At 73.0% G+C, this 57671-nt stretch carries 28 protein-coding genes and 2 pseudogenes (1 of these 30 running past the window's edge); 12 read left to right on the top strand and 18 right to left on the bottom strand.

The genetic code is table 11. The features are described from left to right. The 5 genes from CRP51_RS18310 to CRP51_RS18290 form a co-directional block, all read left to right on the top strand. Window positions 1-292, top strand: partial view of an HRDC domain-containing protein gene (locus CRP51_RS18310; protein WP_097232327.1) — the 3' end only. The gene continues 968 nt to the left of window position 1, outside the view; 292 of the gene's 1260 nt are visible here — the last part of the coding sequence; its start codon lies beyond the left edge, outside the window; it ends in the stop codon at window positions 290-292. A 150-nt stretch (window positions 293-442) separates the two neighbouring features. Then, the gene (locus tag CRP51_RS18305) at window positions 443-1654 is read left to right on the top strand and encodes a thiolase family protein (protein ID WP_097232455.1); all 1212 of its coding nucleotides are present in this window, start codon (window positions 443-445) and stop codon (window positions 1652-1654) included. Window positions 1655-1700: 46 nt separating this feature from the next. Then, window positions 1701-3827, top strand: a complete 2127-nt coding sequence (locus tag CRP51_RS18300; RefSeq protein WP_097232326.1) for a 3-hydroxyacyl-CoA dehydrogenase NAD-binding domain-containing protein — start codon at window positions 1701-1703, stop codon at window positions 3825-3827. A 10-nt stretch (window positions 3828-3837) separates the two neighbouring features. Continuing rightward, on the top strand, window positions 3838-4257 hold the full coding sequence (locus CRP51_RS18295; protein WP_245880661.1) for a PIN domain-containing protein: 420 nt from the start codon (window positions 3838-3840) through the stop codon (window positions 4255-4257). 89 nt (window positions 4258-4346) lie between these two features. After that, on the top strand, window positions 4347-4742 hold the full coding sequence (locus tag CRP51_RS18290) for a VOC family protein (RefSeq protein ID WP_097232325.1): 396 nt from the start codon (window positions 4347-4349) through the stop codon (window positions 4740-4742). Between the two features lie 127 nt (window positions 4743-4869). Here the strand turns inward: CRP51_RS18290 and dxs are convergent, their stop codons facing one another. The 9 genes from dxs to acnA form a co-directional block, all read right to left on the bottom strand. Beyond that, a complete protein-coding gene (gene dxs, locus CRP51_RS18285) occupies window positions 4870-6777 on the bottom strand; it encodes a 1-deoxy-D-xylulose-5-phosphate synthase (protein ID WP_097232324.1) in 1908 nt (635 codons plus the stop codon). A gap of 139 nt (window positions 6778-6916) precedes the next feature. After that, entirely contained in the window at window positions 6917-8146 is a 1230-nt protein-coding gene (locus CRP51_RS18280; RefSeq protein WP_097232323.1) for a sugar ABC transporter permease, read from the bottom strand. Beyond that, a complete protein-coding gene (locus tag CRP51_RS18275) occupies window positions 8143-8976 on the bottom strand; it encodes an ATP-binding cassette domain-containing protein (protein ID WP_097232322.1) in 834 nt (277 codons plus the stop codon). Before CRP51_RS18275 ends, CRP51_RS18280 begins: the two co-directional genes overlap by 4 nt. An 85-nt stretch (window positions 8977-9061) precedes the next feature. Further along, window positions 9062-10165, bottom strand: coding sequence for a substrate-binding domain-containing protein (locus CRP51_RS18270; protein ID WP_097232321.1), 1104 nt, complete (start codon window positions 10163-10165; stop codon window positions 9062-9064). A 234-nt stretch (window positions 10166-10399) separates the two neighbouring features. Then, the gene (locus tag CRP51_RS18265; RefSeq protein ID WP_097232320.1) at window positions 10400-11614 is read right to left on the bottom strand and encodes an ROK family transcriptional regulator; all 1215 of its coding nucleotides are present in this window, start codon (window positions 11612-11614) and stop codon (window positions 10400-10402) included. 173 nt (window positions 11615-11787) lie between these two features. Then, window positions 11788-12693 (bottom strand): carbohydrate ABC transporter permease, encoded by a 906-nt coding sequence (locus CRP51_RS18260; protein WP_097232319.1) that lies wholly within the window; start codon window positions 12691-12693, stop codon window positions 11788-11790. Between the two features lie 74 nt (window positions 12694-12767). Then, window positions 12768-13826 (bottom strand): carbohydrate ABC transporter permease, encoded by a 1059-nt coding sequence (locus CRP51_RS18255; protein ID WP_439333185.1) that lies wholly within the window; start codon window positions 13824-13826, stop codon window positions 12768-12770. 16 nt (window positions 13827-13842) lie between these two features. Further along, window positions 13843-15255 (bottom strand): N-acetylglucosamine/diacetylchitobiose ABC transporter substrate-binding protein, encoded by a 1413-nt coding sequence (ngcE, locus tag CRP51_RS18250; protein ID WP_097232317.1) that lies wholly within the window; start codon window positions 15253-15255, stop codon window positions 13843-13845. A gap of 314 nt (window positions 15256-15569) precedes the next feature. Further along, entirely contained in the window at window positions 15570-18290 is a 2721-nt protein-coding gene (gene acnA / locus CRP51_RS18245) for an aconitate hydratase AcnA (protein ID WP_097232316.1), read from the bottom strand. Between the two features lie 321 nt (window positions 18291-18611). Between acnA and CRP51_RS18240 the strand changes: the two genes are divergently transcribed. The 5 genes from CRP51_RS18240 (at window position 18612) to CRP51_RS18220 (ending at window position 23183) form a co-directional block, all read left to right on the top strand. After that, complete coding sequence (locus CRP51_RS18240) at window positions 18612-19121, top strand: hypothetical protein (protein ID WP_097232315.1); 510 nt, start codon at window positions 18612-18614, stop codon at window positions 19119-19121. Continuing rightward, window positions 19118-19519, top strand: coding sequence for a transcriptional regulator (locus tag CRP51_RS18235; RefSeq protein WP_245880660.1), 402 nt, complete (start codon window positions 19118-19120; stop codon window positions 19517-19519). Before CRP51_RS18240 ends, CRP51_RS18235 begins: the two co-directional genes overlap by 4 nt. Then, window positions 19516-20457 (top strand): ABC transporter ATP-binding protein, encoded by a 942-nt coding sequence (locus CRP51_RS18230; protein WP_245880659.1) that lies wholly within the window; start codon window positions 19516-19518, stop codon window positions 20455-20457. Before CRP51_RS18235 ends, CRP51_RS18230 begins: the two co-directional genes overlap by 4 nt. After that, entirely contained in the window at window positions 20454-21344 is an 891-nt protein-coding gene (locus CRP51_RS18225) for an ABC transporter permease (protein WP_097232313.1), read from the top strand. The genes CRP51_RS18230 and CRP51_RS18225 overlap by 4 nt, the downstream gene beginning before the upstream one ends. A gap of 309 nt (window positions 21345-21653) precedes the next feature. Further along, window positions 21654-23183, top strand: a complete 1530-nt coding sequence (locus tag CRP51_RS18220; protein WP_097232312.1) for a helix-turn-helix domain-containing protein — start codon at window positions 21654-21656, stop codon at window positions 23181-23183. 55 nt (window positions 23184-23238) lie between these two features. Here CRP51_RS18220 and CRP51_RS29625 read toward each other — a convergent pair. Continuing rightward, window positions 23239-23484, bottom strand: a pseudogene (locus tag CRP51_RS29625) (IS1380 family transposase); the annotation flags it as partial. 96 nt (window positions 23485-23580) lie between these two features. Between CRP51_RS29625 and CRP51_RS18210 the strand changes: the two are divergent. Beyond that, on the top strand, window positions 23581-24582 hold the full coding sequence (locus CRP51_RS18210) for an alpha/beta hydrolase (RefSeq protein WP_170970599.1): 1002 nt from the start codon (window positions 23581-23583) through the stop codon (window positions 24580-24582). A 132-nt stretch (window positions 24583-24714) separates the two neighbouring features. Here the strand turns inward: CRP51_RS18210 and CRP51_RS29620 are convergent. Both CRP51_RS29620 and CRP51_RS18205 read right to left on the bottom strand, forming a co-directional pair. Further along, window positions 24715-24813: pseudogene (locus CRP51_RS29620) on the bottom strand (transposase); the annotation flags it as partial. A 319-nt stretch (window positions 24814-25132) separates the two neighbouring features. Next, complete coding sequence (locus CRP51_RS18205; protein ID WP_097232311.1) at window positions 25133-26014, bottom strand: hypothetical protein; 882 nt, start codon at window positions 26012-26014, stop codon at window positions 25133-25135. A 1027-nt stretch (window positions 26015-27041) separates the two neighbouring features. On the opposite strand from CRP51_RS18205, the gene CRP51_RS18195 reads away from it, so the two are divergent. Then, window positions 27042-28043: a methyltransferase gene (locus CRP51_RS18195; RefSeq protein ID WP_212615934.1), complete on the top strand. Its 1002-nt coding sequence runs from the start codon at window positions 27042-27044 to the stop codon at window positions 28041-28043. A gap of 114 nt (window positions 28044-28157) precedes the next feature. On the opposite strand, the gene CRP51_RS18190 is transcribed toward CRP51_RS18195, so the two are convergent. The 6 genes from CRP51_RS18190 to CRP51_RS18170 form a co-directional block, all read right to left on the bottom strand. Beyond that, on the bottom strand, window positions 28158-28916 hold the full coding sequence (locus CRP51_RS18190) for an ABC transporter permease (protein ID WP_107500850.1): 759 nt from the start codon (window positions 28914-28916) through the stop codon (window positions 28158-28160). Continuing rightward, window positions 28904-29647 (bottom strand): ABC-2 transporter permease, encoded by a 744-nt coding sequence (locus CRP51_RS28350; protein ID WP_107500849.1) that lies wholly within the window; start codon window positions 29645-29647, stop codon window positions 28904-28906. Before CRP51_RS28350 ends, CRP51_RS18190 begins: the two co-directional genes overlap by 13 nt. Continuing rightward, window positions 29644-30582 (bottom strand): ABC transporter ATP-binding protein, encoded by a 939-nt coding sequence (locus CRP51_RS18185; RefSeq protein WP_097232309.1) that lies wholly within the window; start codon window positions 30580-30582, stop codon window positions 29644-29646. The genes CRP51_RS28350 and CRP51_RS18185 overlap by 4 nt, the downstream gene beginning before the upstream one ends. Window positions 30583-30613: 31 nt before the next feature. Next, entirely contained in the window at window positions 30614-35377 is a 4764-nt protein-coding gene (locus tag CRP51_RS18180) for a type I polyketide synthase (protein ID WP_170970597.1), read from the bottom strand. Window positions 35378-35412: 35 nt separating this feature from the next. Further along, on the bottom strand, window positions 35413-55647 hold the full coding sequence (locus CRP51_RS18175; RefSeq protein WP_097232307.1) for an SDR family NAD(P)-dependent oxidoreductase: 20235 nt from the start codon (window positions 55645-55647) through the stop codon (window positions 35413-35415). A 14-nt stretch (window positions 55648-55661) separates the two neighbouring features. Continuing rightward, window positions 55662-57671, bottom strand: a 2010-nt coding sequence (locus CRP51_RS18170; RefSeq protein ID WP_245880658.1) for an acyl carrier protein, incomplete at its 5' end; no start/stop codon positions are given.

Here is a 57671-nt window from a genome sequence, read left to right as displayed (position 1 = left end):
GACGGCGCAGCCGCCGCAGGGCCCCCCGCCGCCGCGCGCCTGGGCGGAGCGCGACCCGGTCGCCGCCGCCCGGCTGACGGCGGCCCGCACGGCTGTCACGGCGCACGCAGAGGAGCTGCGGATGCCCCAGGAGAATCTGCTCACCCCCGAGTTGGTGCGCCGGCTGTGCTGGGAGCCGCCGGCCGACGGCGGCCCGGAGGCGGTCGGCGCCGCGCTGCGCGCGCTGGGCGCCAGGGAGTGGCAGATCGCGCAGACCTCCGGGCTGCTGGCGAAGGCCCTCTCCGAGTCCTGACCCGGCGTCCCGGGGCGGCAGCCGGGGCGGCCCTCCGCCCTCACCGACTGTGATCTGCGCCCCGCGCGGAGGGCGGCACTTGCCTGACGGTTACCCGCTAGTAGCATGGGCGCAGGATCGCAATGTCTCGGCGTGGAGAGAGAGGGCATCGTGCCGCGTACCGCTAGGGACGTCGTGTTCGTCGACGGCGTCCGTACCCCGTTCGGCAAGGCGGGTCCCAAGGGGATCTACCACGAGACCCGCGCCGACGACCTGGTCGTCAAGTGCGTACGGGAGCTGCTGCGGCGCAATCCGCAGCTCGCGCCCGAGCGGGTCGACGACGTGGCCATCGCCGCCACGACACAGATCGGCGACCAGGGGCTGACCATCGGCCGCACGGCCGCGCTGCTGGCCGGGCTGCCGCAGTCCGTGCCCGGTTACTCCATCGACCGCATGTGCGCGGGCGCGATGACGGCCGTCACCACGAGCGCCGGCGCGATCGCCTTCGGCGCCAGTGACATCGCCGTCGCCGGCGGCGTGGAGCACATGGGCCGGCACCCGATGGGCGAGGCGGTGGACCCCAACCCGCGCTTCGTCTCGGAGAAGCTGGTGGACGAGTCCGCCCTCTTCATGGGCATGACGGCGGAGAATCTGCACGACAGGTTCCCGCACCTGACCAAGGCGCGGGCCGACGAGTACGCGGTGCGCAGCCAGGAGAAGGCGGCGAAGGCCTACGCGGACGGCAAGGTCCAGCCGGACCTGGTGCCGGTCTCGGTGCGGCGCACCGAGGGCGAGGGCGAGCTGGGCTGGGGCCTGGCCACGGCGGACGAGCCGATGCGCCCGGGCACGACGCTGGAGGGCCTCGCGGCGCTCAAGACGCCGTTCCGCCCGCACGGCCGGGTCACGGCGGGGAACGCGGCGGGTCTCAACGACGGCGCCACGGCCTCGCTGCTGGCGGCCGAGGACGTCGCGACCGAGATGGGCCTGCCGGTGAAGATGCGGCTGGTCTCCTTCGCCTTCGCCGGCGTCGAGCCCGAGGTCATGGGCTTCGGCCCGATCCCCGCCACCGAGAAGGCGCTGGCCAAGGCGGGCCTGTCGATCGACGAGATCGGCCTCTTCGAGATCAACGAGGCGTTCGCCGTCCAGGTGCTGGCGCTGCTCGACCACTACGGCATCGCCGACGACGACCCCCGGGTCAACCAGTACGGCGGCGCGATCGCCTTCGGGCACCCGCTGGCCTCCTCCGGGGTGCGGCTGATGACGCAGCTGGCCCGGCAGTTCGAGGACCAGCCGCACGTCCGCTACGGACTGACCAGCATGTGCGTCGGCTTCGGCATGGGCGGCACGGTCATCTGGGAGAACCCGCACTGGGAGGGCGCGTGAGCGCGCTTTCGGCACCCCGGTCGAGCGAGAAGGCGAAGGAGTCACAGTGAGTACCGCTGAGCAGCTGCGCGGAGCGGCCGAGAGCTTCCCCGACGAGGTGGTCACCCAGGCGCACGTGCGCCACCTGGAACTGCCGCACGGCGCGGGCCGGTTCGCGCTGATCACCCTGGACAACGGCTTCGACCACAAGAAGCCCACCACCTTCGGCCCCAGGTCGCTGGCGAACCTGGACGCGGCGATCGACCAGGTGGCCGCCGAGGCGGACGCCGGTGAGATCGTCGGGGTCGGCCTGACCGGCAAGCCGTTCGTCTTCGCCGTGGGCGCCGACCTCAAGGGCGTCGAGGTCATCTCGCAGCGGGAGCAGGCGCTGGCCATCGGCTCCAGCGGGCACGCGATCTTCCGCCGGCTCGGCGGGCTCGGCGTGCCGACGTTCGCCTACTACAACGGCGCCGCCCTGGGCGGTGGCGTCGAGGTCGGGCTGCACTGCGACTACCGCACGGTCTCCGCGACGCTGGGCGCGTTCGGGCTGCCCGAGGTCTTCCTCGGCCTGCTGCCCGGCTGGGGCGGCTGCACGCTGCTGCCGAACCTGATCGGCGCGGAGCGCGCGGTCCGGGTGATCGTGGAGAACGCGCTCAACCAGAACCGGATGCTGACCGGCCCGCAGGTCTACGAGCTGGGCATCGCCGACGCCCTCTTCGAGGCGGCGGACTTCCTGGAGCAGTCGCTGCTGTGGACCTCCGCCGTGCTGCGCGGCGAGATCGAGGTCGAGCGGCAGGACCCGGACCGGGGCGAGGCCTGGGACCAGGCCGTCGCCAGGGGCCGGGAGATCGCCGACGAGAAGGTGCACGGCGCCGCCCCGGCGGCCTATCTGGCGCTGGACATCATCGCCCAGGTGCGCAACGGGGACCTGCGGGCCGGCTTCGACGCCGAGGCCCGTGCCCTGGCCGACCTGATCATGAGCGACGAACTCCGCAGCGGGCTCTACGCGTTCAACCTGGTGCAGCGCCGGGCCAAGCGCCCGGTGGGCGCGCCCGACAAGTCGCTGGCCCGCAAGGTGACCAAGGTCGGGATCGTGGGCGCGGGGCTGATGGCCTCCCAGCTGGCGCTGCTCTTCGCGCGGCGGCTCCAGGTGCCGGTGGTGCTCACCGACATCGACCAGGAGCGGGTGGACAAGGGCGTCGGCTGGGTCCACGAGCAGCTGGACATGCTGCTGCTGAAGGGCAGGCTCAACCAGGACCAGGTCAACCGTCTCAAGGCCAACGTCACCGGTTCGCTGGACAAGGCGAGCGCGTTCGCGGACGCGGACTTCGTGATCGAGGCCGTCTTCGAGGAGATGGGCGTCAAGCAGCAGGTCTTCGCCGACCTGGAGGCCGTGGTCCCGGAGCACGCCATCCTGGCCACCAACACCTCCTCGCTCTCGGTCAGTGAGATGGCCTCCGGGCTGGAGCACCCCGAGCGGGTCGTGGGCTTCCACTTCTTCAACCCGGTCGCGGTCCTGCCGCTGCTGGAGATCGTCCGGGCCGAGCGCACCGACGACGCGTCGCTGGCCACGGCGTTCGCCGTCGCCAAGGAGCTGCGGAAGTCGGCGGTGCTGGTCAAGGACGCTCCGGCGTTCGTGGTCAACCGCATCCTGACCCGGTTCATGGGCGAGGTGCTGGCCTCCATCGACGAGGGCACCCCCGTCGAGGTGGCGGACAACGCGCTGGCGCCGCTCGGGCTGCCGATGTCCCCGATGGTGCTGCTCGAGCTGGTGGGCCCGGCCGTGGCGCACCATGTGGCGGGCACGCTGCACGAGGCGTTCCCCGAGCGGTTCGGGGTCTCGGAGAACCTGGGCCGGGTGGTGGCCGCCGGCAAGCGGACGCTGTACGACCACTCGGGCGGCAAGCCGGAGTTGGACCCGGAGGTCGCGGCGCTCTTCGAGGTCGGCGACCGGGTGCTGTCGGAGGAGCAGGTGCGGACCCGCGCGCTGGACGCGATCGCCGAGGAGGTCGGGCTGATGCTCGACGAGGGCGTCGTCGCCGAGGCGCAGGACATCGACCTGTGCCTGATCACCGGCGCCGGCTGGCCGTTCCACCTGGGCGGGGTCACCCCCTACCTGGACCGGGCCGGGGTCTCCCAGCGGGTGCTGGGGCGCCGGCTGCTGGCTCCGGGGGTGGCGAGCCTGCCCGAGTAGAGTCCGTGGCGTGACGGACGGAGAGACGGAGCGCGCGGCGCCCGATCCGGTGGCCCCGGGTCGGGCGCCGCTGCTGTTGGTGGACGGGGCCAACGTGGTGGGCTCGGTGCCCGACGGCTGGTGGCGCGACCGGCGGGGCGCCGCCGAGCGGCTGCGGGACCGGCTGGCGGGCCGGGCCGGGGACGAGGAGTTGGTGCTCGTGGTGGAGGGCGCGGCGCGCGGGGTGGCCTCCGTCGCTGGGGTGCGGGTGGTCTCGTCGCCGGGCAGTGGCGACGAGACGGTGGTGGACCTGGTGCGGAGCGAGGGGAAGGGCAGGGACTGCCGGGTGGTCACCGCCGACAGGGGCCTCCGGGAACGGGTGAAAGCCCTGGGCGCCGGGGTCATGAGACCCCGTCAGCTCCTCGCCGAAGTTTCACCTGACGAGCCATAAGTTTTCACTGGGTCACCGGTATGTTCTCTGACACGCCACCGCGGGGAAGCGGTGACTCGAGTGAACAGGGAGCGCACACGTTGAGCACCATGATTTTCGTGAACCTGTCGGTGAAGGACCTGGACCGGTCCAAGAAGTTCTTCTCCGAGCTGGGCTACTCCTTCAAGCCGCAGTTCTCCGACGAGAACTCGGCCTGCCTGGTCATCAGTGACACGATCTACGCGATGCTGCTGACCGAGGAGTCCTTCGCGGCCCTCACCAAGAAGCAGATCGCCGACACCTCCACCCACCAGGAGACCCTGATCGGGCTCAGCGCGGACAGCAGGCAGGCCGTGGACGAGCTGGTCGACCGCGCCCTGGCTGCGGGCGGCACCCCGGCCGGCGAGACTGTCGACACGGAGACGATGTACGACCGCAGCTTCCGCGACCTGGACGGCCACCACTGGGAGATCACCTGGATCGACCCGGCGGCCGCGCAGGGCTGACGTTCCCCGAAGACCGCCCGCCCCGGGAAACGGGGGGGCAGGGGGGGAAGTACTCCGGTAGGGCGGCCCGTTCGGGGGTCGCCCTCCTTCCGTCTCCGCTCCCCCCCGGCGCGCTGGCCGGCCGGCTTCAGTCGCTGCCCAGGCTTGCCGGGTCGAGCCGGCCCTCCATGCGGGCGACAAAGCCCGTGACCTGGCGCGCGATGTCGGGCCCCGTCAGACCGATCTCGGCGAGCACCTCGGCTCGACTGGCGTGGTCGAGGAAACGGTCGGGAACGCCGAAGTCGCGCAGCGGCACCTCCACGTCGGCGTCGCGCAGCGCCTGTGCGATCGCCGAACCGACGCCGCCGGCACGGCAGTTGTCCTCCACCGTGACGACCATGCGGTGCCTGGCCGCCAGCGCGGGCAGCTCCGGGTCGACCGGCTTGACCCAGCGGGGGTCGACGACGGTGGTGCTGATCCCCTGGCGGTCCAGCAGGGTCGCCGCCTCCAGGCAGACCGGGGCCAGGGCCCCGACCGAGACCAGCAGCACGTCGGGCCGGTCGCTCTCGGCCTCGCGCAGCACGTCCATCCCGCCGATCCGGCCGACGGCCGGCACCGGCGTCCCGACCTTGCCCTTGGAGTAACGGACCACCGTCGGCGCGTCCTCGACCTCGACGGCCTCCCGCAGCTGCGCGCGCAGCTGGTCGGCGTCGCGTGGGGCGGCCAGCCGCAGACCGGGGACGACCTGGAGGATCGACATGTCCCACATCCCGTGGTGGGAGGCGCCGTCGGGCCCGGTGATCCCCGCGCGGTCCAGCACGAACGTCACGCCGCAGCGGTGCAGCGCCACGTCCATCAGCAGCTGGTCGAAGGCGCGGTTGAGGAACGTGGCGTAGACGGCGAAGACCGGGTGGAGCCCGCCGGTGGCGAGCCCGGCGGCCGAGACCGCGCCGTGCTGCTCGGCGATGCCGACGTCGAAGACCCGCTCCGGGAACTCCTCGGCGAAGCGCTTGAGCCCGACCGGCCGCAGCATGGCGGCGGTGATGGCGACGACGTCGGGCCGCTCGCGCCCGATCCGCACGATCTCGTCGCCGAAGACGGAGGTCCAGTCGGCGCCCGAGGCGCTGACCGGCAGGCCGGTGTCGGGGTGGATCACACCCACCGCGTGGAACTGGTCGGCCTGGTCGTCCCTGGCCGGCTGGTAGCCGCGGCCCTTCTCGGTGAGGCAGTGCACGATCACCGGGCCGCCGAAGCGCTTGGCGCGCAGGAGCGCGGACTCCAGGGCCTGGATGTCGTGGCCGTCGATGGGACCCAGATACTTGATGCCGAGGTCCTCGAACATGCCCTGCGGGGCGATGACGTCCTTCAGCCCCTTCTTCGCGCCGTGCAGCGTGCCGTAGAGCTGCCGGCCGACCACGGGGGTGCGGTTGAGCACCTGCCGGCCGCGCTCCAGCCAGCGCTCGTAGCCGTCGGTGGTGCGCAGGGTGGCGAGGTGGTTGGCGAGGCCGCCGATGGTGGGCGCGTAGGAGCGCTCGTTGTCGTTGACGACGATCACCAGGGGGCGGTCCTTGGCGCCCGCGATGTTGTTCAGCGCCTCCCATGCCATGCCGCCGGTGAGGGCGCCGTCGCCGGTGACGGCGACCACGTGCCGGTCGACGCCGCGGAGTTGGTTGGCCTTGGCCAGGCCGTCGGCCCAGCCGAGGACGGTGGAGGCGTGGCTGTTCTCGATGACGTCGTGCTCGGACTCCCGGCGCGAGGGATAGCCGGAGAGGCCGTCCCTGGTGCGCAGCCCGGAGAAGTCCTGGCGGCCGGTGAGCAGCTTGTGCACGTAGGACTGGTGGCCCGTGTCCCACAGCACGCGGTCGGCCGGCGACTCGAAGACCCGGTGCAGGGCGATGGTCAGCTCGACCACTCCGAGGTTGGGGCCGAGGTGTCCGCCGGTCTTGGAGACCTCCTGGATCAGGAAGGCGCGAATCTCGCCGGCCAGCTCGACCAGCTCCTCGGGGGTCAGCCCGTCCAGGTCACGTGGTCCCGAGACACCGGTCAGCAACGACACCGTTCCTCCTCGTTTCTGGGCGCTCCCCCATCACCCGGAGAGTCTAGTGCGCCGCCTGCCCGATGGAGTTCTCAGGATGCGAGATGGGTCACCCGGGTCCGCGCGGACCCGGGTGACCTGCCCCTCGCCTGAACAGGACCTATGTTCGACCCGCTGTGCGTTGGGTGCGCCGGGAGATCGAGTCGAGGACGACGGCGACCAGCAGCACGGCACCGGTGATCATGTACTGGATCTCGCTGGCCATGCCCATCAGGTTCAGGCCCGTGGTGATGGACTGGATGACGAGGGTGCCCAGCAGCGCCGACCAGATCCAGCCGCGCCCGCCGAAGAGGCTGGTGCCGCCGATGACGGCGGCGGCGATGACGTTCATCAGCAGGTTGCCGGAGCCCAGGCTCTTCGAGGCGCCGCCGGCCTGCGCGGCGTAGAAGAGGCCGCCGAGCGCGGCGAGCGCGCTGGCGAGGGTGAAGACGGTCAGCCGGACCCGTTCCACGTTGATGCCGGCGCGGCGGGCCGCTTCGGCGTTGCCGCCGACGGCGAAGATCTGCCGGCCGTAGGTGGTGCGACGGATCATGAAGTCGGCGGCCAGCAGGATCACGAGGAAGATCACCAGCGCCAACGGCAGGCCGCGGTGCTGGTTGAGGGTGTACGCGGTGATGAACGCGGCCACCGCGACCAGGCCGACCCGCAGGATGATCTCGCTCAGCGGCCGGGTGGGCAGCCCCGCCCGCTCGCGCCTGCGCTCCTGGAAGAGCAGCGCCCCCAGGTAGCCGAGGCTGAGCACGGCGGCCAGCCCGTAGGCGGCGGAGATGTCGGAGAAGTAGAAGTTGTTGAAGTCCCGCACCAGGCTGTCGCGGGGGACGTTGATGGTGCCCTCGTCGCCCATCACCCAGATCTGGAGCCCGCTCCAGCCGAGGAAGCCGGCGAGGGTCACCACGAAGGCGGGCACCCCGATCTTGGCGAAGAAGAACCCGTGCAGGGTGCCGACGGCCGCGCCGGCCAGGATCGCCAGGACGATGGCGAGCAGGTCGTTGACCCCGTGGCTGACGGAGAGCACCGCCCAGACCGCCGCCGAGAGGCCGGCCATGGAGCCGACCGACAGGTCGATCTCGCCGAGCAGCAGCACCAGCACGATGCCGACGGCCATGATGCCGGGGCCGGCGATGTAGACGGAGATGTTGCTGATGTTGCGCGGCGAGAGGAACGTGCCGGTCTGGGACTCGAAGACCACCGCGATGATGATCATGCCGACGATGACCGGGATCGACCCCAGCTCGCCGCCGGTGATCCGGCGCCGGAAGTCCTCCAGGTAGCCGGCCAGTCCCCGCTCCCGCACCAACAGGCGGGGGTCGGGCGCGAGTTTGTCGCTCATCGGGTTTCCTCCCCCGCGCCCTCGGCGTCGGTGTTCTGCTCGGGCTCGGCCTCGGAACCTTGCTGGTCCCTGCGGAGGCTGCGGCGGGTGACCGCGTTGTCGGTGGCCCCGGTGATGGCGGCGATGATCTCCTCGCCGCTGGTCTCGGCGGCCGGGAAGACGCCGTTGTTGCGTCCCAGGCGCAGCACGGCGACGTCGTCGGCGACGGCGCGGACGTCGGCCACGTTGTGGCTGATGAGGATGACGCCGAGGCCCCGGTCGCGCAGCCGCTCCACCAGGTCGAGCACCTGGGCGGTCTGCTCGACGCCGAGCGCGGCCGTCGGCTCGTCGAGGATGACCACCTCGGGCGAGCCGACCAGGGCGCGGGCGATGGCGACGACCTGGCGCTGCCCGCCGGAGAGCGAGGCGACGGGGATGCGCACGCTGGGGATGCGGATGGAGAGCGTGTCCAGCAGTTCGCGGGCCTCGCGTTCCATCGCGACCTGGTCGAGGATGTGCGCGGTGCGCAGCTCGCGGCCGAGGAAGAGGTTGGCGACCACGTCGAGGTTGTCGCACAGGGCGAGGTCCTGGTAGACGGTGGCGATGCCGAGCTCCTGGGCGTCGTGGGGCTTGGAGATCCGCACCTCCCGCCCCTTCCAGGAGATGCTGCCGGCGTCGATCGGGTGGACCCCGGCGATGGTCTTGATGAGGGTGGACTTGCCGGCGCCGTTGTCGCCCACGAGGGCGGTCACGCGGCCGGGACGGATCTCCAGGTCGACGTCGGTCAGTGCCTGCACGGCACCGAACCGCTTGGAGACGCCGTGCAACGCCAGAACGGGTGCGGCGGTCATGCGTGGGGTCAGCTCCTTGCGCTGCGTCGGCCGGCCCCGCCCCGGGACGGTGGTGGGGCGGGGCGGGGTCCGAACGGTGCGACGGTCAGCCGAGGCCGGCTTCCTGGCAGGCGTCGGCGAACTCGGCGGTGCAGATGTCGGCGGGGGCGTAGAACTCGTCCGCGATCACGGTGTCCTCGATGGTGTCCAGGGTCACCGGGACGGGCTCCAGCAGGGTGGACGGGATGCCGTCGTTGGTCGGGCTGTCCGCGCTGTCGGGCGTGAGCTCGGCGAAGTCCTCGCCGCGCAGCAGGCGGACGGCGATCTCGGCGGTGATCTCGGCCTCGGGCTGGAGCGCCTTGTAGATCGTGAAGGTCTGCACGCCGGTGACGATCCGCTGGAGGCCCGCGAGTTCGGCGTCCTGGCCGCCCACCGGGACGTCGTTGATGCCGGCGGCCTCCAGGGCGTTGATCACGCCGGCGCCCATGCCGTCGTTGGCGACGTAGACCGCGTCGAAGCCGTCGGCGCCGAGCGAGTCGATGGCGGCGTTCATCTCCTCGTTGGCCAGCGCGGCGTCCCAGCCGTCGATGTCCTGGGAGAAGACGATCTCGGCGGTGCCCTCCAGGACGGACTCGGCGCCTGACTTGAACTGGGCGGCGTTGGGGTCCGTGGGCGAACCGTTGATCATGACGACGCGGGAGCCCTCGGCCTCGTCACCCAGGGCGTCGAGCAGGGCCTGGCCCTGGAGTTCGCCGACGCGCTCGTTGTCGTAGGAGACGTAGGCGTCGATCGGGCCCTCGGCCAGGCGATCGTAGGCGACGACGGGCACGCCCTCGGCCTCGGCCTCCTCGACCCAGGTGGCGGTCGTCGAGGCGTCCACCGCGTCCAGGATGATCACGTCGACGCCGTCGGTGAGCATCGCGTCGAACTGCTGCTTCTGGAGGTTGGCGTCCTCGCTGGCGTTGTTGTACTGGACCGTGCAGTCCGGGCACAGCTCGCCGATCTTGCCCTCGATGAAGGGCCGGTCGAAGGACTCGTACCGGGTGGTGCGGTCCTCGGGGAGCAGGAGGCCGATGGTCCCGCCACCGTCCCCGCCGCCGCCCTCGTTGTCGTCGTCGTCGCCACCGCCGGCCTCCCCGCAGGCGGTGAGCGCCAGGGCCAGGGACAGGGACGCGACGCCGACGCCGGCAAGTCGCTTGTGTTGACGCATCGTTCCTCAAGCCTCCCGCTCGGGCCGCGACTTGGCGGCCATATCGGTCCGGGGAGAGCTAACTCCGGCGTCTTGTTGTCGTCAATACATAAATCCAGCTTCAACCAAATCGAGATCTTCTCTCAGGCCGCAAGAGAAGGTTTGCCGACCGGATTCGGCGGGAAATTGGCGCGCCGCTCGGCGTGGTGTCCCCGGGGCGTCGCCCGCACTTCCCTCGGTTCACCTCTTGAAGGTTCAACGAGCCGCGTTCTGCCCCCGCGGCACGCGTTCAGCCGCCCGGCCGGAACCGAGCAGCATTCCGTCCCCCATCTCGCGCAGCACCAGGGCCAGCGCCCCCAGCACCTCGGCCCGGCCGCCCAGCGCGCCGGCGGCCACGGTGAGTTGGCGGGCCGCGCTGGGGATGGCGTAGCGGCCGACGGAGTCCCTGATCGGGCCGAGCACGATCTCCCCGGCCTCGGCGACGTCCCCGCCGAGCACCACGCGGTTGAGGTTGAGCACGTTGCACAGCTGCGCCACCGCCGTGCCCACGTGGCGGCCGACGTCGGCGATCACCCGCCGGCAGCCCGGGTCGCCGTCGCGGGCCATCTGGACGACGCGCCGCATGGTCAACTCGGTGCCGTGCACGGGAGCCAGCAGCGGCAGCACGTGGCGCGCCGCGGTGTAGGTCTCCAGGCAGCCGCGGTTGCCGCAGCGGCAGACCGGGCCCGACTCGTCGAGGGTGATGTGGCCTATCTCCCCGGCGGTGCCGCCCGAACCCCGGTATATGCGCCCGTTGATCACCAGCCCGGCGCCGACCCCGCTGGCCACCTTGATGTACGCCAGGTCCCCCGCGCCCCGGCCGCTCCCCCACACGGACTCGCCGAGCGCGCCCAGGTTCGCGTCGTTGTCCACGTGCACCGGGACGCCCGTCCTGGCCGCCAGCTCCTCGCGCGGGTTGGTGCCGCGCCAGCCCGGCAGTATCGCGGTGGAGCCGATGGTGCCGCTGGTCATGTCGATCGGGCCGGGGACGCCGAGGCCGATCCCGATGATCTTGGAACGGTCCATCCCGGCCACCGCCAGCAGCCGGTCGACCAGCTTCTCCGCCCGGTCGAAGCCCTGGTCCGCCGAGGCGTCCACGTCCAGCGGCTCGGCCTCCTCCGCCAGCACCTGGTGCGCCAGGTTCCCCACGGCCACCCGCAGATGGGAGTGGCCGAAGTCGACGCCCACCACGATCCCCGCGTCGCTGGAGAGCGAGACGCTGCGGGCCCGCCGGCCGCCCGCCGAGGTGGAGCGCACCTCGACCGTGCCCAGCTCCTTCAACTCCCGAACGATGTTCGAGACCGTGGCCGCCGAGAGACCCGTGGTCCTGGCGATGTCGGCCTGGGTGAGCGAACCGGCGGCCCGGACCGCCCTGATCACCCGCTCCAGATTGGCCCGGTGCAGCGAGGACTGCGATCCCGGAGTCTTCACGGCTCACTCCACTTCCCACATACCGAGCGTCCCGCCGCCCCGCGAGGACGGCGGTTCGCCTCCCAACGGCCGTCCCACCTGCGACGGAGGGCGACGCCGGGCCCACTATAGGAAGTCGGCGCCCTCCGTGGTGGTCGCGTGCGGCAATCGACCGAAGTCCGGAACCGCACCCGTCACCGCACCGCGCCCGCCGTCAGGCCGTTCTGCACCTGCCGCTGGAACGCCACGTACACCGTCAGCACCGGCAGCATCGCCAGCGAGACGCCCGCGTAGAGCGCGCCCCAGTCTCCCTCGTACCCCTGCTGCACCATCAGGGCCGCCAGCCCCTGGGGCAGCACCGCGTCGTCCGGGTCGCCGACGTTGAGCACCCTGGGCAGCACGAACTGGTTCCACTGGCCGAGGAAGTTGAAGATCCCGATGCTGATCAGGCCGGGCTTGGCCATCGGCAGCATGACCTGGAAGAACGTCCTGCTGTGCGAGGCGCCGTCCAGCATCGCCGCCTCCTGCACCCCGCCCGGCAGGGTGCGGAAGAAGGAGACCAGGAAGAAGATCGTGAACGGCAGCGAGTAGGCGATGTAGACCAGGATCAGGCCCTGGCGGGTGTTGAGCAGGCCCATGTTGTTCAACACGAAGAACAGCGGCACCAGCGCGAGGAAGATCGGGAACATCATCCCGCCGACGAACAGCAGGTGCAGCAGCCTGTTGCCGGGGAAGTCGAAGCGGGCCAGCACATAGGCGGCCATCGCCCCCAGCAGCATCGTGCCGGTGAGCGAACCGGCCAGGATGATCAGCGAGTTGAGGGCGTACCGGCCGATGTTGGCCGAGGTCCAGGCGTTGGTGAAGTTGTCCCACTCCAGGCTGGTCGGCAGCCCGAAGGGCTCGGAGACGATGTCGCCGTGCGGGCGGAAGCTGTTGAGGACGACCAGCACCAGCGGCGCCGCCGCCATCACCAGCCAGACGACGAGGAAGGTGTGCGAGAAGACGTTCAACGTGGTGCCGGTGACGCTGGCGCGGTGCTGCTCCGGCGGCCGCTCCGACTCCTCGACCGGCCGGTCCTCCGTGGTTTCGGTGACGCTCATCTGCGGTGCTCCCAAAGGCGGTTGGCGTGGTGAATGCGAGAGCCCGGGGCGTCGGGCGGCGCCCCGGGGCCCGCCTACATCTCGATCCGGTCCCTGCGGCCGATCCGCATCATGACCGCGGCGAACACCAGCGTGATCAGGAAGAGCGCCACCCCGATGGTGGTCGCGTAGCCGGCCTGTCCGTCCCTGAACGCCTTCGAGAACAGGTAGCTGGGCAGCACGTCCATGCCGTGCTCCGGCACCATCACGTTCACCAGCGCGAAGGCGTCGAGCGCCTGGATACCCATGTAGACCCACCCGGTGCGGACGGTCTCCCAGGTGAGCGGGAAGGTGATCCGGAAGAACGTCAACGAGCGTCCCGCGCCGTCCAGTCGGGCCGCCTCGTAGATCTCGTTCGGGATGGAACTCATCGCCGCCGAGAAGAGCACCACGTAGAAGCCGACGAACGACCAGCACAGCACGATCAGCACGCACCAGATCGCCCAGGAACTGCCCAGCCAGTCCTCGCGCTGCCAGGAGCCGAGACCGACGGCGTCCAGGCCGGCGTTGAGCGCGCCGCTGCGCGGGCTGTAGATCCGCGCCCAGATCACGGCGATGATCGCGAGCGAGAGCACCTGCGGGAAAAAGTAGACGATCTTGTAGAGCCCGGAGCCGGTGACCCCGGCCACCGCCTCGCTCCTGCGCCGACCGCCGGCGGTGAGCATGTACGAGAAGAAGAGTCCCAGCGCCAGCGTCACGACCGGGGCGACCACCAGGAGCAGCAGGCTGTTCCTCGTGGCGTCCCAGAACTTGTCGTCGTTCCACATCCTCTCGTAGTTCTCGAACCCGGTGAAACGGTAACTGGAGCTGTATCCGGTCCAGTCCGTCATCGAGTAGAAGAACGCCTGCACGAAAGGCGAGACCACGAATATGCCGTACACCAGGAGAGGCGCGGCGAGAAACCAGACGATGAACCGGTACTGGTCGAGTTTGCGGTAACGCCGGTCGTAGCGCACGCTGTCCGGGGTGAAGCGGGGCGGCAGGACGAACGCCACGGCCAGCCGGAGTCTCATCCCCGGGGTCAGGCGGTCCTCGCTCCCGCGCCCACCGCTCCCGGTGACGTCCTTGCCGGCCCGCTGCGTTGTGTCTTCCATGCCGCCCCCTTCGCGCTCAGACGTGCTGGAACTTCTGGACGGAGTCGTCGCTCGCGGTCGCGTCGGCCGCGCGCTGGCAACGGTTGATGGCCTCGTCGGGGTCGATGTCGCCGGCCATCATGGCGGCGACGGCACCGCCGACCTCCTCGTCGTTCAACTGCTTGTACCAGTCGGGCAGTCGGGGCACGAGCAGGTTCTCGCCCGCCGCCTCGAATGCCTGCTTGGCGCTGGCCAGTCCGGGCGGCAGCTCCAGGTCGTCGGCCGCTCCCCGCACGCAGGTGAGGGAGGAGACCAGCTCGGTGAAGTTGCGCGCGGACTGCCGACCGAGCATCACCCGCAGGAACTCCAGGCCGCCGATCGGGTTCTTGGCGTCTGCCGGCACGAAGAACGGCTCACTCGCCGAGGTCCACAGCGTCTCGAACGGCATGGCGTCCGAGGAGTCCAGGCCGGTGGGCGGGCCCACCGCCATGTCGAAGTCGTCCGGGGTGTTGCGCCGCGACTCGTTCTCCACCCAGGAGCCGTTGGGGAGGAAGAGCGCCTGGTAGCCGTTCCACTCGTCCTGGGACTCCTCGTGGGTCATCCCCGGGCTGCCCTGGAGGATGTAGCCCCGCGCGGCCAGCTCGTGGTACGCCTCGAAGGCGGCCCTGACCGCGTCGTGACGCCACGCGTTCGGCTCCAGGTTGTCGATCGCCTTGAGGACGTCGCCGCCGCCGATCTTCCCGATGAACGGGTAGAGCGTGAAGTTGAAGTAGTACGGATAGACGCCCGCGTAGGTCCAGCCGGCCATCCCCTGCCGCTTGGCGGCCTCGCAGACGGCGATCATCTCGTCCCAGGTGCGCGGGTACTCGACCTCCAAGCGCTCCAGTGCGGTGCGCGAGTACCACTGGCCGTAGACGGTGTACGCGTAGTTGAGCCGCCAGACCTCCTCCGAACCGAACTGCCCCATCTCGACCGTGCTGGGCATCAGCGTGTCGCGCACGGTGACGTTGGGGTCGTCCAGCGAGGGGGCGTCCAGCAGCTCGTTCAGGTCGTAGACCTGGTCGTTGCGGGTCAGCGCGGCGATGTCCATGGCGTCCGCGCCGCTGTTGTTCACGACGTCCGGCGGCTCGCCCTGGACGAACCGGGGCTGGAGCCTGGTCTGGATCTCGGTGGTCTTGGTGTGCGCGACCTGGCCGTAGCTCTCCTGGTATATCGCCTCGGCGTCCAGGGCGTACTGGTCGCCGAAGCCGCCGTCGAAGATGACGACCTCCAGCTCGGCGTCCGGGTCCACGCCCAGCGGGTTGTCGTCCGAGGTCTCGCCCCGCTCGACGGAGTTGTCGTCACCGCCCCCGCTGGCGCAGCCGGACAGGGCGCTCACGGCCGGCACCGACAGCAGGCCGGCGGCGGCGGAACGGGTCAGAAGGGAGCGGCGGTTGAGATGGGACGTCATATGCAGCCTCGTCTTCCTCTGGGAGCCGAACGGAATGGCCGCCGGTGCCCGACAGGTATAGTCCACTTGGCGCGTGCACGGAAGATCGGGAGCCAAGATCGCCGGGAGGCTTTTCCGAGTTGAGATCTCCCTGACACACGCGAAGGACCGGCCACGTCCGAGTGAACTTCGAACGACCGGCCGGCCCTTGCGCTGAGCTGCGACTTCTTCGATTGTCCCGAGGGCGGCGCGGTCCGCGCCGCCGCCCGGAGGCGCCGGGTCGCGATGACCCGGCGGTGACCCGGACGAGAGCGCGAACCGCCCGCCGGCCTCCCCTACTTGCGCAGCAGGGAACGCAACACGTACTGCATGATCCCGCCGTTGCGGTAGTAGTCCGCCTCGCCGGGGGTGTCGATCCGGACGACGGCGTCGAACTCGACGCCGCTGTCCGTGGTGACCTTCACCGTCTCGGGCGTGGAGCCGTCGTTGAGCGCGGTCACACCGGTGATCGAGAAGGTCTCCTCGCCGGTCAGTCCCAGGGTCGCGGCGGTCTGCCCGGCCGGGAACTGGAGCGGGAGGACGCCCATCCCGATCAGGTTGGAGCGGTGGATCCGCTCGTAGGACTCGGCGATGACCGCCCGCACCCCGAGCAGCGCGGTGCCCTTGGCCGCCCAGTCGCGGGACGAGCCCGAGCCGTACTCCTTGCCGGCCAGCACGACCAGCGGCACGCCGGCCGCCTGGTAGTTGCTCGACGCGTCGTAGATGAACGACACCGGCGCGCCGTCCTGGGTGAAGTCCCTGGTGTAGCCGCCCTCGGTGTCGGGGGCGATCTGGTTGCGCAGCCGGATGTTGGCGAAGGTGCCCCGGATCATCACCTCGTGGTTGCCCCGACGGGAACCGTAGGAGTTGAAGTCCCGGCGCTCGACGCCGTGTTCGGTCAGGTAACGACCGGCGGGGGTGTCCGCCTTGATGGCACCGGCCGGGGAGATGTGGTCGGTGGTGACCGAGTCCCCCAGCTTGGCCAGCACCCGCGCGCCGGTGATGTCGGAGACCGGCTCCGGGTCCTGGGTCATGCCCTCGAAGTACGGGGGCTTGCGGACGTAGGTGGACTCCGCGTCCCACTCGAAGGTCGAGCCGGTCGGGATGGAGAGCGCGTTCCACTGGGCGTCACCGGCGAAGACGTCGGCGTAGCTCTGGCCGAACATCTCCTGGCCGATGGCCGAGGCCACGACCTCCTCGATCTCCTGCTCGGTGGGCCAGATGTCCCGCAGGTAGACCGGGCGCCCCTCGGTGTCGGCGCCCAGCGGCTCACTGGTGATGTCGACCTTCATCGAGCCGGCGAGCGCGTAGGCGACCACCAGCGGCGGCGAGGCCAGGTAGTTCATCTTGACGTCGGGGTTGATCCGGCCCTCGAAGTTCCGGTTGCCGGAGAGGACCGAGACCACGGCCAGGTCGTGCTCGTTGACCGCCTGCGAGATCTCCTCGGGCAGCGGGCCCGAGTTCCCGATGCAGGTGGTGCAGCCGTAACCGACCAGGTTGAAGCCGAGCTTGTCCAGGTAGGGCGTCAGGCCGGCGCGGTCGTAGTAGTCCATGACGACCTTGGAGCCGGGCGCCAGGGTGGTCTTGACCCAGGGCTTGCGGGTCAGTCCACGCTCCACGGCCTTCTTCGCCAGCAGGGCGGCGCCGACCATCACCGAGGGGTTGGAGGTGTTGGTGCAGGAGGTGATGGCCGCGACGGTGACCGCGCCGTGGTCCAGCTGGAACGTGCTGCCGTCGGCCAGGGTCACGGTGACCGGGTCGCTGGGCGTGCCGTTGCTGACGGCCGGGGCGTCGGAGGCGGGGAAGGACTCCTTGCCGGCCTCGTCGGCGTCCGCGTGCGGGACGTAGGCGCGCACGTCGTCGCCGAACTTGGCCTTGGCCTCGGAGAGGGCGATCCGGTCCTGGGGCCGCTTGGGGCCCGCGATGGAGGGCACCACCGTGGACAGGTCGAGCTCCAGGTACTCGCTGAACTCCGGCTCGCTGGCCGGGTCCAGCCACAGACCCTGCTCCTTGGCGTAGGACTCGACCAGGGCGAGCTGCTGGGCGTCGCGGCCGGTCAGACGCAGGTAGTTGATCGTCTCGGCGTCGATGGGGAACATGGCGGCCGTCGAGCCGAACTCGGGCGACATGTTGCCGATGGTCGCGCGGTTGGCCAGCGGGATGGCGCCGACGCCCTCGCCGTAGAACTCGACGAACTTGCCCACCACGCCGTGCTTGCGCAGCATCTCGGTGATGGTGAGCACCAGGTCGGTGGCGGTGGTGCCGGTGGGCAGCTCGCCGGTGAGCTTGAAGCCGACCACGCGCGGGATCAGCATGGAGACCGGCTGCCCCAGCATCGCGGCCTCGGCCTCGATGCCGCCGACGCCCCAGCCGAGCACGCCGAGGCCGTTGACCATGGTGGTGTGCGAGTCGGTGCCGACGAGGGTGTCCGGGTAGGCCTGCCCGCCGCGCACCATCACCGTGCGGGCCAGGTGCTCGATGTTCACCTGGTGGACGATGCCGGTGCCGGGCGGGACCACCTTGAACTCGTCGAACGCGGTCTGACCCCAGCGCAGGAACTGGTAGCGCTCGCGGTTGCGGCCGTACTCCAGCTCGACGTTCTGCTGGAAGGCGTTGGCGGTGCCGAACTTGTCGGCGATGACGGAGTGGTCGATGACCAACTCGGCCGGCGCCAGCGGGTTGATCCGCGCCGGGTCGCCACCCAGCTCCCGCACGGCCTCCCGCATGGTGGCCAGGTCCACCACACAGGGCACGCCGGTGAAGTCCTGCATGATCACTCGGGCCGGGGTGAACTGGATCTCCTGGCTGGGCTGCGCGCTGGCGTCCCAGCCGGCCAGGGCCCTGATGTGATCGGCGGTGATGTTCGCCCCGTCCTCGGTCCGGAGCAGGTTCTCCAGCAGCACCTTCAGGCTGTAGGGGAGCCGGTCCGAGCCCGCCACCTTGTCCAGCCGGAAGATCTCGTAGGACTCGTCGCCCACCCGCAGGGTGCTGCGAGCGTCGAAGCTGTTCGCCGACACGACTGTCTCCTTCACCACATGATTCGCACGATCTGACGCAATCCTGCCGTGCGCGCCGGGCCACCACTCGCTAAGGGAACCCTAAGTAGGCCCCTCGGAAGGCGCGCCGCCAGGCGGTCCTCGCGTCCTTCGGCGCCGACCTCGACGCCAGATATCTCGATGTCGAGATAACCCTAACCCATCACCTCCTCCGACCGCGGGGGCGAACCGGATCAACCCCGACTTGCCTACCCGGAAAGTAAGTGTTAGCTTTCCCGGCAGGAAAGTCAAGAGGGGTCACGGAGGGTCACCTCCGAGGCCCGGGAGGGGAAGGCGACGGCCATGGGCACGACGATCGACGCCGAGCAGGCGTGGCGGGATCTCCAGCGGGTGCGGGTGCCGCAGGAGCGGGTGTACGACGAGGTCGAGCGGTCGGTATCCGGGGGCGCGGACTCCTCCACCTGGGGCACGGCCGGGCTGCTGTGGCTTTTCCTGGCCGGGATGGGCCTCGACCCGCCCCTGTGGGGCACGCTGCTGGCGCTCGTCGTGTATGTCGCGCTGCTGGCCGCGCTGGCCAGGCGCGCGCACCGGGGCAGCCGGGTGCGGCTCCATCACACCCGGTACAACTGGCGGGTGTTCGCCACCTTCGTCGCCGGCGCGCTGGTCACCGGGGGGACGATCCTGCTCTCCGGCCGGCTGGCAGCGCCGCTGGAGCCGGTGTGGGCCGGGCTGGTGCAGGCGACGGTCACCGCCGCCGTCTTCCTGCTGGTGATCGGTCCCGCGAGCCGCTGGTCGACGGGCTCGCTGCGCGGCCACGGCCAGCGCGTGGACCGCGAGGGGGACAGCCGATGAGCACCCCGGCGGGGTTCGACGAGTTGATCCATCCCTCCACCCGGCTCTCCGTGGTCGCCCTGCTGGCCACCACGGAGTGGGCCGACTTCGCCTTCGTCCGCGACAGCCTCTCGCTGAGCGACTCGGCTCTCTCCAAGCAGTTGCACACCCTCGGAGAGGCCGGATACCTGGAGATCCTCAAGGAGGGCGGCGGGCGGAAGCGCCGCACGCGGGTGCGGCTGACGGACCGTGGCAGGTCCGCCTTCGAGGGGCATGTGGCAGCGCTCCGGGCGATCGTCGAGGGCGCCGGCAAGGCCCCGGGAGCGACTCCCGGTGCCGCGGGGGAGCCCGCCGGCGCGGCGTCGGCCGCGGAGCCGGGCGTCCCGGCCGCCGCGCCCGCGCGGGGGGCCGCGCGATGACCGGGCGCGGGGCCGACACGGTCATCCGGGCGCGAGGGATGGCGATGTCGTACGGCGGCAGGGACGTGCTGCGCGGCGTGGACCTGGATATCCGCCGCGGCGAGGTCTTCGCCCTGCTCGGGCCCAACGGCGCGGGCAAGACCACGAGCGTCGAGATCCTGGAGGGCTTCCGGCGGCGCTCGCGCGGGGAGGTCGACGTCCTGGGCGCGGACCCGGAGCGGGGCGACGACGCCTGGCGCGCCCGCATCGGGCTGGTCCTCCAGTCCTGGCGCGACCATCGTCGGTGGCGGGTGGCCGAGCTGCTGTCCCACTTCGCGACGTACTACCGCCGGCCGCGCGACCCGGCGGCGCTGCTGGAGCTGGTCGGCCTGGCCGAGCAGTCAGACCAGCAGGTGGAGCGCCTCTCCGGCGGTCAACGACGGCGGCTGGACGTCGCGTTGGGCATCGTGGGCCGCCCGGAGCTGCTCTTCCTCGACGAGCCGACCACCGGCTTCGACCCGCGGGCGCGACGCGAGTTCCATACGCTGGTGGAGCGGTTGGCCCGCGAGGAGGGCGTCACCGTGCTGCTGACCACGCATGACCTGGCGGAGGCCGAGCGGCTGGCCGACCGGATCGCGATGCTGGTCGGTGGCCGGATCAGGGCCTCGGGCACCCCCGCCGAGCTGGCCAGGAGCGCCGCCGCGCGGGCCGAGGTGCGCTGGACGGGCGACGACGGGACACACCACCGCGAGCGCACCCGCGACCCCTCGCGGCTGGTCTGGGAGCTGCATCGGGCCGCGGCGGGGCCGATCGCCGACCTGGAGGTGCGCCGGCCGACGTTGGAGGACACCTATCTGCACATGGTCCAGCGGGAGGAGGGCGGCGCGGGAGCCGCCGGGTCCGGCGCGGACGTCGAGGACCGGAACGGGACCGTGAGCGGGGAGGTGTCGGCCGCATGAGGGGGACGACGAGTGGTGCCGGCGCGGGCGGGGCGACGGGCCGGCACTGGCGCGCCGGGTTTCTCCGGGGCGGGATCGAGCTGCGCCATCTGCTGCGAAACCCGAAGGAGATGTCCGGCCATCTCACCAATGTGGTGGTGGCGCTGCTGCTGGTCGTCTATGTCGGCGGGGAGGTGGCCGACACGGCCACGCCGATGTCCCATCTGGTGCTCGCGGGCTTCGCCGCCTATCTGCTCTTCCAGATCGGGCTGGTCAATCTCCCGCAGATGCTGGTGACCGAGCGGGAGGAGGGCACGCTGCTGCGGTTGCGTGCCACCCCCGGGGGGATACCGGCCTATCTGATCGCCAACGGCCTGCTGGTGGTCACCGTCGCGGTCGGCACGCTGGGGCTGCTGCTCCTGGCCGCCGCGGTGGTGGCGGACGGCCCGTTGCCCCGCGGAGCCGAGGGGTGGCTGACGTTGCTGTGGGTCACCGCCCTCGGGCTGCTGGCCGTGGTGCCGCTGGGTGCCGCGATAGGCGCCGTGCTGCCGAATCCGCGCGAGGCGCTGGCACTGATCATGCTGCCCACGATGGGGCTGTTGGTCACCTCGGGAGCGGTCTTCCCGATCACCTCGCTGCCGGCGGTGGTTCAGCAGGTGGCCTCGGCCTTCCCGCTGAAGTGGATGGCTCAGGGCCTGCGCGCGGCGCTGCTGCCGGACGCGGCGCGGGTGGCCGAGCCGGCCGGCTCCTGGGAGCTTCCCATGGTGGCGCTGGTACTGACCGGCTGGGCGATCCTCGGCTTTCTGCTCGCTATACCCCTGCTGCGCCGCGCCGCGCGGCGCGAGTCGGGCTCCCGGGTGAGCGCGCGGCTGCACAAGGCGGCCCGGAGCGGGGCGGTGCCGGCCTGAGCCCGCCCCGCCGCGGGGCCGCCGCCGGAGGCGGGCGGCCGACCGCCTCCGGCGGGCCCCCGTCGAGACACCCGTCCGGCCCCGTCGGACAGCGCGACACGCCGGCGGGCCGAGCGATCGGAAAGTTGCGGGCCGGCGCCGCGTGGGGTTCGGGGGCCGACCGGCCGGTTTCCCGGCCCCGCGCGGGGTCAGGCGACCCCCGGGCCCCGTCCGGGGGAACTCCGAAGCGGGGACGGCCCGTCGGCGTGTCACCACCCGAATGGAGCACCCCGAGATGAGGGATCTCATATGTGAGATAGGCTCGAAGACATGATCGATGACTACCTGGCCCGGATCGGACAGCTCATTCGGGACGCTCGCCAACATCGCGGCTGGACACAATCACAGCTAGCGGAAGCTCTCAGCACCAGCCAGAGCGCGGTCAACCGCATCGAACGAGGCAACCAGAACATCAGCCTTGAGATGATCGCCCGCATCGGCGAGGCCCTCGACAGCGAGATCGTGTCGCTGGGTTACGCCGGCCCCATGCATCTGCGCGTGGTCGGCGGTCGTCGACTCAACGGCGCCATCGACGTCAAGACGAGCAAGAACGCGTGCGTGGCGCTGCTCTGCGGCAGCCTCCTCAACTCCGGCCGCACGGTGCTGCGCCGGGTCGCCAGGATCGAGGAGGTCTTCCGCATCCTGGAGGTGCTCAACTCGATCGGGGTGCGCACCCGTTGGATCAACGAGGGCGCGGACCTGGAGATCACGCCGGCCGCCGAGTTGGACATGGACGCGATCGACCTGGAGGCGGCGCGTCGGACGCGGAGCATCATCATGTTCCTCGGGCCGCTGATGCACCGCATGGAGCAGTTCAAGATCCCGTACGCGGGCGGCTGCGACCTCGGCACCCGCACCGTCGAGCCGCACATGATGGCGCTGCGCCGCTTCGGCCTCGAAGTCACCGCGACCGAGGGCGTCTACCACGCGACGGTCACCCCCGGCACCTCCCCCGACCGCCCGATCGTACTGACCGAACGCGGCGACACCGTCACGGAGAACGCGCTGCTCGCCGCGGCCCGGCATGACGGCACCACGGTCATCCGCAACGCCAGTTCCAACTACATGGTCCAGGACCTGTGCTTCTTCCTGGAGGAGTTGGGCGTGCGCATCGACGGGGTGGGCACCACCACCCTGACCGTGCACGGCGTCCCCCACATCGACCGGGACGTGGACTACTCCCCCTCCGAGGACCCGGTCGAGGCGATGAGCCTGATCGCGGCCGCCGTGGTCACCGAGTCGGAGCTGACGGTGCGCCGGGTGCCGCTGGAGTTCCTGGAGATCGAGCTGGCCGTCCTGGAGGGCATGGGCCTGGACCACGATCTCGGCCCCGAGTACAAGGCGGACAACGGCCGCACGCGGCTGGCGGACCTGACCGTGCGCCCCTCCAAGCTCGAGGCACCGATCGACAAGATCCACCCGATGCCGTTCCCCGGCCTGAACATCGACAACGCCCCGTTCTTCGCGGCCATCGCGGCCACGGCGCACGGTTCGACGATGATCCACGACTGGGTCTACGACAACCGCGCGATCTATCTCACCGACCTCAACCGCCTCGGCGGCCGGCTGCAACTCCTCGACCCGCACCGGGTCCTGGTCGAGGGCCCCACCCGCTGGCGCGCCGCCGAGATGATGTGCCCGCCCGCGCTGCGCCCGGCGGTCGTCGTCCTGCTGGCGATGATGGCCGCCGAGGGCACCTCGGTGCTGCGCAACGTCTATGTGATCAACCGCGGTTACGAGGATCTCGCCGAGCGGCTGAACTCGGTGGGCGCGCAGATCGAGACGTTCCGAGACATCTGACCGCTTTCGACCGCCGCGCCCCTTCCGACCTGCGGAAACCTGAGGCTGGAAGGGGTGCGGTGACGAGGTCTCGGGCGCAGGGCCAGTGTTCGGCGATCCGCAGCCAGATCCGTCTGGCGCCGCGGGTGACGCGAGCGGCGGTGTGCACCGTCGGTAGCACAGTCGCTTGGGGCTCGGCCCTGGCCAGTTCGCCGTCCAGGTGCAGGATCAAGGCCAGCGGTCCGCTGCTGGGAGGGCTGTCGGTGGCGATGGGCTGGTGTCGGAAGCCTTCGACGGTGTCGCACAGTTCCAGGGCGGCGCCTGACCCACGCCGCCGATCCGCCCGACCCTGCCGCGTGATCGACAAGGTGTTGAAACCTGGATGATGTGAAAGAAGCAGGGGCGCTAGCGTACGCGTATGGATCTTGAACCTGGAAAGACCGTGCCCGCCGTTCCCGTTCCTCTCGATGCCGAACTCCGGGTCGCTTACGACACCTACCTGGCGGAGGAGCCGGACTTGGCGCCGATGACCCTCGCGAAGCTGTCGGTGATCCGCGCGGAGACCGACGCCGCGGTGGCGGCGCTTGAGGACCTCAGCCATGGCGGGCGCTTCACCGTCTCCCAGCCTTCGGCGCCCGGCCTGGACGGCGCCCCCGAGATCCCGCTGCTGGTGTGCACACCCTCCGGCGCGTCCGCATCACGGCCGGCGCTCTACTTCCTACACGGCGGCGGCTTCTACGGTGGCGATCACCGCACCGGGCTCGACCAGATACTCGAGACGGCCGAGCGGTTCGGGGCCACGCTGATCTCGGTCGGCTACCGGCTCGCGCCCGAGCACCCCTATCCCGCCCAGATCGACGACGCTTACGCCGGTCTGCTGTGGGTCGCCGACCACGCGGACGAACTCGGCATCGACTCGGAGCGCATCGTCGTCACGGGCTTCAGCGCCGGCGGCACCCTCGGCGCCGCGCTAGCTCTGACCGTGCGCGACAAGGGCGGCCCCCGCTTGCTCGGCCAGCTGCTGATCGCCCCGCTGCTCGACGACCGCAACGACAGCGCCTCGGCTCTGCAGATGGACGACCTCGAACTCTTCGACCGCGGCCGCAACGGGTTCGCCTGGAGCGCGCTGCTCGGCGACGTCCAGGGCGGACCTGACGTGCCGCGGTACGCCGCGCCCGCCCGCGCCACTGACCTGGGCGGCCTGCCGCCCACATTCCTCGACGTCGGCTCCGCCGAGTGCCTGCGTGATGAGGTCCTCGCCTACGCCGACCGGATCTGGCAGGCCGGCGGCGAAGTCGAGCTGCACGTGTGGCCCGGCGGAATCCACGGTTTCGACCAGAAAGCCCCCGAGGCGCGGATCAGCAAGGCCGCTGTCGCGGCACGCCGCAACTGGCTGGAGCACCTTCTCGCCACCAACTGACGATCTCCTCCGGCGTAGTCGGTCGCGGGATGGACAACGGGCCGGCCAGGCCTCCGTGGCAACGAGGCCGAGGAACCTCGCCTTCGACGACCCGACGATGTGGGAGTACGACGAAGCCGGATGCGTCCTTGGGTCGGCGGGTGTAACCATGGCCGGCAGGGGAAGTCCTCGGGTGTCGACGACCAGGTGGCACTTGCGACCGTTGCTGTTCTTGCCCGCGTCATAGCCGTAAGTAGCTTCGGATACGGTCTCCTACGCAGGTGACCGTGGCGACCAGATGCGTCGGGGGCGACGTCCTGTCAGGTAACCGGCCCCGGTCCGCAGCGCGACCCTGCTGCCCCGGTCGGCGATGCGCCGCACTCCCGCGCCCGACCGCTCTGGTTGTCCGTGGTCTTCGCCGTGCGGAACCTCACCCGCGTACCCCTCGCTTCGGAGGGAGTCGGAAGGCGTACCGCCCGCGGCGCTTGGTTGAGGCGTCGGCCAGGTGGGAACGGCGAGCGGGGTTGGCCGTTTCGAGGTGTGCTGTCCTCGTCCGTCCTCCCGGCGCAGCTCATGAAGTGCCCCCGAGCCCATGGTGGGAGCGGGTTCCCCGTGGTCGGGTGAGTGGGCCTCTTGTCCGGGCGGCTGAGCGCAGGGCCGCGGTGTCGCGGGAGGTCATCGCCTCCAGCAGGCCAGTGCCGCGTTGTTGGAGCAGACGCACCGTGAGCGCGGGTGACACACCCAGGACGACGGCGGCCAGCAGGACGGCGGCGAGGACGCTTCCCCACCACGAGCCGCCGATGACGCCGGGCAGGAGCGCGGCCAGCAGGACCACGGGGAAGATCGTCATCTGTCCGCCCGTCGGATCGCCCGCTCGCTGTCCCGGGTAGATGCGATCGCGGGCGTCCGTGCCCACAGCCGGCATCACGAGGGCGAGCAGCGGTGCCCCGGCAGAGCCCGCCGCGGTCGCGGCGATGGCGCCGCCGACGGCGGCACCTCCCCACCGCGAGCCGGTCACAGCCCACAGCATGGCCGCCAGCGCGATGGACGGCAGGCCGAACAGCAGCGCCCACGCCACCATCCGCCCGCGCACGTCAGCCTTGAGGGCGCCCGGTGTGGTGAGCAGCTGCCACAGGGCCGTGCCGTCCAGGGCATAGGTGTTGATCGCGGCCATCGCGCCGAACAAGGCTGCTGCCGGGCCTACCAGCGGCAGCGCCCAACTCCAGTCGGTGGAGACGATGATGAGCGCCATCAGCAGCGGTGTCAGCCAGGCGCTGCGCAGCTCGACGCCGCGGGCCGGGTCACGCCACCGTTTTGCCCGCCAGATGAGCAGATACAGCTGGGCCGCGGCTGCGGCGATGGCGGCCGTCACCGCGGCCGTACCGCCCGGCGCGGCCAGCACCACCAGCGACGACAGGCACGCCAGCGTGATCAGCGGGCCGATGCCCAGCAAGTTCGGTCCACGACAGCGCACGTGCCAGCCGCCACGACCGCAGTGGACAACCGCGCCACCACTCGCGGGAGATGACCGACGGATCATGGCGGGGCTGGGCCGGCGGCCTGCACAACGGCTGACGCCGCGATGCCGCGCCGGGCGCCGAGCGGGCCCGAGCGGGCGCCCGGCGACAAGCGGAACGCGACCTTTCGCATTCCATGGAATACCGACGGGTTCGGTGATCTCCCGTGACAAAGAGTGGCCGCCGGCCCGGCATTCGCGTTTTCCTTCTGCCCGCGAGTCCTTCACGCGGGCTTCATCTCCGAACAAACGGGAACAAACAGCTCGCGAACCGGGATCGGAGCGGTTGGCGAGAAGCTCCGGAAAGGGCCGTTGCACTACCGGTCAACTCCCCGATTCCGCCCGAGGTTGAGAACTTCCCTCTGCTACGATCGCGCCATACCTCATTGAGGACGCGCGCCTTCTGGCGAGCGCGGCGACGTTGACATGTATACGCGTGACTCGCCGGTGTGAACGGGGCGATCCGGTGCGTGAGTCATCTCCTTCACCGCCCCTCAACACGGCGTCATGGCGAACTCCGAGAGGTGGCAGCGGAAAACTTCATGGACTCGCCGGTACCGCTTTCTCCGCGTCGCGGATTCCCTACTCGGAACCGGCCTGTCGTCTCGTGGACGCAGGAGTCACCCACCATCGAAAGCAAGGGGAACGGGACATGACCATCCCGCAGGGACCTCCATCCGACGACCAGCAACCGCCCACGCCGCCGCCGGCGTTCGGCGGCCCTCCCCCCGGGGTCCCCGGCGGGCCGCCACCGGGGATGCCCGGCGGTCCCCCTCCCGGAATGCCGGGCGGTCCCCCTCCCGGAATGCCCGGCGGACCTCCCCCCGGCGCACCCGGCGCACCCCCTCCCGGAATGCCCGGCGGACCTCCCCCCGGCGCACCCGGCGGACCTCCCCCCGGCTTCGACGGACCGCCGCCCGGTGGGCCGGGTGGGCCGGGTGGGCCGCCGGACGGGATCGGTGTGGTGTTCAGCCATCTCTTCGGTACCTTCACCGCCCAGTGTCTGGGGGCGGCCGTGCGGCTCGGGATTCTCGACGCGATAGGCGACGGCCAGGCGACCGCCGAGCAGGTGGCGACCGCCGCGGGCACGGACCCGAGGGCGACGCGACGGCTGCTGCGCGCGCTGGCGGCGATGCGGGTGCTGGTCGAGGCGACGCCCGGGGTCTTCCAGCTCCAGGCCGGCGGACACATGCTCCGCGAGGGGCAGTTCGGCGGGTTCAACAAGCTTGTGCGGTCCTTCACCGAGCCGCACATGGTGCGGGCCTGGGAGAACCTGGCGGACGCCGTCCGCACCGGCGAGCCGACGTTCCCGCAGCACTTCGGCACCGGCTTCTACGACTATCTGGACGAACACCCCGAGCTGTCGGCGGACTTCAACGCCTCGATGCACGAGGCGTCGAGCATGACCGCGCAACTGCTGCCGCACCAGTTCGACTTCGGCCGGTTCGGCACCGTGGTCGACGTCGGGGGCGGGGACGGCACGCTGCTGTCGGCCATCATGGCCCAGTACCCGTCGGTGCGGGGCGTCGTGTACGACACGGCCAGCGGACTCTCGGAGGCCGAGGAGACCATGCGGCGCGCGGGCGTCGCCGACCGTTTCACTGCGGAGGCGGGGGACTTCTTCGCCTCGGTCCCCGCCCACGGCGACGTCTACATCCTGAAGTCGGTGCTGCACAACTGGAACGACGAGCAGTGCCTGCGCATCCTCCGCAACGTCCGTGAGGCGCTCAAGGAGGACGGTGTACTGCTGATCATGGACGCCGTCTTCCCCGAGCAGGCCCAGCCCGAGGCGATCGGCAACTATCTGACCGATCTGAACATGCTGGTCAACCTGGGCGGGCAGGAGCGCACCGCCGAGGAGTTCCGGGCGCTGTGCGCGCAGGCCGGTCTCACGGCCCCGATCGTGCAGCCGCTGCCGGTGCCGGGCGACTACTGCCTCATCCGGACGGGTCCCGCCTTCTCCTGAGACCCGACCCGTTCTCCTGAAGACCAGGCCCGAAAGACAGGCCCGAAGGGAAACGCCGGCCGCGCCCCGGGAGGGGGCGCGGCCGGCGTTCGTCTCGCGCGGGCCCGCCGGCTCTCAGCGGGAGAGCACCACGCGATCGGTCGTCAGCCACCGCGCTCCCAGCCACACGAGGGCCCACATGGCGGCGGTGACCACCAGGGCGCCGCCGAGGAATCCCCAGCTCGTCGGGTCGAACACCTCGGTGATGGCGCCGAGCGGCACCCCCGCCAGCATCGCGAACCCGATCAGATAGGACGGCGAGACCGCCAGTTCCGGGCTGCTGACCATCGACAGCTCGATGGTCAGATTGGTCAGCGCCAGGAAGAACAGCGGCACCAGCACCAGCACGGTGAGCAGCAACGGGGCCGGCACGAGCGGTTCGTCGTTGACCGGCAGGGAGACGAAGACGTTCACGGCGGCGACGGCCAGCAGCGGGCCGAGCAGCGCCGCCGGCAGCGCCGGCAGGAAGACCGCCATGCTCTTGCCCTGCCGGATCTCCGCCGGGGTCAGCGGCGTGGCCAGCAGCGCCTCCATGACACCGCTGTTCTTCTCCCTGGTCAGGGTGTCGGTGGCGAACAGCGGCAGACACACCGTCGGGGGCAGCATCGCCAGCAGGAACACCACCACCCCCGTCGCGGCGGGCAGGATGCTGTCCCCGTCGGTCCCGTCGATCCGGCCGGTGTCGGACCGCAGGAACGCCACGAAGCCGCTGATGACGACCACGGCGGCCACGGCGGTGAGCACCATCACGAGGCGGTAGGAACGCCATCGCACGAACTCGCCGAAGTCCCGGCGGAAGACGACGCTGACGCGTTCCCTGTCTAGGCGCGGCACGAGAGCACGATCCTCTCCTTGGTGAGCTTGCGGGCGAAGACCACGGCCAGCAGAACCAGCACGGCGGCCGCCCCGACGTTGATCGCGAGGAACGCCGAGGAGCCGGCGTCGACCACGCCCCGTCCCGCGAGGTTGAGCATGGTGGCGGTGAAGCCCGGCAGGAAGACGACGTTGAGGACGTTGGCGTTGGCGACCCGGCCCAGCAGGCCGGCGACGTGGACGACGAGGCTGAGCCCGGTGTAGACCAGCGGCACGGCCACGTGCGTGGTCAGCAGCAGCCAGCCGTTCCACTCGACCTCGCCGCTGCCGAGATAGCCGTAGGCGAGGACCAGGGTCAGGCCGAGGGCCAGCACGTTGCCGACGATCGCGCCGGGCAGGAAGAGCGCCAGGCTCTTGCCCAGCCACACCTGCCGGGCGCTGGTCGGGGTGGCCAGCAGCGACTCCAGGGTGCCGCGGATCTTGTCGCGGGTCAGCGGCACCGAGAACAGCACCGAGTAGCTGGCGCCGATGATCACGACGGTGGTCGCGTAGCCGATCAGGCCCAGGGAGTTCCCCAGTTCGGCGGGGGTGGAGTCACCGTCGTCGGCCTCGGGGCCGAGGACGAAGGCCCCGGCGACGACGCCGGCGATGCCCACCAGGAGGACGCCGATGCCGACGAAGACGACGATCAGCGCCTTGGACTGCATGTTGTTGCGGAGATTGATGCCGGTGACGGCCAGCAGTTGCCTCATGCGGTCCGGTCCCTCCGCACGATCGAGGTGTACATCTCCTCCAGGGACATGCCGCCGCGCTCCACCGCGGTGATGCGCGCGCCGGCCTCCGTGAGGGAGCGGACGATGTCCGGCACCAGCGCGGGGTCGGCCGGGGTGAACTCCAGCGGCGCGCCCGGCTCGCGCCACGGCTCGCCGGCGAGCCCGAAGTCCGGCCTGGCCGCGACGGCCCCCCACACGGCCTGGGGCACCGGCCCGTCGGTGCGGACGACGACACCGCCCCGGCCCATGTGCGCGGAGAGCTCGTCCAACGAGCCGGAGAGCACGACCTCGCCCTTGTACAGCAGGGCGATCCGGTCGCAGATGCGCTGCACCTCGTCCATGTTGTGCGAGCTGAGCAGCACCGCCTTGCCCTGGTTGCGGGCGATGTCCAGCAGCAGTTGACGGATCTCGATCTGCGCGGAGGGGTCCACGCCGGAGGTCGGCTCGTCCAGGATCAGCACGTCCGGGTCGTGGATGAGGGAGCGCGCGATGGCCAGGCGCTGCCGCATTCCCTTGGAGAACGTGCCGGCCGGGGAGTCCGCCCGGTCCGCCAGGTCGACCAGGCCGAGCACCTCGCGGATGCGTTCCCTGGAGGCGGGGCGCTGGTAGATCCGGGCGAAGTAGGCGAGGTTGTCCTCCGCGGTGGCGTTGTCGTAGAGGCCGTCGCCGTCCACGACGAAGCCCAGGTACTGGCGGGCCCGGTCGGTGCCGCAGTCCTGGCCCATGATGGTGGCCCGGCCGGAGTCGGGGGCGAACAGTCCGAGCATGATGCGGATGGTGGTGGTCTTCCCCGCGCCGTTGGGGCCCAGGAAGCCGAAGACCTGTCCCTTGCCGACCTCGAACGTCACCCCCCGCAGGATCTGTCGTCCGTCGAGTTTCTTGGTGACGGCGTCGACCGCTATGGCGTGTTCCACAGATTCTTTCCTCTCCTCGCGCCGCGCCCCGTCAGGCGGTCAGGCCGCGTCGCCGTTCCCCGCCGCTTTCGGCGGGCGATGTTCCTGCGATGTATTCGGCTATTTCGGTTCCGAGCAGCTCGGTCAGCCGCCCCTCGGACTGTGCGGTGTCGATGAACCCGTGATCGCCCGCCAGGGTGTTCAGGTCGAATGCGCCGGAGGTGACCCGTTCCCAGGCCTTCATCTCCTCAAGGCTGACCCTGTTGTCGTCCAGGCCGTGGAATCCCGTGATGGGAACGTCGAACGACTCTGCCGGGTCATGGGTGAAACGCTCGACGAGCTGATAGGCGCCGAGCATACCCGGCAGCGTCAACCGGGCGCCCTCCAGGGCGAATTCCACGAAGTCGGACTCGTGGTCCCAGGCGCGGATGAACGCCAGACTCACCGCCTCCTCGGACTTGGTGGCGGTCACCTCGTCGAAATCGGGGATACCGGTGAAACCGAGCCCCCTGAGCTCCTCGACGATGCGCATCGTGCTGGTGTTGGGGAGCACGGGCGCGGTGTAGCCGGAGACGAACAGGCGGGCGACGCGAGCCTTCGGGTGGGCCGACAGGCGGCGGGCCAGCCGGTAGGCGAAGAGCGAGCCCCAGCTGTGGCCGAACGCCATGACGGGCAGGTCGAGCAGTTCCTCGGAGAGCGACTCCTCCATGGCGGCCATGAGCGCGTCGATGTCCCGTGGCAGCTCCTCCGACATGCGCTCGACGTCCAGGCCGGGCAGCTTGACCGGCGCGACGTGCACCGAGGGGCCGAGCGCCTCCTGCCAGTCCTTGTACATGTCGGCGCTGCCGAAGCCGTGCGGGAAGCAGAACAGCCGCACCTTCGCCTCCGGTCGCGGCGCGGGCCCCAGGATCCACAGCTCGCGGCCGGTCTTGGGCGTCTCCCTCGGCTCCCGGGTGGCGGCGTGGCGCGCGACGAGTTCCTCGCTGCCGGGCAGCCCGCCCAGCACGAGCATCGCGGTCTCCCGGATGGTGTGCGCGTCGATCAGGTCGGCCATGCCCAGCTCGACGCCGAACACGTCGCGGACGCTGTTGAAGAAGCGCAGCCCGATGAGGGAGTCCAGGCCGAGGTCGTCCAGCTTGGCGTCCGCCTCCAGGGTGGCGGGGTCCTCGACCTCCATGGCGGCGGCCAGCAGGGCGCGGGTGCGCTCCAGCAGCAGGCCCGGCTTGTCGTCGTCGGGGGTCTCGGCGTACTCCAGCAGGAACGCCGGGTCGCCGGCCCGGTCGCCGGCGGCGCCGGCCTCCAGCGCGGACTGGATGTCGGCCAGCAGCGACTCGTCGAACTCCTTCAGCACCGCCTGCTCGATGGTCAGCAGCGTCGCGCCCCGGCTGTCGCGGACCTGGACCGCGCCGCTGATCTCGCCGCCGTCCGGGGCGGCGGCGGTGGCGGCCGGGTCGTCGAGGGTGACATGGGCGAGCAGGCCGCCGGGCGCCGGCGGCTCGGCGGCCGGGTCGCCGACGGTGATGCCGCCGAGGCTGCGGATCATGTACGTGCGGCCCTCGCCCGCGGGCAGCGCCAGGAAGTTGAACGCCTGGGCGCAGCTGTCCAGGACGCCCGGGTGGAAGCCGACGGCGTAGGGGCGGATGCCGTCGTCCAGGGTGTGGGCGCGGAAGTGGACGAGCGCGCCGTTACCCTCGGCGCGGGCGCTGTCCACCCAGCGCACGGTCGGGCCGAACCGGAAGCCGTTCTCCTCCAGCGGCCGGTAGAAGGCGTCCGCGTCGACGTGCGCGCCCCCGGCGGGCCCCTCGCCGGTGGACGCGGGCGGCCGGGCGGGCGCCGGGGCGACGGTGCCGTGGACGTGGAGGACCCAGCCGTCGCGCAGGTCGCTCTTGCTGAAGAAGCGGACGCTGAGCCGGCCCTCGTCGGCGCGTTCCAGCACCAGGGTGACCCGCTTGGTCTCCCCGCTGACGACGCGCAGCGGGGCGAGGAACTCCAGTCGCTCGACGCGGTGCCGGTCGCGCGGCTCGGCGTCGCGGAGCGCGGCGGTGAGCATCTCGACGTAGTAACCCATGTGCAGGACACCGGTGTTGTCGGCCAGCTCGGGGAAGTTGCGGGCGCTGTAGACGTACTCGTACTGGGTGGGTCCGGCCGGCAGGTCCAGGCGTTCGCCGTCGAGGCCGTGGCCCCTGGCGGCGCGGGCCGCGAGGTCGCGGAAGCCGGGGGCCGCGTCCCGGTCGGGCGGGGTGATCCAGTAGCGGGTCCGCTCGAACGGGTAGGTCGGCAGCGGCAGTCGGGGGAAGACGCGGCCCTCCTGCCAGGTCTCCCAGCGCACATGGGCGCCCAGACAGGTCAACGCGGCCAGGTGGTGGGCGAGGCGCGCGCACTCGCCCTCGCCCTCGCCGAGCGGGAAGCGCAGCACCCCCTCGTCGGCGTCGCCGGTCCCGTCGGCGCCCGGCGCTCCGCCCAGCACGAGGAGGTGCCGATAGCCCTGGTCGAGCAGGGTCGGTACGGCGGCCGGCGCGCTCGGGGCGGCGAGTTCGCGTGCCCAGAAGGCGGCGTCGGCGATCTCGGTGCCGCGCCCCTCCCGGCCGGTGGCCGCGGAGACCAGGCGGCAGTCGGGGCGGGTCAGCGGAACGTCGCGCAGGGCGTCGGCGAGGGCGGCCTCCCGTGCGGCCGCGGGCAGTTCACGGGCGCCCCATGCGGCGGCCAGCAGCGCCACGGCGCTGTCCAGGCTCAGCACGCCGGCCACCACCGCCGCCACGAGCCGGCCTGGCCCGCCGCCGGCGACGATCTCCGGGCGGACGTCGAACGCGGCGAGCAGTTGGGCGACGGCGTACTGGAACGCGAACCAGTACGCCTCCTCGACGTCCTCCGCCCCGCCGGCCGGGGCGGAGGCCAGGGCGTCGGCGAACGAGGGGCCGAACCGCGGGGCGAGCCGGTCGAGGCACTCCGACCACGCCGCGCGGAACGCGGGGTGGCGGGCGGCGAGCGCGCGGGCGGCGCCGCGCACGTCGCCGGGTTCCGGGTGGAGGACGAAGGCCAGCTTGGGCGTGATCTGGTCGGAGGTCTTCGCCGCGTAGGCCGTACCGCCCCCGAGGACCTGGTACGGGGTGCGGCTGAAGCCGGCCCGCAGCCGGAGCCCCTCCTCGTCGGGGCCGTAGAGCCCTCCGGGTTCCCCGGCCCGGTCGAGCGCGGACCGCAGCCCCTCGCGCAGTCCGGCGACGCTGTCGGCGACGAAGGTCGCGCGGTGCATGAAGGCCGCGCGGCAGGTGTTGGCGACGTGGCAGAGCTGGTCGAGCCGGACGTCCGGGTGCTCCGCGAGGTGGGCGTCGTAGCGGCGGACGAGCGCGACCAGCGAGGACTCCTCCTTGGCGCTCAGGAACAGCACGGAGGTGCCGGGGGTCTCCGGCTCCGCCGGGGCGGGCGCGGGCGGCGCCTCGGCGAGCACCACGTGCGCGTTGGTGCCGCTGAAGCCGAACGAGCTGACGCCGGCGACGCGTCGGCCGTCGGCGCCCGGCCGCCAGGGCACGTTGTCCCGGGGCAGCTCGACGGGGACGTCGCCCAGCCGGATGCGGGGATTGAGGGTGTCGAAGTTGGTCAGCGGCGGGATCACCCCGTGCCGCAGGCACAGCACGGTCTTGATCAGGCCGGCGACGCCCGCGGCGCTGTCCAGGTGCCCGATGTTTCCCTTGACCGAGCCGACCAGCAGCGGCGTGCGGCGCGCCTTTCCCGAGGCGCCGGGACCGAAGACCTGGGAGAGCGCCTCGACCTCGATGGGGTCGCCGAGCGGGGTGCCGGTGCCGTGCGCCTCGACGTAGCCGACGTCCCCCGGGGCGACCCGCGCGGACTTCAGCGCGGCGCCGATGACCTCGCGCTGCGCACGGCCGCTGGGCACGGTCAGGCCGCTGCTGGGGCCGTCGTTGTTCACCGCGCTGCCCCGGATGACGGCCAGGACGGTGTCCCCGTCGCGTTCGGCGTCCGACAGCCGCTTGAGCACCAGCATCCCGCAGCCCTCGCCGCGCCCGTAGCCGTCGGCCCCGGCGTCGAACGGGCGGCTTCGGCCGTCGGGCGAGACGGCGTTCATCAGCCGCAGCGTCGTCATCACGTGGGGCGACAGCATCAGGCTGACGCCGCCGGCCACCGCCATGGTGCACTCGCCGCGCCGCAGCGCCTGGACGGCGAGGTGGGTGCCGACCAGGGAGGAGGAGCAGGCGGTGTCGACCGAGAGGGCCGGTCCGTGCCAGCCGAACTCGTAGGCGAGCCGGCCGGAGGCGGCGCTGGCCGAGGTGCCGGTGCCGTTGTACTGGTTGATCTTCGCCGCGTCCCGGGGCAGCATCCCGTACTCGCTCGCGCCGGAGAGGCCGACGAAGACGCCGGTCCTGCTGCCGCGCAGGGCCTGCGGGTTCATGCCGGCGTTCTCCAGGGACTCCCAGCAGACTTCGAGCAGCAGGCGCTGCTGCGGGTCCAGGGAGTTGGCCTCCGCCGGGGACATCCGGAAGAAGCGGGCGTCGAACCGCGACACGTCGCCGTGCAGGAAGTTGCCGCGCGCGGGTTCCGTGCCGTCGCCGCCGGCCAGCTCCCAACGGCCCTCCGGCGCGTCGACGACGCTCTCGCCGCCGGCGGTCAGCAGCCGCCAGAACGCCTCAGGGGAGTCGCAGCCGCCCGGGAACCGGCAGGCCATGCCGACGACGGCGACCGGCTCGGAGCCGGCCCGCTCCCGCAGCCGCCGCTTCACGTCACGGACGGCCGTCAACGCCTCGCTGAGCAGGCCCTGATACCGCGTGGGGTCCTTCGCCATGGTCGATCGATCCTCGGTCATCGGTCCGTTGTTCCTTGTCTCGGCCGTCGCGCGCATCAGTCGCCGTACTCGTCGGCGGCGAGCTGCCGGAGCTCGTCCAGCTCCCGCCGGAGCAGCGCGGCGAGTCGGTCCTCGTCCGCCGGGAGCGCCTCGTCCGGGGAGGCGTCGCCCGTGCCGGCCCCGGGGTCGTTCGCGGGCACGCCCAGGACGGCGCGGACCCGGTCGACCATGCCCTTGACCACGACGACGTTGGTGCCGGGGTAGCGCAGGACCTCCGTCAGCAGCCCCATGCCCTCGTCCTGGTCCAGCGGGACCATCCCGAGGTGGTCCGCCACCCACCTGCGTGTCTTGTCGTCGATGGCCATCCCGCCGTCGTTCCAGAACGGCCAGTTGACGGTGAGCGAGGTGCCGGACCGTTCGCCGGAGGCCGCGAGGGCGGCGCGGCGGGCCGCGAAGTGGTCCAGCACGCCGTTGGCGAACGCGTAGTCCGTCTGGCCCGCGTTGCCGAACGCCGCGGCGATCGAGGAGAACATCAGGAAGAAGTCGAGCTTCTGGTCCCTGGTGGCCTCGTCGAGGTTCCTGGCGCCGTCGATCTTCGGGGCGCACACGGCCGTCGCGTCCTCCAGCGTCTTGGTGCGCAGGAACGCGTCGCGGAAGGTGCCGGCGGCGTGGAGCACGCCGTTCAGCTCGCCGAAGTGCGCGCGTGCCTCGTCGACCATCCGCGCGACGTCCTCGCGGCGGGCGACGTCGCCCTGGACGTAGCGGGCGTGCTCGCCGAGCAGCCGCAGCTCCGCGCGCACCTCGTCGGGGAGTTCGGCCGCCGCGCGCCGGCCGGTCAGGACCAGCCGCGCGTCGTACCGCTCCCTCAGGTGCCGGGCGATGACCCGGCCGAGACCGCCGGCGCCGCCGGTGATCAGGTAGACGCCGCCGTCGCGCAGCGGGGTCTCCGCCGCCCGCCAGCCGGCGGGCTCGGACTCGCGCAGCGTCAGCGTCCTGCGGGGCGCCGACGCCTCCAGCCGGACCTCGGCCGAGTGCTCCGCGTGCCGCGCCTCCCGCCAGAGCAGGCCGGCCAGTTCGGCGGGCGTCGGCTCGGGGCCCGCGACCCGCACGGCGCGGTACGCCAGTCGCGGGTTCTCGGCGGCGACGCTCTTGAAGAAGCCGCCGAGCCCGTCGTACTCGGGCGCCGCGGCACCCCCGCGCTCCGGGTAGGCGTACAGCAGCGTGACGGACTCCCTGGGCGCGTGCGCCTGGAGCGCCTTGCTCAGGGAGAACACGGAGTGGAAGCCGGTGCGGACGCGCTCACCGTAGGCGTCGTCGGTCTCCGGGTCGGCGAACGACCAGCCGTGGACGACGAGTTCCGGCACCCGGCCGGCCTCGGCCAGCTCGGCGAGCAGCCGCAGGTAGTCGTCGGGCTCGGCCGGGTCGACGGCGTACTCCCCCGGGCCGCTCCGCTCGAAGCCGTCGCCGGCGGTCACCAGGACGACGTCCTCGGTGCCCGGGTTCTCCGGGCCGGCGGCCATGGCCTCGGCCAGTTCTCCGGTGGCGTCGAAGACGAGGACCGTGCGCGGGACGGCCGGGTTCCCCGCCCCCTGGTCCGGTGCGGGGCCCTCCGCCGCCCAGTGGCGGTCGAAGAAGAGGTGCCCGACGGGCCCGGCCTCGGCGTCCGGCGCGGCTTCGGCCGGCGCGGCGTCCGCGGCGGCGGGTTCGGCGGCCGCCGGGGCCTCCCCGGCCCGGCCGGCCATCTCCAGCAGCGGCACGGCCAGTTCCCTGATGTTCGCGTAGTCGAAGAACAGCTGGTAGTCGATCTCCCGGCCGGTGAGCGCCTCCAGCCTGACCTGCATGGTGCGGATCGCCACCGACTCCAGGCCGAGCTCGAAGAAGCCGGTGTCCACGTCGGCCAGCCGGCCCTCGGCGAAGCCGAGCAGTTCGGTGATCTCGCGCTGGAGTCGGCGCGTCATCATCCCCAGCCGTTCGGGGGCCGGCGCCTCGGCGAGCGCGTCGAGGAACCCGTCACCGGCCGGCGCCGGGTCGGCGGCGACGGCGGCCGGTTCCTCGCCGGTGGTCGGGGCGGGCACGCGGTCGCGGGCGGGGTCGGGGCGGTCGTAGAGCCAGTACCGCTCGCGGGCGTACGGGTAGGTCGGCAGGGACACCCGTCCCGGGCGCGTGTCGCCGTACAGCCCCGCGAACGCGATCTCCCGGCCCGCGACCCAGTGCTCCGCGAGCTCGCCGAGCGCCGAGGTCCCGTCGGCCGGCAGCGCCGGCTCGCCGGTCGCCGCCGAGGCGGCCCGGCCGACGACCAGGCCGGGGCGGCCGTCCGACGCCGCGCCCTCGCGGGCGTAGCCGGCCGCCAGCGCGCGCAGCTCCTCGTGGGAGGAGGCGAGGAACGCCACCCGGTGGGTCTGGGCGACCCGGCCGAGTTGCAGCGTGTAGGCGATGTCGCGCAGGCGCGGCAGCGGTCGGCCGCCGGCCGGCCCGGTCGCCAGGAACTCCGCCAGCCGGTCGGCGTAGCGACGCAGCGCGTCCTCGGTGCGGGCCGACAGCGGCACCAGCACCGGGCCGGGGGCGTCCGCCGCGTCCCGCGCGCGCCGCGCGGCGGCCTCGGCCGGGTACTCCTCCAGCACCAGATGGACGTTGACGCCGCCGACGCCGAAGGAGCTGACGCCCGCGCGGCGCCGTGCGACACCGCCGGAGCCGTCGGGGAGCGCGGGGCGCTCCCACGGCTCGGCCTCCAGCTGGACCCGGAACGGCGTCCGCGCGAAGTCCAGCCCGGGGTTGATCCGCTCGGCGTTCAGCCGCGAGGGGAACAGCGTCCGGTGCTGGAACTGCATCAGCACCTTGGTGACCTGGGCGATGCCCGCCGCGGCTTCCAGGTGGCCGATGTTGGACTTCACGGAGCCGATCGAGCAGTACTGGGTGTCCTGGGTGGAGGCGGCGTACACCTCCGTCAGCGCCTGCACCTCGATCGGGTCGCCCAGCGCCGTGCCCGTGCCGTGGGCCTCGACGTAGGAGATGGTGCGGGGGTCGACGCCCGACCGGTCGAGGGCCGCCTTGACGACCTCGGCCTGGGCGACGGGGTTGGGCACGAAGTAGCCGTGGGTGCGGCCGCCGTGGTTGACGGCGGTGCCCTTGATGACGCCGTGGATCTGGTCGCCGTCGCGCTCGGCCGCGTCCAGCGGCTTGAGCAGCACGGCGCCGACCCCCTCGCCGGGCACGTACCCGGTGCCGCCCTCGCCGAAGGTGCGGCAGCGGCCGTCGGCGGCCAGCAGCTGGTTCCAGTGGAGGGTGACGTACTTGCTGGGGTGCAGCGTGAGGTTGACGCCGCCGGCGATCGCCATCTCCGCCTCGCCGTTGAGCAGCGCCTCGCAGCCGAGATGGATGGCGTAGAGGGACGAGGAGCAGGCGGTGTCGACGGACTGGCTGGGGCCACGGAGGTTCAGCAGGTAGGACACCCGGTTCGCGATCGAGAAGATCTGCGCGTTGAGCGGCATCGTCTGACCGCGCGCCATGCTCTCGGCGCCGAAGAGGCCGTACTGGTTGAACGTGACTCCGGCGAAGACCGCCACGCTGCCGCGGCCGTCCCCGGCGTCGGGGTCGCCGATGCTGTGCGGGGTGTGGCCCGAGTCCTCCAGGCAGCTCCAGGCCGCCTCGAGGAACGCCCGTTCCTGCGGGTCCATGAAGGCCGCCGCGCCGGGCGCGATGTGGAAGAACTGCGGGTCGAAGGAGGCGACGTCGTCGAGGAAGCCGCCCCAACGGCAGTCGATCTCCGGATAGTCCCGGTGGTCCCAGCGGTCGGCGGGGATCTCGCTCACGCAGTCCGCGCCCTCGGCGAGGTTGCGGGCGAACGCCGCCAGGTCGGGGGCCTTCGGGTAGCGCCCGGAGACGCCGATGATCGCGATGTCCCGGGTCGCCGGCCGCGGCCCGGCCGGGATGACGGGGGCGACGGGGGCGACGGGAGCGGCCGGAGCGGCGGCGACCGGCGCCGGGGCGGAAGGCGCCGCCACGGCGGGCTCGGTCGGCCCGGCGGTCGCCGTGCCGCCGACGGCGGCCACGGCCTCGGGGCGGTGCTCGCGCAGCAGATAGCCGGCGAGGTCCCGCAGGTTCTTGTAGGTGAACAGCAGGGCGGTCGGCAGCTCACCGAAGTGGACCGCCAGGCGCTCGCTGATCGCCGCCAGATAGATGGAGTCGAGCCCGTACTCGTCGAAGCCCCGCGTCGGCGACAGCCGTTCCGCCGGGATCTTCAACGCCTCGGAGAACGTCCGGGTGAGGTAGTCGGTCAACGACCGCCGCAGCGCGTCGTCCTCGCCCTCACCCGCCGGGGCGGCGGCCGCGGCCGGAGCCGGAGCCGCGACGGGAGCCGGCGCCGGGATCGGAGCCGGGGTCGGGGCCGGCGCCCCGGTCGCGGCCAAGGCCGGCGGCTGGCCGGCGGTCAGCGGCGGCGTCACGGGTATCCAGTGGCGCACCGGGTCGAACGGGTACGTCGGCAGGCTGACCCGGCGGGGCCGGCCGGCGCGCCGCAGCCGGGTCCAGTCCACCGACAGGCCCTTGACCCAGAACTCGGCGAGCTGTTCCTGCCTGCCGCGCTCCAGCCACCGGTCGACGGCCGCGCGCAGCTCGTCGTCCGCCTCGATGGCGCGCACCAGCGCGTCCCCCTCCTCGGCGCCCTCGGGCCGGCCCAGCTCGGCACGGCCAGGCACCGGGGCGCCGTCGGCGAACGCGCCGAGCTGCGCCCGGAGTTCACCGACGGAGGCGGGCAGCAGCGCCAGCCGCACCGGCAGCGCCTCCCGGCCCACCTGGAGCGTGTAGGCGAGGTCCGCCAGCGGCGGCACGTCCTCCGCACCGAGCCGGTCCGCCAGCCGCCTGGCGGCGACGCGCAGGCGCTCGGCGGTGTGCGCGGAGAGCGGGACCACCACCGGGCCGCCGTCGGCGGCGCCCGCCTCGGCGGCGGGCACCGGCTCCGGCCTGTACTCCTGGATGACGACATGGGCGTTGGTGCCGCCCGCGCCGAACGAGGAGACGGTCGCCGTGCGCGCCCCGGCCCCGCCGTTCGGCCGCTCCCACGGCTCCGCGGCCTGGGGCACGTAGAAGGGGCTGGTGGCGAAGTCGATGTGCGGGTTGGGCTCGACCGCGTGCAGCGACGGCGCGATCTCGCCGTTGCGCAACTGGAGCAGGACCTTGTGGACGCCGGCGGCGCCGGAGGCGCTCTCGCAGTGGCCGATGTTGGACTTCACCGAGCCGATCGGGCGGGAGCGCGGCCCGACGGCCTCGCCGAAGACCTCGGTCAGCGCGGAGAGTTCGATCGGGTCGCCGAGCGCGGTGCCGGTGCCGTGGGCCTCGACATAGCCGACGTCGGAGGGGGCGACGCCGGCGCGCCGCAGGGCGGTGGCGACGACCTCGCGCTGCGCGGCCGGGTTGGGCACGGTGTAGCCGTTGGTCTTGCCGCCGTGGTTGACGGCGGTCGCCTTGATCACGCCGTGCACGTGGTCGCCGTCGGCGACGGCCCTGTGGAGCGGCTTGAGCAGGAAGGCGCCGACGCCCTCGCCGGGCACATAGCCGTCGCCGCCGGCGCCGAAGGTGCGGCAGCGGCCGTCGGTCGCGGCCATCCCGGCCCTGCTGATGGTCAGGTACTTGTTCGGGTGGACCAGCACGTTGACCCCGCCGGCCAGCGCCAGTTCGCAGTCGCCGTCGCGGATGGCCCGGACGGCCAGGTGGAGGGCGACCAGCGACGACGAGCACATGGTGTCGACGGCGAGGCTCGGACCGTGGAAGTCGCAGAAGTACGACACCCGGTTGGCGACGGAGGACGGGTTGCCGGAGACCACGACCGGGTGGCCCTTGGCCTGCTCCTCGATCGCGTAGTACTGGTACTCCTCGTTCATCACGCCGACGAAGACCCCGACGTTGCGCCGGACCTCGGCGCCGGGGGCGTACCCCAGCAGGCGCCGCGTGTAGCCGGCGTCCTCGATCGCCGCGTAGGCACTCTGGAGGAACAGCCGCTCCTGCGGGTCCATCGTCTCGGCCTCCAGCGGCGAGACCTGGAAGAACAGGGCGTCGAAGGCGGCCACGTCGTCCAGGAAGCCGCCCCACCGGGAGTAGGTGGCGCCGGGGCGGCCCTTCTCCGGGTGGTAGAGGCGGTCGACGTCCCAGCGGTCGCGGGGGATCTCGGTGACGCAGTCCCGGCCCTCGCGGAGGTTGCGCCAGAACGCGTCCAGGTCGGCGGCCTGGGCGTAGGAGCCGGAGGTGCCGATGATCGCGATGTCGCCCCGGTCGCCGTCCCCGTCGGCGGCGCCGCCGGGGGTCGGCCTCGGCGCGGTGGTGAACCGGGACACGCGCCGGGGCGCGGCGGCCGGCCGGGCGGCCGCCGGGGTGCGGGCGGGCGCCGACGCGGCGGGCGCGCCGGCGGCCGGGGTGCGGGCGGGCGCCGACGCGGCGGGCGCGCCGGCGGCCGGGGGCAGCCGGTCGGCGTACCGGGTGGCGAGGTGGTCGGCGAGCGCCGTCAGGGTCTGGTGGTCGAAGAGCAGGGTGCGCGGCAGCGCGCCGAAGGTCTCCTCCAGCCGGTCCGTGAGCTTCACGATGAGGATGGAGTCGACGCCGTAGTCGCCGAACTCCGTGTCGGGGCCCAGCTCGTGGGCCGGCAGCTTCAGCACGGACGCGAAGACGTCCCGCAGGAGGGTGAGCGCGCGCTCCCGGTCGCCGGGGCCTCCGGCGCTGGCCGCGTTCCCGGCGCTGACGGTGTGGGCCGCGTTCTCGGCGCCGGCGGCGGCAGGGGCGGGCTCCGGCGCCGGGGGCGCCGGGTCGCCGGTGGCGCGGGCCAGCATGGCGGCGACCGGCTCCGGCCGTCCCTCGACGGCGACGACCTGCGGTCGTCCGCTGGCCACGGCGGCGTGGCAGAGCGCCAGGCCGGTCGCGGTCGACAGCACCGTCATGCCGGTGCGGCGGCGCATGGCCCGTTCCAGCTCGGCGTCGATCCGCATCCCGCCGGCCCGCCACAGCGGCCAGTTGACGGAGACGGTGCGGCCGTGCCGGCGGCCCGCCCGCACGAGCTCCGCGCGGTGGTGGGCGAAGGCGTCCAGGAAGGCGTTGGCCGCCGCGTAGTCGGACTGGCCGACGTTGCCGGTGAGTCCGGAGAGCGAGGAGCACAGCAGGAACAGGTCGAGGTCGTCCTCCGCGCTCGCCAGGTCCAGGTGGAGCACGCCGGCGACCTTCGGCGCCAGCACGTCGACCAGCTCCCGGCGGGACTTGGCGGCGATCAGCCGGTCCTCGGTCCTTCCGGCGCAGTGCACCACGCCGGTCAGCCGGCCGAACTCGGCCCGCACCCCGGCCAGCAGCGCGGTCACCGCCTCGCCGTCGGTCACGTCGGCCTGGCGGTGGACGACGGTCGCGCCGTTGCGGCGCAGGGCGTCGAGGCCGCCGGCCGCGCGGGCCGACAGCGGCGAGCGGCCGGTGAGCACCACGACGGCGTCCCTGGCGTGCTCGGTGATGTCGCGGGCGAAGACCTGTCCGAGGCCGCCCATCCCGCCGGTGATCAGGTACACGCCGGAGTCGCGCCAGGGCGCGGGCGTCCCGGCGCCGTCGGCGGCGGGCAGCGGCGCGGCGGACTGGGCCAGGCGCCGGCCGTCCGCCGCGTAGCGGACGGCGGCGTCGGCGCCCTCGCCGTCGGCGAGCAGCCGCGCCAGCACCGCGGCGGGGTCGGCGGGGTCGGCCAGGCCGATGACCTGGCCGCGCAGCCGCGGGTTCTCCTGGCCCGCGCTCTTCAGCAGGGCCGCGAGGCCCAGCAGGGCACCGTCGTCGGCGCCGGCCGGGACCACGACCTGGAGCAGGGTGCCGCCCGGCTCGTCGCCGGCGCCCCGGCGCCGGCAGGTGTCCAGCACCTCGGCGGCGTAGGCGGTGAACCGTTCGGCCAGGGTGCCCTCGACCCGCAGGTCGACGCAGGTGCCCCGCTCCAGATGCTGGCGCAGGTGGTCGGAGACCTCGGGCGGCTGCTCGCAGAGCAGCACGATCCGGTAGTCGTCCGAGGGCGCGACCGGGGCGGGGGCGGGCCGGTCCGCCCACTCCGGGGCGAACAGCAGCCGTTCGCCGTCGGCCTCCGGCTCCCGGGCCGGGGCCGCGTCCGGCGCGGGGGCCGCCCGGTAGGCGACCTCGTGCAGGCTGACGGCGGTCTCCCCCGTCTCCGTGCACAGGTCGATGTCCACCCGACCGTCCGCCGCGGGGCGCAGCAGCGCCCACATCACGGGCTCCAGCGCCCGGCGGTAGGTCACGCGCCGCACGGCGAACGGCAGCCCGGGGCCGCCGTCCGGCGCCGCGTCGGCGCCCGGCAGGCCGATCGCGGCCTGGAGCGCGGCGTCCAGCAGCGCCGGGTGGAGGGCGTAGCTCCCCGCCGACGCCGGCGCGGGCTCGCCGAGCGTCAGCCGGGCCAGCACCTCGCCGGCGGCCGAGCGGCGCACCGTGTCGAGGGCGCGCAGCGTGGGCCCGTACTCCAGGCCCAGCGCGGCGAACCGCGCGTACAGCTCGCGCGCGGACGCCGCCACCGGCTCGCCGGCGGCGGCCCGCAGCGCGGGGAGGTCCACCGCCGCGGGCCGGGACGCGGCGTCGTCGTCCGTGAGCGGGCGGACTCGGCCCTCGCAGTGGACGAGCGCGTCGCCGTCGTCCGCGTCCCGGTGGAGGCGGAAGGCGATGTCGCCGTCCTCGAAGGGCACGAGGCTGAGGTGCAGTTCGACCGGCTCCCCGGTCAGCGCGAGCGGCGCGATCCACACCACGTCGTCGAAGCGCACCGGCGTGCCCGGGACGCCCGTGGCGTCGGCGACGGCCTGCTGGACCATCTCCAGGTAGACGACGGCGGGCAGCACGGTCACGCCGTCGACCCGGTGGTCGGCGACGAACGGCTCCCGGCCGGTGAACCGGGTGGTGTAGCGCTGCGCCGCGAAGTCGGAGGTGTTCCGGTGCAGCAGCGGGTGGAGCGCCGCGGCGGTGCCGGCGGCCTCCCGGGCGCCGGTGGTCGGGGCGTCGTCCCCCGGCACCCAGTAGCGGTTCCTGGCGAACGGGTAGCCCGGCAGGCCGACCCGGCCGGGCCGCGGCCCGCCCTCGTACAGCGTTCCCCAGTCCAGCGACAGCCCGCGCACCCACAGCTCCAGCAGCCGCTCGTACTTGCGCTGCTCGATCCACGAGAGCACGGCCCGCCGCAGCTCGCCGTCGGACGAGAAGACGTCCAGGACGTTGTTGGTGCGGTCGGCCCGCCCCCGGTGGTAGGAGACGGACGGGTCCCCGGAGAGGTACCCGGACAACTGCGCGGTGAGGTCGGCGACCGAGGTGGCGAGGAACGCCAGCCGGTGCTCCAGCTCCACGCGGCCCACCTGGAGGGTGAACGCCGCGTCCCGCGACTCGGCCTCGGTGCGCGGGCGTGCGCCGAACCAGGCAAGCAGCGCCTCGACCCGCTGGGTCAACTGCTCCTCGGTGCGCGCGGACAGCGGCACCAGCAGCGGGCGGTCCGCGAGGGCGGCCGGCGGCGTGCGGTCGGCGGCGGGGGTGTACTCCTCCACGATGAGATGGGCGTTGGCGCCGCCGGCTCCGAACGCGGAGACGCCGGCGGTGCGCGGCGCCTCGACGGTCACGCCGTCGACCTCCAGCCGGGGGCGCGTCCAGGGGACGAGGTCGCGGGCGACGACCAGCGGCGTGCCGGAGAAGTCGATGTGCGGGTTGAGCACGTCGGCGTGCAGCGAGGGCGCGAGCTGGCCGTGCCGCATCTGGAGCAGCACCTTGGTGAGCCCGGCGATGCCGGCGGCGCTCTCGCAGTGCCCGATGTTCGACTTGACGGAGCCGATGTAGCAGAAGCCGGTGTCCCCGGTGTGCTCGCCGAGCGCCTTGCTGAGGCCGGTGATCTCGATCGGGTCGCCGAGCGAGGTGCCGGTGCCGTGGGCCTCGATGTAGCTGACGGCCCGTCCCGGCACCCCGGACTGCGCGAGGGCGCGGCGGATGACGCCGGCCTGCGCCTGCGGGTTGGGGACGGTGTAGCCGTTGGTCCTGCCGCCGTGGTTGAGGGCGGAGGCGCGGATGACGCCGTAGATGTGGTCGCCGTCCGCCTCGGCGCGGGCGCGGGGCTTGAGCACGACGGCGCCGACGCCCTCGCCCGGCACATAGCCGTCGCCGCCGTCGCCGAACGCGGCGCAGCGGCCGGCGGCCGACAGCATCCCGTTGCCCTCCAGCATCAGGAACTTGTTGGGGTGCGGCGAGAGGTTGACGCCGCCGGCGACGGCGGCGTCGCACTCGCCGTCGGCGATGCTGCGGCAGGCGAGGTGGATGGCGGCCAGCGAGGAGGAGCACATGGTGTCCACGGCCACGCTGGGGCCGTGGAAGCCGCACACGTAGGAGGCGCGGTTGGCGATGGAGGCCGGGCTGCCGTTCAGGGTGAACAGCTGGCCGCGGGTCTGCGCCTGCGCGCCGTAGAGCTGGTACTCCTCGTACATCACGCCGACGAAGACGCCGACGTTGTTCCGCAGGCCGAAGACCTCGTCCCGGGCGAGGGTCGCCGGGGTGTAACCGGCGTCCTCCACCGCGTGGTGGACGGTCTCCAGGAAGATCCGTTCCTGCGGGTCCATGATCTCGGCCTCGGCGGGCGAGATCGAGAAGAACAGCGGGTCGAAGCGGTCGGCGTCGGCCAGGAACCCGCCGCGCGGGGCGGGGCCGTCGCCGGAGCGGTAGGCGGAGTGGTCCCAGCGGTCGGCCGGCAGCTCGGTCACGCTGTCGCGGCCGGCGACCAGGTTGCGCCACAGCGCTTCGACGTTCTCCGCGTCCGGGTAGCGGCCGGCGAGGCCGACGATCGCGATGTCGAGGCCGGCGCCGCCCGCCTCGTCCCCGGCGCGCGCGGGAGGCGCCGGGCGGGTGACGGCCGGGGGGCCGGCCTTGGCCCGGGCGAGCCAGCCGCCGCGCCCGACGGGCGCCGGTGCCGGGCGCTCCCCGGCGGGTGCTTCGGCCGGGCTGTACGCCGCGGGCGCCTCGGCCGGGCTGTCCGCCGCGGGCGCGGGGTCGGGGGCGGCAAGGCCCAGCAGCGCGAGGACGGCGTCGTGGTGACGGGCCGCGAGGTGGCCGGCCAGCTCCTCCAGGGAGGCGTACTCGTACAGCAGCGTCTTCGACAGCGCGCCGAAGCTCTTCTCCAACTCGGCCGTCAGCTCCATGACCAGCACGGAGCTCATCCCGTAGTCCTCCAGCGGGACACGGGCGTCGATGCGTTCCGGGGCGAGCTTGAGCTGGGCGGACAGCAGGTGCTTCAGCCGGCGGGTGAGCCGCTCGGTCACCTCCTCGTCCGCCGGGACGGCGCGGGGCGCGGTCGTGGCGGAGGCGGGCGCGGGCGCGGCCGGCGCGGGCGCCGGCGCGCGGTCGGCGGCCGGCCGCGCGGGCGCCTCGACGGCGTCCGCTTCCGCCCCGGTGGCGGGGGCGCACCCGAGGTGGCGGCGGATCGCCGCCGGATCGCCCTCGACGGCCAGCAGCCGCGGCTCGCCCGAGGCCAGCGCCGCGTGGAGCAGCAGCAGACCTCTCTCCGTCGACAGCGGGGCGAGGCCGGTGGCCTCGCGGATGCGGGTCGCCACCTCGGGGGAGACGCCCATGCCGCCCTCGCGCCACAGCGGCCAGTTGACCGAGAGGGTGCGGCCGTGCCGCCGGCCGGCGGCGACGAGGCCGGCGCGGTGCGCGGCGAAGGCGTCCAGGAAGCCGTTGGCCGCGGCGTAGTCCGCCTGACCGGTGTTGCCCCGTTCGCCGGCCATGGAGGAGAAGAGGACGAACGTGTCGAGGGACAGCTCGCTCGTGGCGCGGTCGAGGTTGACCAGCCCGGTGGTCTTCGGGGCCAGGACGTCCTGGAGGTCGCCCGCCGACTTGCCGGCGACCAGGCCGTCGCGCAGCACGCCGGAGCAGTGCAGGACGGCGTCCAGCCGGCCGAACTCGGCCAGCACGGTGCGCACCAGCGCGTCGACGGCGGCGGCGTCCGTCACGTCGCACAGCAGGTGCCGGCAGGTCGCCCCCTCGGCGGCGAGCCGTCCGAGGAGACCGGCCCCCTCGGGGCCCAGCGGTGAGCGGCCCACGAGCACCAGCACCGCGTCACGGGTGCGCCGCGCGATGTCCAGGGCCACCAACTGGCCGAGGCCGCCGGCGCCGCCGGTGATCAGATACACCCGCCCGTCGTGCCAGCCGCCGACCGGCTCGGCGGGGACGGGGAGTTCGGCGAGTTCGCGCGCCAGGCGCCGCCCGCCGGCCAGCCGCAGCCGGGGGACGTCCGGCGTGGCCGCTCCCTCGGCGAGGGCGGCCAGCACGGCCCCGGCCGTGGCGGCGTCGGCCGGTTCGACGGTCTGCGCGGCCAGCGACGGGTTCTCCGCCATGGCCGTCAGCAGCATCCCGGAAAGCCCGGAGTGGAGCCGGGTCGCCTCGGTGTCGGGCACCACCAGCTGGACGAGGGTGGCCCGTTCGTCGTCGGACGAGCCGGCCATGGCCTCCTTCAGCAGCTCCAGCAGCGCGCCGGCCGCGGCCCGGTAGCCGGCGTCGGCCTCGCCCGTGGGCAGCGCGACACAGCGCGCCCCCGGCAGGGCGGCCGCGACCTCGGCGGCCAGCGCCTCGTCCGCGCCGGCCAGCGCCACGAAGCGACGGCCCACGGGCGCGGCGGCGCCTCCGGCCGCGCGCTCCCGCCAGACGGGCGCGAAGAGCAGCGGCCGGTCGTCGGCCACCGAGCCGGCGGCCTCCGGCCCCGCCTCGCCCGGCTCGCCCACGGCCCGGAACGACACGTCGCGCAGCGCGACGCACACCCGGCCGGACTCGTCGAGCAGGTCGATGTCCAGCTTCCGCACCCGGTCGTCCGGGCGGGCCCCGGCGGCGGGGCGGATCCAGGCGGCCATGCGGGGCGCGAGCCCCCCGTGGGCCTCCACCCGGCCGAGCGCGAAGGGCACTTCGGGCCTCGGGGGGCCGGCGGGCGCGGCGCCCGGCGCCGGCGGGCCGGCGGGCGCCGTCAGGACGATCGCCGCCTGGAGCGCGGCGTCGAGCAGCGCGGGGTGCAGCAGGTAGGCGTCCCGCTCCGCGTGGTGCTCGGCGGGCAGTTCCAACTCCGCGAGCACGCCCTCCGGGGTGCGCAGCACCTCGGTGACGGCCCGCAGCGGCGGACCGTAGTCCATGCCGACGCCCGTCAGACGCGGGTACAGCTCGCCGGCCGGCACCCGGCCCTCGGCGGCGGCGCGGAGCGCGGCCAGGTCGAGGACTCCGGCGGCGTCGTGGCGCTCGGCGGGCAGCGGCTCGGCGCGTCCCCGGCAGTGCGCGGTGCGCCCGCCGCCGGCCCGGTCCTCGCGGTACAGCTCGAACGACAGCTCGCCCGACTCCTCCGGCAGCAGCGACAGATGGAGGGTCACCGGGGCGGCCGGGTCCTCGGCGTCCGCGACGACCGGCGCCGCCCACGCCACATGGGTGAAGCGGACGCCGCCCTCGCCGCGTTCCGTTCCGGTGACCCGCCGCACGGCCTGGGCCACCATCTCCAGGCAGGCCACGCCGGGCAGGACGCGCCGCCCGTCGACCCGGTGGGACGCCAGGAACCAGTCGTCGCCGGAGAGTTCGGTGGTGAAGCGCAGCTCGTCGACGTCCGAGGTGTTGCGGTGCAGCAGCGGGTGCAGGGTGGGCGCCTCCCGACGCCTCGGGCGCTGCTCGGGCACCCAGTAACGCTCCCTGGCGAACGGGTAGCCGGGCAGCGGCACCCGGTGCGGGGGGTGCTCGGCGTGGAGTTCCCGCCAGTCGACCGTGCCGCCGCCGGTCCAGTGGGCGGCGAGCGCGGCGAGGCGCTCGGCGCGGTCGGCTCCCGCGGTCGGCGGCGCCGCCGGCGCGCCGGACCGGGACGCCGCCCGGCCGCGCAGCACGCGGCCGGGCCGGGCACCGTCGAGGTACGCCGACAACTGGCCGACCAGGTCGGCCAGTCCGTCGGCGACCAGCGCCAGCCGCTCCGCCATCGGCTCGCGTCCGGCCCCGAGCGTGAAGGCCACGGAGGCGGCCGTCAGGTGCGGCGGCGTCACCACGGCCGCCCGCACGCCGCCGGCGGCGCCGGGCGCGCCCGGCAGCCGGGCGGCCAGGTGGTCGCGGAGCGCCCGCGCCCGCTCGCGCAGCCGCTCCTCGTCGGCGGCCGACAGCACGAACAGCTCGGGCCGCGCGGGCGGCGCCGCCCCGTCGAGCGGCGCCCGGTACTCCTCCAGGATCACGTGCGCGTTGGAGCCGCCCGCCCCGAACGAGCTGATGCCCGCGCGGCGGGGCCCTTCGCCCCGCTCCCAGGGGCGCAGCTCCCGCTGCACGCGGAAGGGGGTGTCCTCGAAGCGGATGAACGGGTTGGGCGGGTCGGAGTGGAGCGAGGGGACGAGCACGCCCTGCCGCATCTGGAGCAGCACCTTCACCAGCGACGCCATGCCGGCCGCCGCCTCCAGGTGGCCGATGTTCGACTTGACCGAGCCGAGGGCGATCTCGGTGCCGGCCCCGGAGCCGTAGCCGCGGGTCAGCCCGGCCACCTCGATGGGGTCGCCGAGTGAGGTGCCGGTGCCGTGGGTCTCGACATAGCTGACGCTGCCGGGCGCCACGCCGGCCGCGTCGAGGGCGGCGGCGATGACGTCGCCCTGCGCGCCCGGGTTGGGGACGGTGAACCCGTTGGTCCTGCCGCCGGCGTTCAGCGCGCTGCCCCGCACGACGGCGTAGACGTGGTCGCGGTCGGCCACGGCTCTGCGCAGCGGCTTCACCAGCACGGCCGCCACGCCCTCGCCCGGCACATAGCCGTCGCCGCCCTCGCCGAACGCGCGGCAGCGGCCGTCGCTGGAGGTGAACCTGCCGAGGCTCAGCTGAAGGTACTTGTGCGGGTGGAGGGTGAGGTTGACGCCGCCGACCAGGGCCAGGTCGGACTCGCCGGCGCGGATGCTCTGCGCGGCGAGGTGGAGCGCGGAGAGCGACGAGGAGCACATGGTGTCGACGGCCATGCTGGGGCCGTCGAGGTCCAGGAAGTACGAGGTGTGGTTGGCGATGGCCGCGTAGGAGGTGGACAGCGGCACCCGCTGCCCCTTGATCTCGCCCTCGTACTGGTCGTACTGGCCGTACATCACGCCGACGAAGACGCCGACCCTGCTGTCGGCGAGGTCCGCGCGGGTGTGGCCGGCGTCCTCCAGGGTGTGCCAGGCCGTCTGGAGGAAGAGCCGCGCCTGGGGGTCCATCAGCTCGGCGTCCACGGGCGGTATCTGGAAGAACATCGTGTCGAACTCGTCGACGCCGTCGAGGAATCCGCCCCACTTGCTGTAGGTGGTGCCGACCCGGGTGCGGTCCGGGTCGTAGTGGTCGCGCCAGTCCCAGCGGTCGCCGGGGACCTCGGTGACGCAGTCCCGGCCGTCGCGGAGGTTGACCCAGAACGCGTCCAGGCCGTCGGCCATCGGGAAGCGGGCGCTGACGCCGATGATCGCGAGGTCGTCGTCCGCCTCGGGCGCGGGCGCCGCCGGCGCGGCCGCGCCGGCGGGCGCGGTGCGGAAGCGCGCCCGGCCGGCGGCGGGGGCGTCCCCCGGGGTCGGGCCGGGAACGGTCTCCGGCCGCGCGTCCGGCTCGGCGCCGAACAGCCGCAGCAGCTCGGCCCTCTTGTGCGCCAGCAGGTAGCCGACCAGCTCCTCGACGCTCTCGTACTCGAAGAACAGCGTCTTGGGCAGCTCGCCCAGCGACTCCTCCAGCCGCCGCGTCATCGCCATGACGAGGATGGAGTCGATCCCGAAGGCGTCGAACGTCTCGCCGGCCGTGACCTGTGCGAGCGCGATGCCGGTGCGGTCGGCGACGACCTCCCGGACAAAGGTCTCGGCGCGCTCGCGCAGCTCGGTGTCGTCCTCCGTCTGCGGCCCGGGGCGGGGCCCGGCCTCGGCGGCCCGTCCCTCCCCGGCGGCCGAGGCGGTCAGCGCCTGCCGGACGCGGGCCGGCTCGCCGTGGGCGACGAGCAGTTGGGGGTGCCCGGCGCGCAGGGCGGCCTCGAACGCCCGCAGCCCGCTGGCGGTGTCCATCGGCCGGATGCCGACGGTCCGGGCCATCCAGGTCAGGGACTCCTCGTCGATGGCCATGCCGCCGTCGCGCCAGAACGGCCAGTTGACGGAGACGCTCACGCCGGTGCGTTCGCCGCGCGCCCGCAGCTCCTCGCGGGTCTCGGCGAAGCGGTCCTGGAAGCCGTTGGCGAAGGCGTAGTCCGCCTGGCCGGCGTTGCCCAGGACGGAGGCGAGCGAGGAGAACAGCACGAAGAAGTCGAGCGCGGCGCCGGCCTCGCCCGTCAGCGCCTCGTCCAGCAGCACGGTGCCGGTGACCTTGGGCCGCGTCACGGCCTCGACGTCCTCGGGCGTCTTGCGGGGGATCAGCGCGTCGCGGACCACCCCGGCCGCCCCCACCACGCCGTTGACCTCGCCGAAGCTCTCCCTGGCGGTGGCCACCAGCCGTGCCACGTCGGCGGGTTCGGCGATGTCGCAGACGACATACCGCACCTCGGCGCCCAGTGCCGTCAGCGCGGCCAGCCGGGCCGCCCGCTCGGGCTCGTCGGCCGCGCCGCGCCCCGCGAGCACGAGCCGGGCCCGGTAGCGGCCGGCCAGATGGCGGGCCACGAGGTAGCCGACGCCGCCGAGGCCGCCGGTGATCAGGTAGACGCCGCGCTCGCGCGGCGCGACCCCGGTCCCGGACTCGGCCCCGGACGCGGGGGGCACCTCGCGGAACGCCCGGACCAGCCGGCCCTCTGGGCGCAGCCGCACCCAGGTGTCGGCGCCGGGGGCGGCGAACTCCGCCCACACCCGCCGGGCCTCGTCGGCCGCGTCGGTGTCGCCGGTGGCGGGCAACTCGACGGCGGTGTAGACGTGATGCGGGTTCTCGCGCCGCACGGTGCGGTGCAACGCCTCGACCGCCGCGTGGGCGGGCGCCTCGCCCCGGTGCACGGACAGCAGCCGCACCGCGCCGTGGCCGCCCGCGCCCATCAGGGCCTGGCTCAGCGCGAGGGTGGCGCGGAAGCCGCGCCGGACCGCGTCGTCGAGCGCGGCGGGTTGTTCCTCGCCGAGCGGCCAGGCGTTGACGATCCGGGCGGGCGCGCGGCCGTCCACGCGCAGGCTCGCCAGCACGGCGGCGAAGTCCTCGGCGCGCTCGGGCGCCACCTCGAAGCCGCCGTCGTCCCGCCGACGGAACCCGTCGCCGGCCCGCACCAGCACGAGCCCCCGGTGCCGCTCGCGCAGCGCGGCGCTGAACGCGTCGTCGCCCCCGAGCAGCAGCGTCCCGGCGCCGTCCGCCTCGGCCTCGGTGTCGAGGTCCAGGGGGGCCGCCTCCCACACCGGGTGGAAGGTCAGCGTGTCGGCGACGGCGCCCGCCGGCCCGCCGCCGGAGTCGCCGGCGGGCCGGACGGCCAGGCCCCGCACGGACACGGCGACCGTGCCGTCCTCGTCCGCGATCCGCACGTCGAACCGGCCGGCGGAGCCCCCGTCGGGCGCCGTGGTGTGGACGAACCCGGCGCGCGGCAGCGGCGCGTGGATCTCGATCTCCTCGACGGCGAACGGGACCCGCGCCCCCTCCCCCGCCGGCACGAACACCGCGACGGTCTGGAGCGCGCCGTCCAGGACGCGGGGGTCGAGGACGTAGACGCCGTCCTGCTCGCCGGCGCCCTCCTGGCTCTCGCCGGCGGCGAGGCGGTAGTGGGCGAGGGCCTGGCCGACGCCGGCCTCCACCCACTCGACGGTCCGGAAGGCCGGCCCGTACGACAGGCCCGCCTCCCGCATCGCCGCGTACAGGTCGGCGCCCTCGCGGCGGTCCGCGCCGAGCGCGCCGCGCAGCGCGGCGAGGTCGAGCGTCTCGCTCCCGGCCCCGGCGGAGCCGTCCGGCGCGTAGTCGACGCGGCCCTCGGCGCACGGGGCGCCTCCGGTGTCGTCCACGACCTCGAACGCGGCGCTCCGGCCGGTCGGCTCGTCGGGGGTCAGCCGCACGCGCACCGTGCGGCCGGCGTCGCCGGCCACCACCGGGGCGGTCCAGCTCACGGAGCGCAGCCGCGCGACCCGGTGCCCGCCGGAGAGTTGCCCGGCCACCCGCGCCATCTCCAGCACGGCGGCGCCGGGGAGCACCCGGCTGCCGCGCACGGTGTGGTCGGTGAAGAAGTACTCCTCGCCGGTGAAGGTCGACTGGAAGGCCTGGGCGTCGAAGTCCGACACGTTGGCGTGCAGCAGCGGGTGCAGCGCGGCGGCAGCGGCGGCGTGCGCCACGCTCTCGGCGGTGCGCGGCCCGTCGGGCGCGGCGACCCAGTGGCGGGCCTGCTCGAACGGGTAGGTCGGCAGCGGCATCCGGCGCGGCTCGCCGCCGCCCCACAGTTCGTCCCAGAGCGGGCGCCACTCGACCCGGCCGCCGCCCGCCCAGTGGGCCGCCAGGTCGGTCACCCGGTCGCCGTCCGCCCCGGGCGCGGGCGCGGTCTCCGCGCGGGACCCGCGCCCGCGTCGCGCGGTTCCCCGGTGCACGTCGACGCCGTCGGCGCCCTCGTCGAGGAAGCGGTCCAGCTTGGCCAGCAGGTCGGCGCCGTCCGTGGCGACGACGGCGAGCCGTTCGCCCATCGCCTCGCGGCCGACCTGGAGGGTGTACAGCAGGTCGGTGAGGACCGGGCGTTCCCCGGCCGGCCGGGCCGCGCGGTCGGTCATCTCGGCGACGACGGCGCGCAGCCTCCGGGCGTACTCCCGCAGCCGGTCCTCGTTCCGCGCGGAGAGGACGAACAGCCCCGGCGCTTCGGCGGACAGGCGCGGGGCCTTCGCGGCGGCGCGGCGGGTGCGGGGGACGTACTCCTCGATCACGGCGTGCGCGTTGGTGCCGCTGTACCCGAACGAGCTGAGCGCGGCCCGCAGCGGTCCCCCGGCCACCGGCTCCCAGGGGCGGGTCTCGGTGTTGATGTGGAACGGGGAGGCGGCGAAGTCGAAGTGCGCGTTCGGCCGGCGCACATGCAGCGTCGGCACGAGGGTGCGCTCCCGCATACACAGCAGGATCTTCTGCATACCGGCCACGCCCGCGGCGGCCGAGGTGTGCCCGAGGTTGCTCTTGACGGAGCCGATCGCGCAGTAGCCCCGCTCGTCGGTGAAGCCGCGGAACGCCGTTCCCAGCGCCTCCAGCTCTATCGGGTCGCCCAGCTTCGTGCCGGTGCCGTGGAGTTCGGCGTAGTTGATGGTGGCGGGGTCGATGCCGTGGCGGGTGTACACCTCGCGGACGAGGTCGATCTGGCTGGCCATGTTCGGCGCGGTGATGCCGTTCGACTTGCCGTCCTGGTTGATGCCGGAGGCGACGATCAGCCCGTGGATGTGGTCGCCGTCGGCCTCGGCGTCGCTGAGCCGTTTCAGCACCACGGTGCCGACGCCCTCGCCGGGGACGAAGCCGTCGGCGCCGTCGTCGAACGCCTTGCACTGGCCGTCGGGCGACAGCATCCCGGCCGCGCTCATCGCGATGAACGAGCCGGGCGCGACATAGAGGCTGACCCCGCCGGCGAGGGCGAGATCGATCTCGCCGCTGGCCAGCGCCTGGACGGCCAGATGGGTGGCGACCAGGGAGGAGGAGCAGGCCGTGTCGAGGGAGACGGCCGGGCCCCTGAGGTTCAGGTGGTAGGCGATCCGGGCGGCGGCCATGGCGTCGCCGCTGGAGGTGGCGCTGAGGGCGTCGTAGCCGCTGCGGGCCTTGGTCTCGGCGTAGTCGCCGGTGACGATGCCGAGATAGACGCCGCACCGGGAGCCGCCCAGGTTGTGGCGGCCGTACCCGGCGTCCTCGAAGGCCCGGTAGGACTCCTCCAGCAGGAGGCGGTGCTGCGGGTCGATCAGCGCCGCCTCGGCGGGCGGCATCTCGAAGAAGAGGGAGTCGAAGCTGTCGACGTCCTCCAGCATCCCCAGCCACTTGGCGTAGGTCTTGCCGGGCTTGCCGACCTCCGGGTCGTAGAACGCGTCGACGTCCCAGCGTGAGGGCGGCACCTCGCGGATGGCGTGCCGCCCCTCGGCCAGCAGGCGCCAGTACTCCTCGCGGCCCTCGGCGCCCGGGTAGCGGCCGGCCATGCCGACGATGGCGATCGGCTCGCGCAGGGGCTGCTCGGCGCGGGGGCCGGCCGGGTCGGGCGCGGGCCGCCGGGCGGCGTCGTCCCGTGCGCCCGCCGCGGCGTCGTCCCGCGCGGCGGCGGTCTCCTCCGGCTTCGCGGCACCGTCCTCCCGCTTCGCGGCGGCGGCGCGGGCCAGTGCCTCACGGGCCTGCTCCGGGGTGATCCGCTTCTCGCGCAGAGCCCTCAGGATTTCCTTCTCAACCATTCTCGGCCGCCCCCTCAGTGAATTTCGGTCAGAAGCTCTTCGGCCTGTTCGGGACTCAACTCACCGGAGTAGACCCGTTCCAGAACCTGTTCGACGTCCAACTCCGCCGTGCCGCCCCCGGCGGCGCCGGCGGGATTCCCGGATTCCGCGAGCTCGCCCATCAGGAAGCGACCGAACTCCGAAAGGGTTGGATGCTGGTAGATCCGGGTCGACTCGACCGACAACCCGTAGCGCTGGTTGACCCAACGGATCCACTCCACGCCGACGATCGAGTCAAGCCCGAGATCGGTGAACGTCATATCCAACGCCACCTCCTCCGGCTCCACATACAACTCAGCAGCCAGACTCACCACCAACTCACCCAACAAATCCCGATACCCCTCATCCCCCACCTCGGCGACCACCGGAGCCTCCGACTCCCCAACCACCTCAGCCACCACCGACTCCACAGGCTCCACCGAACGCCCCGAAGCCACGACACCCCCGACCTCACCCCACAGAAAGCGAGCGAACTCAGGAACCGTCGGATACTGATAAATCCGCGTCGACTCAACCGACAACCCATAACGCTGGTTGACCCAACGAATCCACTCCACACCGACAATCGAATCCAACCCCAGATCGGTGAACGTCATATCCAACGCCACCTCCTCCGGCTCCACATACAACTCAGCAGCCAAACTCACCACCAACTCGCCGACGAAGGCCCGGTACGCCTCCTCGTCGTCGCCGGTCGGAGGAGTGGAAGGGCTCGTGCGCTCCGACGGCGCCTCGACCACGGACGCGGAGACGTCCGTGAGGGGCTCGGCGGTTTCGATCACCGGACGCAACGGCGGGAGGACCAGCCCGTCGGGCTTCGCCCGCGCCGTCGCGGCGGCGTCGAGCCGCTGCGTGACGACGCTCCCCAGCGGTGACAGCGCGACGCCGTGCGGCTTGCCGAGCGCTCCGTCCGCGCCGCGCGCCGCGCCGGGCGCGGCGAGCGCGACGGCCGCCCGCTCGACCGTGGCGGTCCTGGCCGGCGGGGCGTCGGCGGTGGCCGACAGCCCGACGGCCGTCGGCTTGGGCCTGGCGGGGGACGTGGCCCGATGCTTCGGCTGCGGCCTGGGCCGGGGCTGAGCGGGCTTGCGATGCGCGGCCTTTCGGCGCGACGGCCGGCCCGGCGCCTGCCCGGTCTCGGGCACGGTCACCGGCATGGCCGACGCGGGCGCCGCCTCGGCCGTGGCCTCCTCGCGGCGCTCGTGCCCGCCGGGACGGAACTCCCGTGCGAGGAACGGGTAGCTGGGCAGCGCCAGCGGCAGCCGGCCGGTCGGCCGGGGCGGGACCCGCAGCTCGAAGCCCTGCGAGTAGAGGTCCGCCTGCACCTGGAGGTTCTCCTGGTACTTCGCCGGGTCGGTGAGGGTCGCGGCCTGCTGCGCCAGCTCGCTGATCAACTGCTGGATGGGCGGCCTGGGGCTGAACGCCCGCCCCACCGTGGCGAGAAAGACGCCGGGACCGGACTCTCCCTCCTGGGCGCGCCGCAGCGCCTGCGCCGCGTCCTGCCCGTCGCGGACCACCACGGCGCAGCGATGGCCGAAGTGGTGCCGTCCGTCGAGGAGTTCGGCGCTGATCGCGGTGAGCTGATGCCTGTCGATCCCCGGACGTGCCTCCAGGTAGTCGGCCAGGTCGGCGATCCGCCGCCGCAACGCCTCCGGGGTCTTGGCCGAGAGCGCCAGCAGATAGGCGGGCTGCGTCGGCCACTCGGAGGTTCGCGCCGAGATGTCGGCCTCGGTGTCATGGCTCTCGACGACGATGTGCGCGTTGGTGCCGCTCATTCCGAACGAGCTGACGGCGCCTACCAGCCGACCGTCCTCGGGCTCGGGCCACTCCCGGGTCTCCCGGTTCACATAGAACGGGGAATCGTCCCAACGGATGTAGTCGTTCACCTCGTCGCAGTGAATGCTCGCCGGAATGGTCCGCTTCCGCATCCCCTGCACCAACGAGATCAGACTCACCACACCCGAACCCGCCAACGAATGCCCCACATT

The organism is Streptomyces zhaozhouensis (assembly GCF_900230195.1).
GTDB classification, from domain to species: Bacteria; Actinomycetota; Actinomycetes; order Streptomycetales; family Streptomycetaceae; genus Streptomyces; species Streptomyces zhaozhouensis.
This window is presented reverse-complemented; position numbering and strand designations above follow the sequence as displayed.

What these genes read in the sequence shown, in the direction of transcription:
- CRP51_RS18290 (WP_097232325.1), top strand. Translation starts at nt 4,347, where the DNA reads ATGATTTTCGTGAACCTGTCGGTGAAGGACCTGGACCGGTCCAAGAAG.
- CRP51_RS18280 (WP_097232323.1), bottom strand. Translation starts at nt 8,146, where the DNA reads ATGAGCGACAAACTCGCGCCCGACCCCCGCCTGTTGGTGCGGGAGCGG.
- CRP51_RS18275 (WP_097232322.1), bottom strand. Translation starts at nt 8,976, where the DNA reads ATGACCGCCGCACCCGTTCTGGCGTTGCACGGCGTCTCCAAGCGGTTC.
- CRP51_RS18270 (WP_097232321.1), bottom strand. Translation starts at nt 10,165, where the DNA reads ATGCGTCAACACAAGCGACTTGCCGGCGTCGGCGTCGCGTCCCTGTCC.
- CRP51_RS18260 (WP_097232319.1), bottom strand. Translation starts at nt 12,693, where the DNA reads ATGAGCGTCACCGAAACCACGGAGGACCGGCCGGTCGAGGAGTCGGAG.
- CRP51_RS18255 (WP_439333185.1), bottom strand. Translation starts at nt 13,826, where the DNA reads ATGGAAGACACAACGCAGCGGGCCGGCAAGGACGTCACCGGGAGCGGT.
- ngcE (WP_097232317.1), bottom strand. Translation starts at nt 15,255, where the DNA reads ATGACGTCCCATCTCAACCGCCGCTCCCTTCTGACCCGTTCCGCCGCC.
- CRP51_RS18240 (WP_097232315.1), top strand. Translation starts at nt 18,612, where the DNA reads ATGGGCACGACGATCGACGCCGAGCAGGCGTGGCGGGATCTCCAGCGG.
- CRP51_RS18235 (WP_245880660.1), top strand. Translation starts at nt 19,118, where the DNA reads ATGAGCACCCCGGCGGGGTTCGACGAGTTGATCCATCCCTCCACCCGG.
- CRP51_RS18230 (WP_245880659.1), top strand. Translation starts at nt 19,516, where the DNA reads ATGACCGGGCGCGGGGCCGACACGGTCATCCGGGCGCGAGGGATGGCG.
- CRP51_RS18225 (WP_097232313.1), top strand. Translation starts at nt 20,454, where the DNA reads ATGAGGGGGACGACGAGTGGTGCCGGCGCGGGCGGGGCGACGGGCCGG.
- CRP51_RS18220 (WP_097232312.1), top strand. Translation starts at nt 21,654, where the DNA reads ATGATCGATGACTACCTGGCCCGGATCGGACAGCTCATTCGGGACGCT.
- CRP51_RS18210 (WP_170970599.1), top strand. Translation starts at nt 23,581, where the DNA reads ATGGATCTTGAACCTGGAAAGACCGTGCCCGCCGTTCCCGTTCCTCTC.
- CRP51_RS28350 (WP_107500849.1), bottom strand. Translation starts at nt 29,647, where the DNA reads ATGAGGCAACTGCTGGCCGTCACCGGCATCAATCTCCGCAACAACATG.
- CRP51_RS18180 (WP_170970597.1), bottom strand. Translation starts at nt 35,377, where the DNA reads ATGACCGAGGATCGATCGACCATGGCGAAGGACCCCACGCGGTATCAG.
- CRP51_RS18175 (WP_097232307.1), bottom strand. Translation starts at nt 55,647, where the DNA reads ATGGTTGAGAAGGAAATCCTGAGGGCTCTGCGCGAGAAGCGGATCACC.